Source organism: Echinicola jeungdonensis, assembly GCF_030409905.1.
Classification (GTDB): domain Bacteria; phylum Bacteroidota; class Bacteroidia; order Cytophagales; family Cyclobacteriaceae; genus Echinicola; species Echinicola jeungdonensis.
In genome coordinates, this window is record NZ_JAUFQT010000001.1 from 173,014 (window position 1) to 230,684 (window position 57,671).

Annotated in this window: 45 protein-coding genes (2 of these 45 only partly in view); 10 read left to right on the forward strand and 35 right to left on the reverse strand. The window is 38.3% G+C overall.

Annotated features, from left to right (window positions below):
* From QWY93_RS00760 to QWY93_RS00865, 22 genes are all read right to left on the reverse strand, one after another.
* Positions 1–50, reverse strand: partial view of a glycosyltransferase gene (locus tag QWY93_RS00760; RefSeq protein ID WP_290246286.1) — the beginning only. 1,030 nt of this gene lie to the left of the window's left edge; only the first 50 of its 1,080 coding nucleotides appear in the window; its start codon is at positions 48–50; the stop codon falls past the left edge of the window.
* Between the two features lie 40 nt (positions 51–90).
* A complete protein-coding gene (locus QWY93_RS00765; protein WP_290246287.1) occupies positions 91–999 on the reverse strand; it encodes a glycosyltransferase family 2 protein in 909 nt (302 codons plus the stop codon).
* Entirely contained in the window at positions 996–1,871 is an 876-nt protein-coding gene (locus QWY93_RS00770; protein ID WP_290246288.1) for a glycosyltransferase family 2 protein, read from the reverse strand. Before QWY93_RS00770 ends, QWY93_RS00765 begins: the two co-directional genes overlap by 4 nt.
* A gap of 14 nt (positions 1,872–1,885) precedes the next feature.
* Positions 1,886–2,662 (reverse strand): glycosyltransferase, encoded by a 777-nt coding sequence (locus tag QWY93_RS00775; RefSeq protein ID WP_290246289.1) that lies wholly within the window; start codon positions 2,660–2,662, stop codon positions 1,886–1,888.
* Positions 2,659–3,666, reverse strand: coding sequence for a glycosyltransferase family 2 protein (locus QWY93_RS00780; RefSeq protein WP_290246290.1), 1,008 nt, complete (start codon positions 3,664–3,666; stop codon positions 2,659–2,661). The genes QWY93_RS00775 and QWY93_RS00780 overlap by 4 nt, the downstream gene beginning before the upstream one ends.
* A gap of 3 nt (positions 3,667–3,669) precedes the next feature.
* The gene (locus tag QWY93_RS00785; protein WP_290246292.1) at positions 3,670–4,887 is read right to left on the reverse strand and encodes a glycosyltransferase; all 1,218 of its coding nucleotides are present in this window, start codon (positions 4,885–4,887) and stop codon (positions 3,670–3,672) included.
* A gap of 21 nt (positions 4,888–4,908) precedes the next feature.
* A complete protein-coding gene (locus tag QWY93_RS00790) occupies positions 4,909–5,868 on the reverse strand; it encodes a glycosyltransferase family 2 protein (RefSeq protein ID WP_290246293.1) in 960 nt (319 codons plus the stop codon).
* A complete protein-coding gene (locus QWY93_RS00795; RefSeq protein ID WP_290246294.1) occupies positions 5,868–6,983 on the reverse strand; it encodes a glycosyltransferase in 1,116 nt (371 codons plus the stop codon). Before QWY93_RS00795 ends, QWY93_RS00790 begins: the two co-directional genes overlap by 1 nt.
* Positions 6,984–7,928, reverse strand: a complete 945-nt coding sequence (locus QWY93_RS00800) for a hypothetical protein (RefSeq protein WP_290246295.1) — start codon at positions 7,926–7,928, stop codon at positions 6,984–6,986.
* 55 nt (positions 7,929–7,983) lie between these two features.
* Entirely contained in the window at positions 7,984–8,646 is a 663-nt protein-coding gene (locus tag QWY93_RS00805; protein WP_290246296.1) for a class I SAM-dependent methyltransferase, read from the reverse strand.
* Between the two features lie 23 nt (positions 8,647–8,669).
* A complete protein-coding gene (gene asnB / locus QWY93_RS00810) occupies positions 8,670–10,469 on the reverse strand; it encodes an asparagine synthase (glutamine-hydrolyzing) (RefSeq protein ID WP_290246297.1) in 1,800 nt (599 codons plus the stop codon).
* A gap of 10 nt (positions 10,470–10,479) precedes the next feature.
* Positions 10,480–11,187, reverse strand: a complete 708-nt coding sequence (locus tag QWY93_RS00815; protein WP_290246298.1) for a class I SAM-dependent methyltransferase — start codon at positions 11,185–11,187, stop codon at positions 10,480–10,482.
* On the reverse strand, positions 11,188–12,393 hold the full coding sequence (locus QWY93_RS00820; protein ID WP_290246299.1) for an ABC transporter ATP-binding protein: 1,206 nt from the start codon (positions 12,391–12,393) through the stop codon (positions 11,188–11,190).
* A 1-nt stretch (position 12,394) separates the two neighbouring features.
* A complete protein-coding gene (locus QWY93_RS00825; RefSeq protein ID WP_353959603.1) occupies positions 12,395–13,090 on the reverse strand; it encodes an ABC transporter permease in 696 nt (231 codons plus the stop codon).
* Between the two features lie 214 nt (positions 13,091–13,304).
* On the reverse strand, positions 13,305–14,066 hold the full coding sequence (locus QWY93_RS00830) for a class I SAM-dependent methyltransferase (RefSeq protein WP_290246301.1): 762 nt from the start codon (positions 14,064–14,066) through the stop codon (positions 13,305–13,307).
* A gap of 25 nt (positions 14,067–14,091) precedes the next feature.
* Entirely contained in the window at positions 14,092–15,042 is a 951-nt protein-coding gene (locus QWY93_RS00835) for a hypothetical protein (protein ID WP_290246302.1), read from the reverse strand.
* A 3-nt stretch (positions 15,043–15,045) separates the two neighbouring features.
* The gene (locus tag QWY93_RS00840) at positions 15,046–16,458 is read right to left on the reverse strand and encodes an MBOAT family O-acyltransferase (RefSeq protein ID WP_353959604.1); all 1,413 of its coding nucleotides are present in this window, start codon (positions 16,456–16,458) and stop codon (positions 15,046–15,048) included.
* A 41-nt stretch (positions 16,459–16,499) separates the two neighbouring features.
* A complete protein-coding gene (cysC, locus tag QWY93_RS00845) occupies positions 16,500–17,096 on the reverse strand; it encodes an adenylyl-sulfate kinase (protein ID WP_290246304.1) in 597 nt (198 codons plus the stop codon).
* A gap of 1,330 nt (positions 17,097–18,426) precedes the next feature.
* Positions 18,427–19,182: a 3'(2'),5'-bisphosphate nucleotidase CysQ gene (gene cysQ, locus QWY93_RS00850; RefSeq protein WP_290246305.1), complete on the reverse strand. Its 756-nt coding sequence runs from the start codon at positions 19,180–19,182 to the stop codon at positions 18,427–18,429.
* 889 nt (positions 19,183–20,071) lie between these two features.
* The gene (locus tag QWY93_RS00855) at positions 20,072–20,680 is read right to left on the reverse strand and encodes a short chain dehydrogenase (protein ID WP_290246306.1); all 609 of its coding nucleotides are present in this window, start codon (positions 20,678–20,680) and stop codon (positions 20,072–20,074) included.
* A 391-nt stretch (positions 20,681–21,071) separates the two neighbouring features.
* Positions 21,072–21,671: a DUF6044 family protein gene (locus QWY93_RS00860; protein ID WP_290246307.1), complete on the reverse strand. Its 600-nt coding sequence runs from the start codon at positions 21,669–21,671 to the stop codon at positions 21,072–21,074.
* Positions 21,653–22,810: a DUF6044 family protein gene (locus QWY93_RS00865; RefSeq protein WP_290246308.1), complete on the reverse strand. Its 1,158-nt coding sequence runs from the start codon at positions 22,808–22,810 to the stop codon at positions 21,653–21,655. Before QWY93_RS00865 ends, QWY93_RS00860 begins: the two co-directional genes overlap by 19 nt.
* Positions 22,811–23,331: 521 nt before the next feature.
* On the opposite strand from QWY93_RS00865, the gene QWY93_RS00870 reads away from it, so the two are divergent.
* Positions 23,332–23,631: a hypothetical protein gene (locus QWY93_RS00870; protein WP_290246309.1), complete on the forward strand. Its 300-nt coding sequence runs from the start codon at positions 23,332–23,334 to the stop codon at positions 23,629–23,631.
* Positions 23,632–24,065: 434 nt separating this feature from the next.
* Entirely contained in the window at positions 24,066–25,412 is a 1,347-nt protein-coding gene (hemN, locus tag QWY93_RS00875; protein ID WP_290246310.1) for an oxygen-independent coproporphyrinogen III oxidase, read from the forward strand.
* 288 nt (positions 25,413–25,700) lie between these two features.
* On the opposite strand, the gene QWY93_RS00880 is transcribed toward hemN, so the two are convergent.
* The 5 genes from QWY93_RS00880 to proC form a co-directional block, all read right to left on the reverse strand.
* Positions 25,701–27,044 carry a hypothetical protein gene (locus QWY93_RS00880; RefSeq protein ID WP_290246311.1) on the reverse strand — a complete coding sequence of 448 codons (1,344 nt, stop codon included), beginning with the start codon at positions 27,042–27,044 and terminating at the stop codon, positions 25,701–25,703.
* Between the two features lie 238 nt (positions 27,045–27,282).
* Positions 27,283–29,241 (reverse strand): glycoside hydrolase family 97 protein, encoded by a 1,959-nt coding sequence (locus QWY93_RS00885; protein ID WP_290246312.1) that lies wholly within the window; start codon positions 29,239–29,241, stop codon positions 27,283–27,285.
* 496 nt (positions 29,242–29,737) lie between these two features.
* Positions 29,738–30,937, reverse strand: coding sequence for a glutamate-5-semialdehyde dehydrogenase (locus QWY93_RS00890; protein ID WP_290246313.1), 1,200 nt, complete (start codon positions 30,935–30,937; stop codon positions 29,738–29,740).
* A 52-nt stretch (positions 30,938–30,989) separates the two neighbouring features.
* Complete coding sequence (proB, locus tag QWY93_RS00895) at positions 30,990–31,778, reverse strand: glutamate 5-kinase (RefSeq protein ID WP_290246314.1); 789 nt, start codon at positions 31,776–31,778, stop codon at positions 30,990–30,992.
* A 1-nt stretch (position 31,779) separates the two neighbouring features.
* Entirely contained in the window at positions 31,780–32,601 is an 822-nt protein-coding gene (proC, locus tag QWY93_RS00900) for a pyrroline-5-carboxylate reductase (RefSeq protein WP_290246315.1), read from the reverse strand.
* A gap of 904 nt (positions 32,602–33,505) precedes the next feature.
* Between proC and QWY93_RS00905 the strand changes: the two genes are divergently transcribed.
* On the forward strand, positions 33,506–34,489 hold the full coding sequence (locus QWY93_RS00905; protein ID WP_290246316.1) for an aldo/keto reductase: 984 nt from the start codon (positions 33,506–33,508) through the stop codon (positions 34,487–34,489).
* A gap of 419 nt (positions 34,490–34,908) precedes the next feature.
* On the opposite strand, the gene QWY93_RS00910 is transcribed toward QWY93_RS00905, so the two are convergent.
* The 7 genes from QWY93_RS00910 to QWY93_RS00940 form a co-directional block, all read right to left on the reverse strand.
* Positions 34,909–35,418 carry an ArsR family transcriptional regulator gene (locus tag QWY93_RS00910; RefSeq protein ID WP_290246317.1) on the reverse strand — a complete coding sequence of 170 codons (510 nt, stop codon included), beginning with the start codon at positions 35,416–35,418 and terminating at the stop codon, positions 34,909–34,911.
* Positions 35,419–35,705: 287 nt separating this feature from the next.
* Positions 35,706–37,265, reverse strand: coding sequence for an alpha-amylase family glycosyl hydrolase (locus QWY93_RS00915; RefSeq protein WP_290246318.1), 1,560 nt, complete (start codon positions 37,263–37,265; stop codon positions 35,706–35,708).
* Between the two features lie 141 nt (positions 37,266–37,406).
* Positions 37,407–38,468 (reverse strand): class II fructose-bisphosphate aldolase, encoded by a 1,062-nt coding sequence (gene fbaA / locus QWY93_RS00920; protein WP_290246319.1) that lies wholly within the window; start codon positions 38,466–38,468, stop codon positions 37,407–37,409.
* Between the two features lie 22 nt (positions 38,469–38,490).
* Complete coding sequence (locus QWY93_RS00925) at positions 38,491–41,292, reverse strand: alpha-amylase family glycosyl hydrolase (protein WP_290246320.1); 2,802 nt, start codon at positions 41,290–41,292, stop codon at positions 38,491–38,493.
* A 67-nt stretch (positions 41,293–41,359) separates the two neighbouring features.
* Positions 41,360–42,400, reverse strand: coding sequence for a SusE domain-containing protein (locus tag QWY93_RS00930; protein ID WP_290246321.1), 1,041 nt, complete (start codon positions 42,398–42,400; stop codon positions 41,360–41,362).
* A gap of 93 nt (positions 42,401–42,493) precedes the next feature.
* Positions 42,494–44,083: a RagB/SusD family nutrient uptake outer membrane protein gene (locus QWY93_RS00935; RefSeq protein WP_290246322.1), complete on the reverse strand. Its 1,590-nt coding sequence runs from the start codon at positions 44,081–44,083 to the stop codon at positions 42,494–42,496.
* A gap of 18 nt (positions 44,084–44,101) precedes the next feature.
* The gene (locus QWY93_RS00940) at positions 44,102–47,074 is read right to left on the reverse strand and encodes a SusC/RagA family TonB-linked outer membrane protein (RefSeq protein WP_290246323.1); all 2,973 of its coding nucleotides are present in this window, start codon (positions 47,072–47,074) and stop codon (positions 44,102–44,104) included.
* A gap of 367 nt (positions 47,075–47,441) precedes the next feature.
* On the opposite strand from QWY93_RS00940, the gene QWY93_RS00945 reads away from it, so the two are divergent.
* From QWY93_RS00945 to QWY93_RS00975, 7 genes are all read left to right on the forward strand, one after another.
* Positions 47,442–48,473 (forward strand): LacI family DNA-binding transcriptional regulator, encoded by a 1,032-nt coding sequence (locus QWY93_RS00945; protein WP_290246324.1) that lies wholly within the window; start codon positions 47,442–47,444, stop codon positions 48,471–48,473.
* A gap of 356 nt (positions 48,474–48,829) precedes the next feature.
* The gene (locus QWY93_RS00950) at positions 48,830–51,250 is read left to right on the forward strand and encodes a glycoside hydrolase family 31 protein (protein WP_290246325.1); all 2,421 of its coding nucleotides are present in this window, start codon (positions 48,830–48,832) and stop codon (positions 51,248–51,250) included.
* 138 nt (positions 51,251–51,388) lie between these two features.
* Positions 51,389–52,687 carry an MFS transporter gene (locus tag QWY93_RS00955; protein WP_290248798.1) on the forward strand — a complete coding sequence of 433 codons (1,299 nt, stop codon included), beginning with the start codon at positions 51,389–51,391 and terminating at the stop codon, positions 52,685–52,687.
* Positions 52,688–52,746: 59 nt separating this feature from the next.
* The gene (locus tag QWY93_RS00960) at positions 52,747–54,486 is read left to right on the forward strand and encodes a glycoside hydrolase family 13 protein (RefSeq protein ID WP_290246326.1); all 1,740 of its coding nucleotides are present in this window, start codon (positions 52,747–52,749) and stop codon (positions 54,484–54,486) included.
* Between the two features lie 157 nt (positions 54,487–54,643).
* On the forward strand, positions 54,644–54,835 hold the full coding sequence (locus QWY93_RS00965) for a cold-shock protein (RefSeq protein ID WP_290246327.1): 192 nt from the start codon (positions 54,644–54,646) through the stop codon (positions 54,833–54,835).
* 150 nt (positions 54,836–54,985) lie between these two features.
* Positions 54,986–55,423: a nucleoside deaminase gene (locus tag QWY93_RS00970; RefSeq protein WP_290246328.1), complete on the forward strand. Its 438-nt coding sequence runs from the start codon at positions 54,986–54,988 to the stop codon at positions 55,421–55,423.
* 214 nt (positions 55,424–55,637) lie between these two features.
* Positions 55,638–56,507, forward strand: coding sequence for an ABC transporter substrate-binding protein (locus QWY93_RS00975; RefSeq protein WP_290246329.1), 870 nt, complete (start codon positions 55,638–55,640; stop codon positions 56,505–56,507).
* Between the two features lie 97 nt (positions 56,508–56,604).
* Here QWY93_RS00975 and QWY93_RS00980 read toward each other — a convergent pair whose 3' ends face one another.
* A protein-coding gene (locus QWY93_RS00980) for an efflux RND transporter periplasmic adaptor subunit (RefSeq protein ID WP_290246330.1) crosses the window boundary here: on the reverse strand, positions 56,605–57,671 show its 3' portion. 229 nt of this gene lie beyond the right edge of the window; the window shows 1,067 of its 1,296 coding nt (coding positions 230–1,296); its start codon lies beyond the right edge, outside the window; its stop codon occupies positions 56,605–56,607.

A 57,671-nucleotide genomic window follows, 5' to 3' on the forward strand; every position in this document is an offset into this window, starting at 1 on the left:
GAGATTCCTCCTAATGCCGTTAGGCTATTTACTAAATATAGTAATCTCATCACTACAGAAATTTAATAGCAGGATTATATGCTAATTTTTTCACCTTTTCGATTCTTCTCCCTTTAACAATAAGAAAAACTCTTTCCAAGTACCCCAAATTATAGAAAGGTTTACAACTAATATTTGGGTGGACTCAAATGGGTTTACAGTTACAATTTTTTTCGTTGAAAAACGGAACCTCCTCCATGTAAAATTCAGCAAGAAAATAAAAAATTTAATTCTGGAATTCCTGAATTTCCTTTCATAAGTTCCTCCTAATAACCGGCGATATTTATATACAATTTCCTTAACCAAATGCCTGGAAGGGTGTCTGACAATTACATTTGGAGTAAATTTAATTTCATATTTAGTTGTAATTTTCTTTGACAACTCACTATCTCCATTGGACTTTATCCCTCTATTAAACCCATTAAATTCTTGAATTACAGAACAATAAGAAAACCAATTAGCTGTAATTGCATGTCCTTCTTTTGCATAAGCTTCTGTACTAAAACCAGTGTATTTTTCATACACTTCTGCAAAGGTCAATTTATCTGGTCTTTTATAAAATAAAGGTACAGGACCTGTCAATATGCCGATTTCCTTATTGGTATCTTTTGAAAAAATTTTCAGCGCATTACTCAACCAACTCGAATCAGGAAGGCAATCAGAGTCCGTAAAAGCAAGGATTTTTCCTTTAGATTCAGTAATTCCCTTGTTTCTCGCTGCATACGACCCTGGCGTGAATTCATCAACCAATTTTAAAGAATACTTCGCATTGAAGTTATCTGGCAATTTCAGTTGAATTTCCGGATCATTATTGACAATAATTACTTCATATAAATCAGAATCTAATTCTTGTTCCTGAAGTTTTTCCAATAATAGAATCAGCCTATCGTAATCCTTATAATAAGGAATGATAACACTTATTATCAACCTATTTATTTTTTTAATGAATGAAGTATTCATTGGTATTGATTAAAAAATAGCGTATAGATGCTTTTTTTTATTCTTTTTTCAATTTTGTAAAGATTCAAATAAAATTTATTAACAGTATTATCTATGGGTAAATCATAACTTTGAAAAAAAGTACCAAGAGCTCCTGAATATTGGTATTTCAAATAATTACTAAATATTCCTTTTTCAATTAAATACGCTCTGATTCTTTTTCTTAAGTTAATCCAGTTTCTACTGAACATTTCTTCGTATTGCTTGCCACGTGACAAGGAGCCTTCCGTTATGTGAATCTTTGTCAGATAATTGGGGTCAAATACCGGCATATGGCCACATGTCATTAAACGGAACATTAAATCATATTCTTCACTGGTCCTAAGTTTTTCATCAAAACCGCCCAATTCTTTTATTGCCAATCTATTGAATAAATTAGCACTGCTAATCCCAAGCTTTCCAACGATCAAGCCTCTCCATCCATCATCGTAGAATGATCTTTTAGTAACTCTCCCATCTGCATAGACATCCAATGAATTGGCGACAATAAAAGCTGAATCTTTCCTTACCAAAGACAACTGTGATTCAATTTTCCCTGGCATTAACTCATCATCCGCATCCAATACTTGTATCCAATCACCTGTGGCAAATTCAAGCCCCCTATTCCTGGTGGCTGCAAGTCCTTTATTTTTTCGGTCAACATGGGTAAGGACCTTAATTAGGTCATATTTTCGTTCTAATTCCAAAGCAAACTCATAGGTATTATCCAAAGAACCATCTTCAACAATAAAAATCTCCTTAACATAATTTTGGGAAACAGCGGATTTAACAGCTCTTTCCAAAAAACTAACTGCATTATACGCCGATATTATTATGGAAACACTTTTACTCACAGGATGTTTTTGATTTAAATACCTTTTTTATTGCTATGGCTTTTGTACCTATCATATAACCAGGTAAATTTATGGGCCATGAAATATTTCATAAAGTCAAGTGGAAAGGAATCCTTCCAAATACTTTTAGGATTGGAACTTATCCGGTCCAAAAATAAACGTAAAGCTTTTGAAAAATTTTTATCATGTAGGTGGCTCCATTCACTTTTCCAGCTATGATTCCATAGATGAATTGCATAGGTTTGGGGCTTTACAAATGGCCGGTAATCCCTTCCTTTTTGGGCAAATGGAAGAGGATAGAAAAATTCCTTTGGAAAAACCTTTACCCTACCTCTTTCCAAATTAGAGGTTAAGAAACTAGGAATATCCATTGGGGATTTAAAATCATATTTCATTTGTTTGTATTGGTTTAATAAATCTGCCAAGACAGAATTATTTTTGATTGATCCAATAATACCAGCAGAAATTAGCCCCTCCTTTTCCTCACCAAAAAAAAGATCAAACCCTATGAAATCATTAAGATCTTTTAATAGAAGCATATCCGTATCCAGATAAATTCCACCTTCTTTATATAGCGCATGAAGGCGACACACATCAGCGACAAAAGCATATTTCCCAAGGTTGTATGCCCCTAATGAAAATGAATATTTAGAATAATCGAAATTGTTCTCATTCCAAAGTTTTATTTCATAATCAGGCAAAACTTTTCTCCAAGTTTGAATACAATTCAGCTCTAGTATTGACATAGGCTTATTACCAAACCAACAATAATGGATAATCTTTGGAATCAATTCTTTATGATCTTTAAACTTATTAATACGCTCCTAAACCTTAGGAAATTATTTAAGCCCAACCATGCCCCTAACCAAATCAGATAAGGCTTAGATAAATCGTACCTCACCGTAGGTTTAAGAACTTTGATTCTTTCCAATGCCATCTGGGTCACAATTGGAACTTCCAATCCAGTAAATTTGATCAAGCGTTCGTAGTTCAATATGAGTATTTCTCTAACTTCCTTTGTATTTTTAATTGCAAGAATGTTTTGGTCCCCCAATTCATATGACCTAAACCAATCAATAAATGTTTGTAAAGTCCTTTGTTTGCTTAAATGACTTGAAACAGGCCTTCTGTAAAAAGCGTATACTGATTTATTAAACACTACCTTTTTACTATGCAATAAAACCCTCAACATAAACTCCCCATCCTGATTTTTATTTAAATCCTCTTTCCATAAACCCGACGCTATTATTGTGTTCCTACACATAAAATAAGCATGAGATGGAATAAATAAATTATTCTTGAAAAGCCATAAAATTAATTCAAAACCCTCTTTTGGATATCCCTCCAACCTTAAATCAATATCAGTAAAGCAATCTGAAAACCTATCATGGTTTTTGATATCAATAATAAATTCAAACCAATCCCAATTGGATATAGAAACACTATTCAATTTATTGCTTAATAGATCATTAAGTTGAGTTTGAACTTTATTTGGATGGATAACATCATCTGAATCCAACCATTGAATAAATTCCCCTTCTGATAGTTCAAATGCATAATTTCTAGCTACGCTCCCCCCCTTACTCCTATTTTCAGGTCTTTTAAAAATTTTTACTCTGGAATCCTTTTTGGCATATTCCTCCAAAATTTCCCATGATTGATCTGAACTATGATCATCCACAACGATACATTCCCAATTAGAATAGGTTTGATCAAGTACAGAATCCAAGGTTTCCTTGAGATAAAGGGCTTTATTATAGTTTGGGATTAAAATGGAGACTAGTGGACAATACATAAATCAAGATTCATAGATCTTTTGCAGCTTTTTGAAGGTATCTCTAAAGTTGAAATTATTCTTTATATGAAAATGGGCTTCTTTACTCATCATTTGATATAGTTTTGGGCTCTCTGCAAGTTCTACAATTTTTTTAGCCATTTGCTTATAATCTTTATCCTTAACTAAAAATCCTGTTTTACCATTTATTAAGGTCTCAGGAAACCCTCCCACATCAAATCCTATTACTGGCAATCCAAATAGCTGTGCTTCCAAAGAAGCTACACCAAAGTTTTCCTTTCTTCCGTTTTTATCTTCAGTGGATGGGAATAAAAAAATATCATTTTCATTAAACTGGTCAAATATTTCACTTTGTGCCCTTTTACCATAAAATATAACATAATCTTCCAAACCATTCGATTTAACAAATGCTAAAAGACTTCCCAACTCCTCCCCTTCTCCAATTATTGAATATTTAACCTTATATCCTTTTTCAACAAGTTCTAAAACAGACTTAAGGGAATAAATATGTCCTTTAAACGCAACAAGTCTTCCAACACTTAATAATTTTATTGGATGATTCACTGAATCTCTTTTTTTTAAATCAGGTATTGAAACATCAATTCCATTATTTATCATTTGAATCCTTTTTGAATCTAAACCCAGCTTGATTAATCTCCTTTTTGTAAACTCCGAATTTGCCAAAAAGTACGACACTAAATCATTTAAAACAAGAATGTCAGTTTTATTTTTGCTAGCTAAAAGCTCTACATCGTAACCATGAAAAGTGACTACTACTTTCCCCTTTAATAACCCAAAATAAAATAGGTCACCAAGTGGTTTGTATTGATCGCAAAAATGAACATGAATCACTTTTGCATTAACCATGGAATGATATTCTTTGATTAAGTAAAGGAAATAATAGCTAATATTATTTTTTTTTAAAATATATTTAAGAAAAATAATAATTAAAAAAGGATTTTTAACGGTATCCCAAACCAGATTTCTTACCCTTCTGAATTTAGTATTCGGTATGGATCTAACTGTAAAAACTTTATCCAGAAGTTTATACTTTTCAAGTAAATCTTTCTGAGAGGAATTAGAAATATGATTTTTACGATTGGTGAGAATTTTCACATCATACCCTCTTTCCAATGCATCAACTATATTTTGAACGATAAATGTTTCAGAAAAGGTAGGAAACTCACTAACTTTAAAAATAATCAAATTATTATCAGTCATAAACCATCTCAGAAAATGAAATTAATTAAACTCTAGTTTTATTTTGAAATATCTTTTTAAATACGATTTAATTTTAAAAAAATAAAAACTTAGAAGGAAACTAAATTTACTTTTAAACATATTTGCGTCATAAAATACCTTATGAACATAGGGATCAAATATTTTAAAGAAAGAAAACCATTTTTCATGGGCTTCCTTAACCTTATAAGAAGTTAAATTAAAGTTTCTTTTGATATAATGTAGGACAATAAATTCTTCATAAACTCTTGTCATTCTTTTTACCTCATTATCATGATTTCTTGTCACTGCCGAGTGATATCTAAAAAAATTTAAATGTGATGAAAGAAATCCAATATTTGCATTTTCACTAATCGATAGCCAAAACAACCAGTCTCCACAGATTTTCATACTTGTTAAAATATCCCAATCTTTTTGTTTAATAAGTTTTTTATTAAAAACACAAGCACTAGCATTTGGTATTACATTTTTGAATTGAAGATAATTAACAATAAAATTGTTTCCCTTTTGAACCCAATTATCCCCCCATATATTAGGAGTAAAATCACTGGTCCATTTAATTCTATCTTCTAAATAGACGCAGTTTTCATCAACATCATATGATTGACTATATGCCATATCTAATCCATTAGATTCGATAAATTCAATAATATTTTCTAAGAAATGTAAATCAGAAAAATCATCACTTTCAGCAATCCAAATCCAATCATATTTAGCCAATTCTATTCCTTTTTTCCATTGTTTAAATGGGCTTCCGGAATTATTACTATTTTGCAAACAGTAACTTACCTTAGGATGGTTTTTATATGGAATTAAATATTCCCAACTACCATCAGTAGAATAATCATCTAATAGAATTAATTCAAAATTTTGATGGGTTTGATTTAGAATACTTTCAATACGTTTATCAAGAAATAAAGAATGGTTATAATTTGGGATTACGATAGTAATAAAGGACGACATTAATTTCCCTCAATAAGTTTTAAAATACAGTTTCTAACTTGCAAAACAGTATCAATTCTGTTTAAATAGTCAATTGCTTCTATTCTATTTCTCCTTCCAATATCTCTCCTTAATACTTCATCTTTAGATAAATTATTTATAATTGAAATTATTGAATTATAATCTAGGTAATCTATTCCTAAATCTAGTGAATCATTATTTAAAAAATCCTCTACACCTGTAAGCTGTTTGAAATAAATAATGGGTAATTCGGCCAAGGCAGCTTCAATTGCCACTCGGGGAAAAGGATCTTCTCTACTACTCATAAAAAAAGCATTCATTTCAAAAAACCTCGAATAAACATCATCTACATTTCCTATTAGTTTAAATGTTCCATCAATATTTCTTTTACAAATTTCAAATTCCAATTCAATTAGTTTATCGTTTGATATTTCTCCAAACCAATGAAAACATACATTCTTGTCCTTCATCAAAGATGCCAGATGAATTGAAATATCAATACCTTTTCGAAACGTGGGCGTTCCTGCCATAGCTATATTAAACTTACTCTCCTTTTTAACTATTTGTTTACTAGGATAAGCATACAAATCAAATGGTCCAGGCGCAACAGTTGTCTTATTTTTATCAACTCCAAATCGTTTTACAAGATCCTTTTCAATTCTGGAGTTTACCACAAAAAAATGGTCAATTTCTTTAAAATACTTCTTCTCCCGCCCTTTGAGAAATTGGGAAGAAACCATTTCCATTTCTCTTATGTGACAAATTAATTTTACTTTACAATTGAATTTTATAGGTATTAAAAAAGGGATGGGAACAATAGTATTAATATAAATTAATTCAGGTTTATAATTATTTATAAAAGCTGGCAAGTCACTAACTTCATTGTTTGCTTTGATAAATAATTTCCTAAAACGTAAGTACTTACTTTTAGGAGGAGGAGTATAAATTAAAGTTTTCACATTTTGAGAATATTTTTCTAATATTGGTCCCCCAGACAAAAGTATTACAGTAATTTCCCATTGAGGTTCAATATTTTTAATCCCTTGAATTAAAGTTAGCAAAGAAATTGGAGCTCCAGATCTACTAGCATCATTACCAAAGAATAAAATTTTCATTTAACTCAAATTATGAATCCACTTTCCTAATTTAATTAAACCATTTCCTGTTTTGATTATAAAGAGATGCCATATATTGTATCTTTTCTTATTTAAAATGGTATTTCTGTTAAGTATTTCATTCCACCTTTCATGAGGAAACATGATTTCTTGAATTTCATTTTGATACTGGATATTTTCATCTATTAATTTGTCAATTTCCATAAAATTGAATTGGAATGAATGTGTTTTCTCTGTGATGCCTTTTATTTCCATTACATCTAATATTTCATCTTTTATAAATTCTTTACTTACGTTCACTTTATCTGAAAAAATCTTTCCACTTGTCACACCATATATTGCCACTTTAAAATCAAAATCAATGGAAGCCAAACTTCTCCATTTTGGTAACACATAATCTACAAATGATCTGTGCTTGTGGGCTTGCAAAAAACACTTTCTATATATATCTGCATAGTATTGTTCGTAATCATGAATCCCTATTATTATGTCAGATTGTTGAGTTGGAAAGTCTAAAAGCGCCATCTCTCTTTTTATAAATGACTCAGGTCGCAAAGTTTCTCCGTCCTTAGGAATATAGTTAATAGCTTTTTTTAAATGATGAATATTATAAAAGTGATTACCTGCTGGGCGAAATATTCCAAAGAATTTATCTAAAATAAGCCCTTGAACACAAAATGTTTTTTTTGAGTACTTGTCTAATTTAGACAAAACTTTTTCCAGACCAATTTTACTAATTAAAACATCCGCATCAATACATAATAACCAATCCTTCCTAGATTTTATTGCAATTTCAAAAGATCTTTTAATAGCAGCAGAAAATGGTATTTCATGAACAATATCTATAGATTCTTTTTCAAACAATTGTTCTAGCAATTGTTTACAATTATTTTCGGTTCTTTCATTTGAAGAACGAACAATTACTTTAATATTCTGAAATTTCATTTTGAATATTAAGTCAATCAATAAACTAAATTTACAAAATTCAAACTAACATAAATTATGGTTTTATCGCAATTAAATTATAACCAGTAGTCATTGCATCAGTTTTCAATATTTTATCCAATAAATTTGTTAAAGGTCTCTTTAAAAAAAATACAAGAGGTATAATAATTTTTGAAATTAAATTTGAACGACTTGATTGAATTTGCAATATCCTAACCCACAACACATCAATTGCTTCAAAATAACTATTCCGTTCAGTAATATTTAAATCTTTAAATTTTTTAAATAAAAATTGCAAACCATATTTGGTAAATCTGTAATAATCATGCGGTCTATCATGAAGAGGGAAAATGAAAGGAGTAGTAATTATTATCTTACCTTTCGGAACTAAAGCATTAAACATAGTTTCAACTCCTAAATGAGGTGAGTGTAAATGTTCCAAAACTTCACAGCAAACTATTACATCAAAAGACTGATAAAAATTAAAACTACATAAATCGCCTAAAATATCGGGTTCTCTTTCTGGATCAATATCAAAAGAAGTTACTTTAAACCTATTTTTAATAGACCATTTTAATAACAATTTATTTATTTCTCCTCCAGAGCCAATTGTTAACACATTGCTTCCTCTTTTGATATTTTGAAAATGTTCATTCAAAAATTCATACAAACCTTGTCTAGAACGAATTTTGCTTAACCTTAATAAAATACTATTCATGGAATTAGTTTTTATAAACTCAACTATTGAAACCATTTCTTAAACCAATGCTCTAAACCAATTAATAATAATTGATCATAAGAATTCATTTTATTAAAGTTTCTTATTAAAGCATCTCCATTAATTATATCATTTTTTACCAATGCTCCATTTATTAGAATAGAAAATGCATCATTTCCTATAATCTCTTCTTTCCACTTCTCTATAGGGCTGCTAAACCCCTTTTTTCTATTTATGTGCATGTTTTCAGGAAAGTAATTTTTCATTGCTTTTTTTAGAAGAAACTTTTTCTCTCCATTATTGTAAATAAGATTTTCATCGATTGAGAAAACTAATTCAATTAACTCTATATCCAAAAATGGCACTCTAACTTCAATTCCTTTAGCCATACTAATTTTATCGACTTTCACCAAGCAGTGATCCGGCATAAAACAATGAAAATCAATTATTTGAGAGTTTAATACAGGTGAATAATTTTGGTTCCAATTTGAAGAAATAACGCTTGTAATCAATTCACTATCATTTAAACCGAAAATCTCATCCCTTAATACCGAAGACAAATAGCCATTATATGTAATGTATTTGGAAATCGGATCTTTTCGATTTAGCACTTCTCCCCTCCATATACTTGCTAATCTTTGACGATAGGTCGGTTTCGCAAATTGATTATACCAATTGTTAAAATCATCATACCAATTATATCCTGCAAAAAGTTCATCAGCACCATCTCCACCTAGTACTACTTTATGCCCTTTATTCTTGACAAGATTAGCTAATGACAAATATGGGAATAACCCATTATAATGGAAAGGTTCTTCATTGATGCTGATCAATTCCTCTAAACAAGAATTTGCAATGTCTGCATTAATTTCTTTATGAATATGATCAGTTTGGAAAGAATCAGCAATTAATTTAGCATATTCACTTTCATCACTACTTTTTTCATCAAAACCTATAGAGAAAGTAGATAGCGAATATGGAAGTCTCTTGACTAAAAATGAAGTAATTATTGATGAATCAATTCCTCCACTTAATAATGATCCGACTGGGACATCACTTAAAGTTTGTAACTCAATGCTTTCTTCTATTTTGTCTTTAATTTTAAAAATTGCTTCTTCCTTGTTTGATATTTTGGGTTGATATTTTAATTCCCAATATTTTACAACTTTCGGTGTTAAAGAATTGATTGATAATTTCAAATAGTGACCGGGTAATAATTTTTTCACTCCTTTAAAAATAGAATATTCTCCTGGAACATTCCCAAATGCTAAATAAAGATTTAACGCCTCTTTATTTAGTTCCTTTCTGAAAGAATCACATTTAAAAAATGCCTTTGGCTCAGATGAAAATAGGAATACATTTTCATTTTGATAGTAAAATAGCGGTTTAACACCAGCATGATCTCTAGCCAAAAATATTTCTTTCTTATTTTTATCAAATATTCCAAACGCAAATATTCCCCTAAGTTTATTTAAACAATCCACACCCCATTCTTCATACCCATGAATTATCACTTCGGAGTCACTATCCGATTTGAATTTATGGCCTTTGGTGATTAGTTCCTTTCGAAGACTTTTATAATTATAAATTTCACCATTAAAAGTAAGCCATAAACTTTCATTCTCATTAGAAATTGGTTGCTTTGCTCTATCACTCAAATCAATAATCGATAAACGTCTATGACCTAAATAAACTCTGTCCTCTTCAAACCCCTTTAAACCAAAACCATCGGGCCCTCTATGAATTAACGAACTGAGCATCAACTCAAAATTTTCTCTATTAATGCTATTTTTAAATTTTAACTGACCAAGGATTCCACACATTTTAAACTAATTATATTGTACATATGACCATTTGACAGGAATGCCATTCTTTCCTATAGCCTATAGGGCCAAATGCTTTCATTATTATTTTTGATAATATTGTTAGTTTTTTTGGGGGTAGTAATTTATGATCAATAATTTTTAGGCCAATAAATTCTAATAACTTGTTTAATTCATCCTTATTCCATTCTCTTACATGTGAAGCATGAGGACTTTCAAAACAATTCCTTCCTCTCAAAATATCTCTTTCTGGTGTTGAAATAATTATAATACCATTATTCTTAATTGAGTCTCTACAAAATTCTAATGTCGGTAGGGGGTTCGACAAATGTTCTATAACATCAGCACAAATAATTATATCTGCTTTATTTTCTAAATTCAATGAAAGATTTTCTAGATCTACTCCATAGAAAAATGACTTAGGCAAAGCCTTTAAAGCAAAAGATTTACAATTTGGCTGATCAATTAAAATAAGCTCTTTTAAATAAGGTGCTAAGAACCATTTTCCTTTTGTTCCTGGACCACATCCTAAATCAATTCCTATTTGATAATTTTTCTTTTTAATTAAACTAGCTGCAAATTTATACACGTCATATTGATAAACCGAAGAAGTTTTAATCCTTTCATCATTCCAATACTCACCCACAAACTCTGTTTCATATGTTTTTGCAGTATCATTATCTTTATATCCTTTCTTTATAAAAAACATGTTATCCATTTATTTCTTAATTTCGTGAGTGATTTTATGTGGGATTAAAAAAACTGAGGCGTATCCAGGTAAATAATTTTTAACATCGAAAAAGGTTATATTTCTTTGTACAGATAGAAATTTTCCTTTATCTCCTTCCAAAATTGATGCGGTAATGAAATATCTACCTGCATTGAAATTAGCATTTTGAAATTCAAATTTATATAGATTTAATTTTCCTGAAGTAAATTCAATATTCTCTATTAGCTGCAAGACATTATTTTCTGTTGCATCATTCACTGTAATTAAAATTTTTAAATCATTGTAAATAGCTTTTCCGCACAAATCCAACTCAAATTGAATGAAATAGGACTTTCCAAATGTTAATTCCTTGCCTACAGGGTTATCCGTTTCTTTAATCCAAAATTTTTTAATTAAAATATTCTGAATCTCATTTGTTTTTGTGTGCTTTTCTTGCTTCAAAGCTTTAGTGTAATAAAAAATAATATCACCAACCCCATTACCATATTTCAAAAGATTTCCCTTTTCTAATAATCCAAGTTTATCACATATTCTAGTTAATTGGGGAATGCTATGGGAAACAAAAACAACTGCTGATTTGGAAATCACTTTATATATATGGTTAAAACATTTAACTCTAAAGTCAGAATCTCCAACTGCTAGCACTTCGTCTAATATTAAAACGTCAGGTTCCAGCTGCGCGGCAATTGCAAAACCTAATCTTACTTTCATACCACTACTATAGTTTTGCACAGGCATATCAACAAACTCTTCCATTTCAGCAAAATTCACTATATCATCAAATTTATAATCAATTTCAGCTTTAGAAAAACCTAATATAGCCCCATTATTATATACATTTTCTCTACCTGTTAATACAGGATTAAATCCAGCCCCCAACTCTATCAAAGCCCCAACCTTTCCCCTCATTTCTATTCTTCCTTCATCAGGGCGAATAAGTCCATTCAGCATTTTTAGGAGTGTACTTTTGCCTGCACCGTTATGCCCAATTAATCCTAAACATTCACCTCGCCTTACTTCAAAACTCACATCCTTCACTGCCCAAAATTCATCCTTACGAAGTATTTCAGGATTTTTTATTCCTAATACTGATCGGAAAATATCTCCTAATCCATACCAAAGACTACGCTTAAGGCTTTTGCAGAATTTCTTGGAAACCCCCTCTACCTTAATCAATACCTCGTCATTCCTCATCTTATGATCCGCTTCGTTCTACAATTATAGGCATGGCAATCTTGACGACTAATAAAGAAAATAATAGTAAGCCAATTAATACCACACTCCATATCCATAAGGGTTGCCAAAGGATAAACCCATAGCTTCCAAAACTGCTCCTAGCTATTTCTAAAAATGGAGTAACAGGATTAATTCCTTGCAGCAATGCCAGATTACCTCCCGCTCTCAAAGGATAAATAACAGGGCTTAAATACATTACAAAAGGTAAAATCATGGGTAATGCTTTGCCTATATCCCCATACAGCAAGCCTAAAGGGGCCAACATTATCCCTATACTAATACCTGTTACCAATAACCCAATGATCCCAATAAAACCAGTTATCCAATTCCAGTTTGGTGGATAACCTAAGCTCCACAGAATTGGAATCAAAACCATTAACTTTAATAATAAACTAAACAACTGATCATATACTGCTGCTAAAATCAAAGATTCTCTAGGGAAATTTAATTTACTCATCATTCCCATTGCACCTTGATAGCGTTGGATAGGTTTGTTAAGGGCCTCTGCAAAAAAGCTCCAAAGAATAGTTCCACATAAAGTAAACGCGGCATAATCCATAGGAGCACCATCAATCGACACCACCTTTTGATCATTTAGGAAAATCCAGATTCCTGCCGTAAAAAAAGGAGGAATAAATAGCCAAAAAACACCCAAAAAAGATCTTTTGTAACCCGCTCTTAAATCTCTAATAAATAACCTGAAGGCCAACTCCCGTCCTTCCTTAAATCCTAAAAAGATCTCGCGAACAAGTTTGGATACCCCATACTTGTTTTGGGAATTGTAAACAGTGGTTTTCATCTATTTATACTACTAGAAGTATTCAATTGTGATCATTATTTTCCATCAAAGCATTGCCTAGATAGGGGGCCTATTTATTCTTTCTCCCAATAAATAGTTTTTCCTTGAGGTTAAGTCCTAATTTGGTATATTTTGAGCTTAGATTAAATTCATTGACTAAGAAACCAGCCTTCATTAATCTTTTAGTATAATCCAAGCCATAAATCCGAACATGGTCATACTGGCCAAATTCCCTTTCCCTATCTTTTGGATTTACCACCCCCTCATTTTCATAAGTCTCTTTAAGCTTGAAGGAAATTGGAACTTGCAAAATGGCCTTCCCTTTAGGCTTTAAAACTCGGAACAGCTCTTTCATGGCCTTCATGTCATCGCGAATGTGTTCCAATACATGGTTACAAATAATCAGGTCAAAGTAATTATCAGGATAAGGTATTTCAGTAATGTCCATATTCTCTACATCGGCAGGATAGGAATATCTACCCACAAATAAATCTCCTTTTATATATTGTGTAAACTTTTGATCCTGAATATATTTTGAAAGGTGTTTTTCGGGTGAAACATGTAAAATAACAGGTAGTGAATTCTCTTTAAAAAATTGACTTTCATGCTCCAAATATGCATATATTAGTCTTTCCCTATCGATAGCGTTGCATCGATAGCATCTACATCTCCTCAAACCAGAACCTATAATTTCCTTTTCCTCTATCACAGGAAGGTTAAAACCAAATGCACCTAATCTGGATGATTTGTATCCACAAAAAGGACATTCATATTTATCACCCTGGAACAAATACACTTTTGCTTTCCTGACTATTGACTTCAGTTTCTCCATGTGTCTAGAAAAATTCAATTCTTGTTTAATCTTTACTTAAAGCTTGGTTATTGGTAGAATTTACTTCCATCATCCAAATGGCCAAATCCTCTGAAAATAGAGAGGCCGATTTATAATTTAAATGTACCCCGTCAACAAAATCATAATTGGTATCACTTTTGTTAAAATCCTTAAAGGGAATACCTTTTGAATTACAAAGTTGTTTTATATTGCTCATAGCATCTGGGCAAATGCTTTTTTCAATAGCATAAATATTTTTGTCAACGGGCAAAACAACCACATAAACATCCCCTTTTTCATTTAAAAAATCTAATAAAGAAGTAAAGCTTTTAATCCTATAGTCCGAGCTTTTGACCCTATTTGCCCTTACTTCATACTCTTTGATTTTTGATTTATAAAATCTATCATACCTTTCCTCTGCAATAGAAGGTGTAGCCTTTAACCAACCATCTTCTTTTAAGTGCATGGAGTTTTCCACAAAATACCTTAAAGGAATTTCATAATAGGGGTTGATGTAAAATCGCAACAAATATTCGAGATTAACAACCGGACTAAAAGATGATAATTTTCCTAAAAACAGTTTATTGTCTGGCATCATGGACCTGTCATTAGGATCTTTTTTTGAAGAAGAAAGAGACCAGGGGTCTACTGTAACGATGAAAACACCATCTTTGCTGTCTTTATCAATTTTTTTATGAATGGCAGCATTATAACTTTCCCCAAAAGGTGAATGAATAGTAGTGAAAGAAAAATTATATAATTTCTTTTCACCATCTAATTCCAATTTTTCGTTAATCACCGTTGGGACAATGCCTTGAGCAGCTTTTGATGTTCCAATTACCATGGACTTCTTTTCCCCTCCAACTACCCTTTGATAAAAGGGATCAGCAGTTCCATTTTCCAATAAAAACAACCCAAATAAACTCCCAAAAGGAAATATTGAAAAAACAAATATTTTACTAATAAACCTCTTCACTGTTTAAAACTGAAAGTATATAAATTCCTGTTCTTTGGTTGCAAACAAAAACACCATCATTACCAAACTGTAATAAAGTCCATACCTCACAATGGCAGGTTTGCTAAATCCCAATTTTTGAATGGCAAATTCCTCAGTTCTTCCCCTCCATTCCACTCCGATAAATAGAAAAGACAAAGCCATAAACATATAAACCCTTATATTCATACTTGGCTTGGAAAAAGCGGACCAGTCAAACATACTGTTCAAGTATATCCATGCTGCCTGCATATTTTCTGCCCTGAAAAAAATCCAAGCCAAAGTCACCAGTAAAAAAGTAATAAGTATAGATAAAAAATCTTTGAAAGAAGGAAGTAGCGACTTCATTTTTATGGGGTTTAGGTTTCTTCTATTTTTATTAAATACAAATAGTGGAATAAAAAGCATCGCATGAATCCCCCCCCAAACAATAAAAGTCCAGTTGGCCCCATGCCAAAAGCCAGAGACCAAGAAAATGATAAAGATATTCCGGATACTTAGAATCTTGCTTCCCCTCGATCCGCCCAAGGGTATATACACATAATCCCTAAACCAGGTGGAAAGTGAAATATGCCATCTGCGCCAAAACTCGGCAATATCCCTGGAGAAATAAGGGAATGCAAAATTTTGCATTAATCGAAATCCTAATAACTTCCCTACTCCAATGGCAATATTGGAATACCCAGCAAAGTCCCCATAAATCTGAAAACTGAAGAAAACCGCCCCAATCCATAAGTTGGATGCCGGTTGACTTTCCGGATGATTAAAAGCCTGATTGACAAAGGCTGCACAATTATCCGCAATCACCACTTTCATAAACAGGCCCCATAATATCTGCCTAAGGCCATCCATGGCCAATGGATACTCAAACTCCCTTTTTTTAAAGAACTGGGAAAGAAGATTAGTGGCTCTTTCGATCGGTCCCGCTACCAGTTGAGGGAAAAAACTTACATAGGCGAAGAAAGCTATGAGATCATGGGTAGGTTTAAGTTTTCCTTTATAAACATCAATGGTATAACTCATGGTCTGGAAGGTGTAAAAGCTAATTCCTACGGGAAGGATCAACTGCAGGGAATAGGAATTTGCCTGAAATCCCACCGAATTGATCAGGTCAGAAGCCGATTCAATAAAGAAGTTAAAGTATTTGAAAAAGCCCAACAAGCCTAAATTTACTGCTAGGCTAATCCCCAAATATATTTTCTTAAGCTTTTTGGTTTGACTTTCTTTTCCAATTTCTAATCCGCAAAGGTAATCCACCAAAGAACTAAATGCTATCAACCCCAAAAACCGCCAATCCCACCATCCATAAAACACATAACTCGCTACTAACAAAAAGGCATTCTGAGCTTTTAGGTTCCTTTGAAAAACCGACCAATAAAGTCCAAAAACGACCGGCAAAAAGATTAAAAATTCAAAAGAGTTAAAAAGCATATGCTTACTTATTCATTGGAGCTGGTCAACTGGAATAATTGATTCACAATATGATTTACGGTTTCTTCCACCGTTCTCAAGTTGGTACTGACCTTAATTTCAGGATCCTTTGGCTCCTCATAAGGGGAATCAATACCCGTAAAATTTTTAATTAATCCATTTCGGGCTTTTTGATACAGACCCTTGACATCCCGCTGTTCACAAACTTCCAGGGGACAGTCTACATGGATCTCCACATAGTTTTCCGCACCCACCAGGTCCCTAACCAATTCCCTTTCTTTTTGAAATGGGGAAATAAAAGCCGCCAAAACCACAAGCCCTGCATCCAGCATGAGATTACAAACTTCACCAATCCGCCTTATATTTTCCACCCTGTCCTCATGGGAAAACCCCAGGTCCTTATTCAGGCCCGACCGAAGGTTATCCCCATCCAAAAGATAGGTTTTATGCCCCATCCGGTGGAGTGCTTTTTCTGTAGCATTGGCCAGAGTGGATTTTCCCGACCCTGATAATCCCGTAAACCAAATCAAAAATGGTTTTTGGTTTAAAAGTTTTATCCGGTCTTCCTGGGTGATTTTAAAAATGGTGGGATGAAGGTTGTTCATTTTTTTGTCGAATCGTTGGATTGTCGAATCGTAGAATTGCTTGGAGGCGAAGGCCGATTTGTGATTCGTGATTTGTTGAGCAGGAACCCTAATTCACTAATCACCATTATTCGAATCTATTGATGCCGAAAGCCGAAAGCTGAAGGGCGAAAGTTGAATGTCAAATGCCAAAGGCCAGCTTTGTTGTCGAATCGTTGGATTGCCGAATCGTTGAACTGTATGGAGCATTATGGCTAGAGCTCGTTCCATCTTATTCTTTGTTCTTTGCTTTGTCGTGCGGCTGGGCTCCCCTAAAGGGGCCGGGGGTGTGCAGGGGCCGAAAGTTCGAGTCTCAATTATCAATTATCGAATCCCGATTACTCGATTTGTCTTTGTCGAACTGTCGAATCGTGGAAATGTTGGATTGTTGGGGAGCCGAAAGCGAATGCCTAAGGCCCAAATCCCGAATATCAATTATCGAATCACTTTTTTGTTGAATTGTCGAATTGTGGGATTGTCGAACTGGAGGGAGACGAAGGGCGAAGGCCAAAGGCCCGGTTCCCGGTTATCAAATATCCAATCACTATTACTCGATTCGCTATCGTTCAGTTAAACAATTAAACAAGCCGCAAAGCGGCGTAAACGATTAAACACAAATGGAGAATGTTGAATTAGGAATTTTTCGTCCCTCGTTTCGATTCTCAAATCTCATGTCTCAAGTCTCAAATCTCAATTATTGAATCGTCGGATCGTCAAATCGAAAGAAGACTGCCGCGGCTCCCTCCCGCTTGGCCAATTCTACGCCTCGCAGTGACGGCTTCGTTGGATTGTCATAAGCAGAAAGGCGAAAGTCGAAAGCCAAAGGCCCGGTTCCCGATTATCAAATATCCAATCACTATTACTCGATTCGCTATCGTTAAGTTAAACAATTAAACAAGCCACAAAGTGGCGTAAACGATTAAACACAAATGGAGAATGATGAATTTGGAATTAGGAATTTTTCGTCCCTCGTTTCGCTTTTCACTTCTCAAATCCCGATTATTGAATCGTCGGATCGTCAAATTGAAAGAAGACTGCCGCGGCTCCCTCCCGCTTGGCCAATTCTACGCCTCGCAGTGACGGCTTCGTTGGATTGTCATAAGCAGAAAGGCGAAAGGCGAAAGCCCGGTTCCCGATTATCAAATATCCAATCACTATTACTCGATTCGCTATCGTTAAGTTAAACAATTAAACAAGCCACAAAGTGGCATAAATGATTAAACACAAATGGAGAATGTTGAATTAGGAATTAAGAATTTTTCGTTCCTCGTTTCGCTTTTCAATTATCAAATCCCGATTATTCGAATCACAATTATACAAAAGCCAAAAACCAGGGATTTTTCAGGTTTTCCTTATTGTATTGCATGGCCTCTTTGGAGGGCCATTGGACTACTTTTCCACCTGCAGCTTCCAGGATGGCCTGGGCTGCGGCGGTATCCCACTCCATGGTCGGTGCAAACCTTGGATATTGCTGGGCTTTTCCCTCTGCCAATAGCATAAACTTCAAAGAACTGCCCATGCTAATGGTTTCCACTTCCGGAAATTGTTCCAAATAATCCTGGGTTTCCTGATTCAGATGGTTGACACTGGCCACTATGGTTTTCAAAGCTTGATGCTTTTCCACCTTTAATGGTTGAGGTTCCTCCCCTCCTAATTGTTTCCAGGCTCCTTCCTTTTCACTTCCCCAATAAAGGGTGTCTGTCACCGGAACTCCAATCACCCCAAGGATGGGATGGCCCTGGTGAATCAAGGCGATATTGACGGTAAACTCCCCGTTTTTTTTGATAAATTCTTTGGTCCCATCCAATGGGTCCACCATCCAGAAATATTCCCAGTCCTTCCTTTCCTGAAATTCATGATGCCCTCCTTCCTCAGAAAGAATGGGAAGGCCCGTTTCCTTTAAATTCCGGACTATGACATCATGAGCCTCCTGATCTGCCAGGGTCACAGGAGAACTGTCTTTTTTGAGTTCTATTCCAAAATCCTCCTGATAATAAACTTTTAGGATAGCCCTTCCCGCTTCAAGAGTGGCTTTAATGGCAGTATTTAATAGTGATTGATAATCCAATTGGAATGTTTAATGGGTTATTTGAATAATTGTGATTCGAGATTTGATTTTTGGGATTTATGATTCAGAATTCGTTGATTCGGAACTCTTAATGGCTAATCACTATTATTCGAATCTCAATTACCCTTATCGCTTTCGTTCAGTTAAACAGTTAAGCAAGCCACAAAGCGGTATAAACAGTTAAACAAATCTGTGTGTCGAAAACCCAATGATGAATCGTCATTGCGAAGGCGAGGTACGAGCCTGAAGCAATCTCCACTTTGGAAGACGAAATCACCGCCCCTCCTTCTTCGAGTTCTCGATAACGTATTGCGATGACGATTTCCCCTCGCTCACAGCTTCGCCGGGTCGGCCCCATTTGAGAAGCCTAGCAAAAGAGAGTAAAAAAATTACTCATGAGTAACAAATTTACTCGCTTTGGTGAAAAATCAAAGAGAAATGGTCAGGAAAATTGTAAAATTTCAAGAAAGAAAGGGTTGGATATTGAGTCAAAGAGGAATTGGGAATTTGTTAACCGTGTTTCGGGATTTGAGCATCGATATTTGGTAAATTGTGAGACCTAAAGACTCGCTGGGGTGAGGCAAACAACAATACCCCCGGGTAAGCCTGGGAGGCGCAACCCGGGGAATAAATGATATATGGGAAGTGCATTAGCCGCCAACAATCTCTAAAGGACCAACAATTTTCCGCTAATGCCCCTGGGAGCTAAATAATGCCTTTCAAATTCATTTAGCATTGAGGAAGAAGCCCGGGGTGATTTTTTTGTTAAACGTTTATCGTGATTCTGAACATTGAACCATTAGCGTAATTTTGAATTAGATCCGCATTTTAACCATTAACATTTAACCTTTAACACAAGCAGACCAAATATGAAATTAATTGTAAGAAGTTAATTCACCCCAACCTTAATCACCTGACCTGTGATCAACGTTTTCAAACTTTTGATATAGCAATCCACCACATGGGACATGGGTGCTGGGGTATGTCCTGGAAAATACCTGGCAAGAGCTGGAGCGGAATCGGCCACCAATGGAGGGCTCACCACATTGAGCCTGTACCCCAATTTTAAAAAATCCCCATAAGCCCCTATGACAAATCCATTGACGGCACTATTGACCGTACTGAGTACGGTGCCATGGGGAATAGGATCCTCAGCCAAAATACCCGAAGTCAAAGTAACACTACCTCCTTTATTAAGGTATTTGGTAGCCGTCATCGCCACATGGATCTGGCCCATCATCTTATATTGTACCCCTTTCATGAAGTCATCATAGGAAATATCCTTTAGCGGTTTTGCCGGGGCAGAACCGGCAGTTACAATTACTGCATCCAACTTGCCTACTTTTTCAAACATTTTCTCCACGGCCTTGGGATCGGTCATATCCGCCTTAATATCCCCGGAATTCCTTCCTGCAGTGATCACTTCATTTTCTGCTGCCAATCTATTTTTGATTTTCTTTCCGATGGTCCCCTGCCCACCGACCAATAAAATTTTCATAATTACAAAATTTAAAATGAAACAGAATTTAAACCCAATTAAAAACGATCAGGCTTTTCCTACTTAACAAAACCTAAGAGAATAGGGTTACCTAAAGCAGGTAATCAATTTACTTGAATTTTTAAAAAACCCATAAAAAAACAATAAATATGGTGGGATGGTGGATTTTGTTATTGATTATTTCTGTTTATCCACTTTCTATCCGGTAAGCTATTTGAAAATGGAAATCATTTGAAAATAATAAAACAATTGGTGCTATTCCGGCCGTTTAGGGGCCTGGTAGATTACTTCTGGAATTTGATTTAAGGGCCAATAATAGTAGAGAAAAAAATTATTAATGGTGAATGATTAATTACCTATCCTACGCTTCTCCAATAATTAGGAGAAAAGGTTATAGAACCCTATACAAATAAAGGTCCCAGGCAGATTCTTTATGTTTAAATAGCTTTAATAATTTCACTCTTTTCTCCCCTATAAATGGATCCGTAGAGATCAAATATTTACAGCCCATTTTTAACAATTGATCATAATTATAATCCACATTTTTCAACTCCACCCTATCAAACCATTTGCACCTGATAAAATGATCCCCTTGAAGCTGGTTAAACAAATAACATTTATTGCCCCAGCCCATAAAGTGGGAATAAAGGCCCTTTTCACCTCCTGGTTGCAACTCACTTTTTATTATTTTAAAAAACTGATGTTTATAGGTCAAGGGGTAATTGCCCGTATATCCGTCAATACTTTTCAAGCCATTAAAGGTGGCAACTCCCGGATGAATCCCCAAACTACCCACCTTGAAAGGTCTTGTATTATTCTTATTTAAAAAATTTTTAATTTCTTCAAATTGTTTCTGGGCATAGAACTCCCGGTAGGAAGGATAATGCTCTCCCATTCCCACCAGTGGTTTAAGGAATATATTTCTGTGATTATCATCCAGCACCAAAAAATTCCAGGAAATAATAATTGCTCCTACACCCAAAAAATCCATCTTTTATAACAATAAATTTTTTGCAGGACTAATGCCAAGCTCATCATCAAAAGAGGAGCGATAAACAATGAAAAGCGGTCATAACTGAATTGATTTAATTTTTTGAGTAACTCAAAGCTATCCAAAAACGGAGTATATTTCAGAAAAGAGGCTGCCCCAGCGATCAACAAACACCCTATTAGGAGTTTAACCAATAATTTATCTTCCTCAGGGAGTTGATTTTTGTGATAAAGCTTTTTGGATAAAACGCCAAATAGACCTCCCCCAGCTACAACTATTAGGAATGGACTAAAATAAGTTCCATGCAATATCCCTTTGCTTAAATGATTTAAGAAAACACCCCAAAAATCCTGATGGAAATAGGCAAAACTGTGAATTTCATATTCTGCCCGGTGGGGAATAAACCAATCCCTGGCAAAAAAATAAATTTCAAATAAACGGTAATTTGTCGCTGTAAAAAGCAGCGTGAGCAAAAAAAGACCATACCAGTAATGGGGATTTGTTTTTTTCTTTCTTATCCAAAATCCAATCCCTACCAGAAAAACAGCAATTCCTACAAATAGGCCATGCAAATGTAATTGGGAATAAATCACATAAAAACCAATCAGAGCCATATACTTTATTGTCAATAGCTTACCCTTGCTAAGTTGGTAAAAAACAAAAAAAACGGTGGGATAAAAAGCTGTTCCTATTCCCCCTTCCGGCCAAAAGGGCAAGGTGGCCCACAACAGGGAAAATACCATAACCGGCCATCCTCTCCAGGACTTTTTCCAAAACCACGAGAAATGGAAAGCGCTACAAAAAGCTATAATCTGAATTAGGATTTTATTGAATAGAATGGCCTGAAAGGGCTCCAGAAAATAAAAAAACCAGGTTTTCAAAAACCATTCACTGGCAAAAACTCCCCTGGGCAATTCATTCAACATCCCTTTTACCACAAAATCATTGGGCTTCAATATGGCATTTTGATCTATCAGGGTTTTGTACCAGGGCACCACCAATTCCAAATAATCATTGGCATACCAAACCGAATCTTTGCCTAAAATAAAATAGGGGGAGTAAAAAATAATTAATGCTAACAGGCCAATTAGAAAATAAGGCAGCCAGAAGTTAGTTTGAAAACGATTATTTATTTCCATGATCAAATATCAAAAATCATTTGCAATTATGCTGAGGGAATTAAATTATTCTGAATACCCGCTCCCCTGCTTGTAGAAAAATCTCCTGAGGAAAATCATTTGCTCCTAATTTCCTCCCATTGGCATTGTTACTTGTGTAAAATGAATTATTATGATTTTAGGTAATAAATCAAATTGGAGGACATTCCAGTCATAGATTAAGTTCAAAAACAAATTTAAAATCCTGAATGGGTATAATTTTTCTAAAAGTTAATTCCCGGTAAAAAATCCAACCATTTTTACCCGCCATCTACTTTATTAAAACCACAAAAAATCCTTCATCTATGAAGGAGGTAAAAAGGTCATTTACCCCATACAAATAAAAGTCCAAGGCAGAATCCTTATGTTTAAAAAGCCTCAAAAATTCATCCTGTCCTAATTAAGCAACCTTATTCTAATCCCTTGGTTTTTTCCCTGTTTTTAGGGAATAGGAATTCTTTTTTTAATGTTTTATTTTCAGTATCAACCAAAAGCAGATCATTATGAGCCTTGATAAATTCCAAAAAAGCATAAAAAGTGATAAGAAGCCATCTGATGACCTTTCAGTCCCACTGCAATCCCTCTGGTGGGATGGAAAAGGAGATTGGGACAAAGCCCATGATTTGGTAAATGAAAAATCAGATACTGCATCTGCCCATGTCCATGCTTACCTGCACCGCAAAGAAGGGGACCTCTCCAATGCATCCTTTTGGTACCGGAGGGCAGGAAAGCCAATTTCTGAATTGGACCTGGAAAAAGAATGGGAACAACTGGTTGTCGAATTATTGGAAAATGGATCTTAGATATTAGTTATTGGTTAACTGTTATTAGGTGATTTCTTAATTGTTAAGCGTAATTCGAGAACTGGGATTTGATAATCGTAAATTTTCGATTTAGCGTTAAAACCATAAAACGCATCCCCATCAATAAAGCGTATGGAATGATCTGCCCGGTTCCCTCTCCCTAAAGGAAGAGGACTGGGGTAAGGGTGGTTTTGTTTAAGCGTTATTCGTTAAGCTGGATGGAAAATCAGGAATTAATAATCGTAAATTTAGGATTCAGGAATTGTTAATTCGTGATATGGGGTTCGCAAATCGGAAATTGTATAGTGGGATCCGAAGCGTTTTTTTTCTTCCTTCTAAATTTTCCTGATTTTTATCAGCATTGCTCCCTACTGATATCATAATTTTTGAAATGCTTTCTAAAGAGTTTTGTGGAAGCAAAACCGAAAAGCTTTATGATATCAAAACAACTGTTAAAAAAATATGATGTGGCTGTTCCTCGGTACACCAGCTACCCTACTGTTCCACTTTGGGAGGACAATCTGAATGAAGCTTTATGGATACAAAAAGTCCAAAAGGCATATCAGGATTTTGGCTGTAATGAGGGCATTACTTTATATATCCATCTTCCCTTCTGTGAGAGCCTTTGTACCTATTGTGGATGTAATAAAAGAATTACCAAAAACCACCAAAATGAGGGTCCCTATATTCAGGGCATAATAAAAGAATGGGAACAGTACCTGAAGGTCCTGCCAGAAAAGCCCAAATTAGCAGGAATTCATTTGGGAGGAGGTACACCCACTTTCTTTTCTCCTGAAAATCTTCGGAAGATGATTTCATTTATCAGGGAAAGCTCCACGGTATTACCCCATGCGGAATTTAGTTTTGAGGGCCATCCCAACAACACCACCATGGGGCACCTCAAATCCCTCAATCAACTTGGTTTTGATAGGGTGAGCTATGGGATCCAGGATTTAAACCCATTGGTCCAAAAGACCATCAACCGGATCCAACCCCTGGAAAAAGTAATAGAGGCCACAGGCAATGCCAGAAAGGCCGGGTTCAAAGCCATTAATTTTGACCTGATATATGGCCTTCCCCATCAAACGGTCAAAACTATTAAGGAAACCGTTGATGCCATTGCACCGCTAAAGCCTGAAAGGATTGCTTTCTATAGCTATGCCCATGTTCCCACGGTTTTCCCTGCCCAAAGGAGCTTTGAAGCCCATTTGCCCATGAAAGACCAAAAAAGAGAATTGTACGAAACGGGAAAAAGATTATTAGAGGACCTGGGATATATAGAAATAGGCATGGATCATTTTTCCCTAAAGGAGGATACTCTTTACCAGGCACAGCAAAAACAGGGATTGCATCGTAACTTTATGGGCTATACCACCCAGCCTTCCAAAATGCTTTTGGGATTGGGCAATAGTGCCATCAGTGATGTGTATTATGCCTATGCCCAAAACACCAAGGATATAGACTTGTATTTGGAACAAACCAATTTAAACCACCTTTCCATCAGCAGAGGCCATTTGATGAACCATTTGGACATTGAAATCCGGCAGACCATTTTGGATTTAATGTGCCATTACCAAACTCCTCTGGAATACCTAACCTGCAGCAGGGCTACCATTTCCGATTTGGAAGACCTGGCTGATGATGGGTTGGTAATCCTTTCCAGGGGAAAAGTGCAAGTCACAGAATTAGGGAAACCATTTATTAGAAATATCTGTGCGGCATTTGACCAAAGGATGCATGATCAGCGAATGCGGAAATTTATGTTTAGCAAAGCCATTTAATTGAATAATGGGTTAATTTTTATCGAAGGAAAATAGGTGAACCTATCATGCCTAAGGCTGGGCGGGAATTGAAATTCCGCCCAGCATTTTTCAGCATGGCCCCATACCACCGAATAGGGCGAAAAAGAAATCCAGAGGTGTTAACCCCTGGCTAGGAAACATTAGTACCCATGGCTTTAGCAGCTACCCCATTCCTACTGCAAATTCTTTACAGCTAAAGCCCCAATATCTTAATCCCTGGAATAAGTCAATTCTGTTTTTCTATTTTGTTTGAAGGGATGCAAAATTCTACAATGACACCTGAAACTGCATGACCACCATGCCTTTTCTGTCCCCGCTGATCCAATTATTTCCATCTCCTGAACTTTCTTGGATAAACAGGGGTCGATTTTGATAATTAAGAGACAATTTGGTCCTGTGGCCATTGATTAACCAATTTACACCTCCCTCATACATCAACATGGGGTCATCCAGGAGGTCAAAATGGGAATATTGGCTGGAAACGTAGGGCTGCAGGGTACCGCTACTTCCCAAAAGGTCCCTCCTAAAAAGGTAGGCGCCCTGGGCAAAAAATGTATCCCCGGTACCAATTGTAGGAAAGGCACTTCCGGGACCATTAAAACTCCCATTTCCATTGATGCCATTGGCAGGGTTCATTGCCCCAATATTGCGAACATAGTTTTTGCCGTAATCACTGTTTTGATAGGCGGCATAGAAAGTAATGGCATTTCCTTTTTGGACATCAACGGGCCGGTCATAAAATAAATCCACAGCAAAAAGACCAAGATTTGACCTCAACGTATCTACCCTGTTTTCGGCCAGATTCCACATGGCATCTTTCTGGGTCATAAAACCTGCCCCAATATTAAGTACCCTTTTCCTTCCCAGGTAAGATCCACTTTGGTATGGGGTAAGATTGGATTCTGTATCCCAAAACTGATATTTAAAATACCCTTGAAACTGGGCATTTCCCTGCTCAGCAGCAAAAAGCGAATTTTCTTCTATCCTTGCCTCCTGGCCGGTGGATTGCTGCACAGACATGGGATCGGAAACCACCACCCTGTAATCGAGTTTTCCGATCAAGCCTTTGGCATAAATGCTGAATTTCCGCACAAACTGATCATTGATATCATTGGTCCCTTGCTGGTACAAAGGGGCATCCAAAGATAGAATGGAACCGACTGAAGGTGAGGAATAACGGGAAATTCCATTCCAACCTGTCAATCCACCACCAATAGAGAGCTGGTCACCGATCACCCTGTATTCTCCAATGGCATCCAGGAAGAAAATCCCCTGTTTTCTGGGAGACCGATAAGAAAGATTGTTTTGGCCAAATTGGGTATAGAAAAAAACCTTATCGGACAATTGCCCATAAACCTGAATCCTGGTCCTTCGCAAACCTATATCAAAAGTTTCACCTCTGGCCTCACCAAAAACTGTGGAGCCAGGGTTGCTCTGGTTATAACGGAACCAAATCTGGTTGAGGAAGGTCCCTTTTACGTAGTGGCTCCCATCTTCATTTAAAGGAAATATCAGGGATTTGTTTTCCTTTTTGTTGCTTTTTACTGATTGTGCCTCAGTCTGGTGGAAAAAAATGACCATTCCAAGGAGAAAAAGACTAAAATACTTCATGTTTTTTTTGATAGTTACTGTAGGTTGGTTTTAAGCAAATAATTTTTGTTACAAAGGTAATTTTTAAGCCTTAAGCATACCACCTATTTTATTTAAACATCTAGAATACACTGAAATCATCGTTCAAGGATGATTTCGAAAGCCTTTTTCCTTGATGGTTGGTCAATAGAATTTAAAAAAAATCGGGCCTGCTAGATAGCAAGCCCGAAAAATGTGATAAGTCAGTTGAAATAATTAATTATTTCTTTTTTAAAATCCCTACACACCCTCCACCAGGAGCCAGGTGGACCTCCAATTGGGAATCAGGACCAACTTCCATTTTTTCCACCACATAATCCTCAGCATAGCGGTGGGCATTTTTTCCGTCCCTCAACAGGGTCAATTCATAAGTTCCTTCTGGAAGAAATGAAAAATCGAAATTAAGATCTCGGGCATCCCAATTAGTCATCGCACCCAAATACCAATTTTCCCCATTCCTTCGAACCATTTGAGCCATCTCACCTACCTTTCCATCCAAAGCAATCGTTTCATCCCAAACGGTTGGAATTTGGGCAATCACTTCCACGGTCTGAGAATCCTTCAAATAGGCAGAGGGAGAGTCACAGAGCATTTGAAGTGGGCTTTCATACAAAACATACATGGCTGCCTGGTGAGCCCTGGTCCCCTGACTCATAGGCCGTTCAAATCTCGGAGTAAAATTCTCCTTTTGGGCATTGCTCATGGCCCCAGGTGTATAATCCATTGGCCCTACAGCCATTCTGATAAAGGGCAGGGTCAAATTATGTTCTGGGGTAACCAGTTTCCCCCATTTATGGTTTTCACTTCCCTTTACCCCTTCATAACTCACCACATTGGGATAAGCTCTTCTTAATCCTGAAGGTTTAAATGCCCCATGATAATCCACCAATAGGTTTCTTTTCCCAGCTTCCCTGGCAATTTTAGTATAAGAATTGACCATATATTGATCTGCCCGTTGCATAAAGTCCACTTTGATGCCTTTGGCTCCCCAATCACTGTAAGTTTGTAGGATATTTTCCAAATCTGCATCCAAAGGAACCCAAAGACACCATAAAATTATCCCTACTCCTTTTTCTTTTCCGTAAGCAATAATTTCATGAACATCCATTTCGGGATTGAATTCCGTAATTTCGGTTGTGGATTTGGTCCATCCTTCATCCAGAATAACATATTCCAAACCATACTGGGCAGCAAAATCTATATAATATTTATAGGTAACGGTATTCAGTCCGGATTCAAAATCCACGCCGAAAATGTTATTGGCATTGTACCAGTCCCAGGCTACTTTGCCTGGTTTGATCCAATCGGTTTTTTCCAATTTCAAGGGTCGGGAAAGTTTAAAAACCATATCATTTTCCAGGAATGCTTTATCCTCCTTGTCGATCATAAAAAATCTCCAGGGGAAGCTTCTTTCCCCTTGAGTGGCTGCAATATAATTGGCCTCCTTGGTGATGTTCACACTCCGGTCCTCCTCAGAAGGTTTTGGTTGGGTTTCTAAAACTACTTTGGGAAAAATCGCTTGAAAGGCCTGTCCCTCCCCTTTTTTCAAAAACAAATTGGGATAGTCATAAAGATCTGCTTCTGAAAACAGTACTTTAAACTCCTCTTCTTTTCCAAACATAACAGGAAGGGAACAAAATGCTCCATTTTCTATTTCATCAATATCCATTTTAAAATATTCCCTTTCATAATGGGAATACATCCCTTCCTCCTGGGGAAAAAATGAATGGGAACCTTCCGGAAAAGTAAGGTCCATTCTTTCAGCATGGACGTTTATTTCATTTGGAATTTGGGTCAAAAAACGATAAGCTACACCTTCATTATACACCCTGAACTGGATAGAAAACCGATCCTCAAATTTTAACTCAAGGCTTTTGTAACTATTATTTACCTTACTTTGCTTTAGAGGAACAACTGGGGCGAGCGTTTCTTCCATTTCATTTTCATGGTAATCCTTCAATTTCGAGTTCCAACCCAATTTTTGATTTTCGATTTCCAGGCCTATTACCGCTTTTTTGATAACGTTTTGGCCATATTTTTTTACAGACCATGAAATCTCTTCTCCAACTTCGACCGTTAATACGGTTTGCTGGTCTTTTGAAGTTAAATTGAACACCTGTTCTGCATGGACTGAAAAGACCATAAAATACAGGACAATAGGTAAAATTCCTTTTTTCATAATAAGTTTAATAGGTTTAGGTTTAATGATTATTAATTTCCCCCCCCCACTCACCAATCCTATCTTTTTAATTATCATAAAATTCAATAAATGGGGATAATTAATCGGACAATAATAAAAATTAAAATATCTAAAAATGAAATTTTAACAGATTTTTATTCGTGTTTTATCAATACTTACAATCTATTTATATCCTTTTTCCTTTACCAAAAATATTTGATAAAACCATTAAGGAACTCAGGAATATTGGGTTAAATTCTGGTTAACTACTTGCCTAGAGGGATTGCAAATCCCCAAAATATTTAAGGCCTGATTGCAAATCAGGACCAGGTCATGTTCGGGATTGCAAATCCCGAACAGCAGTAGTTGAATAACCTGACCTGCTTCGATTATCCCCGATCTTCAAGGCGTCTTTGCTCTTTTTCTCTTTCAGCTCAAAAAAAAAGGCTGTCCGGAAAAATCGGACAGCCCATTTTAATGCTAATTAAAGCAAAATTTATTCGCGGATTTGGCCGGAGCCAAATACATAGTATTTATTGGTCACCAATTGTTCCAGTCCTAATGGACCTCGGTGGTGCAACTTGTCAGTACTAATGGCCAATTCAGCACCTACGCCCATTTGTCCACCATCGGTAAAACGGGTGGAAGCATTATGGTAAACAGCAGCACTGTCCACTTGCTCCATAAACTTGGCTGCTTTCTCCTTGTCCTTGGTCAAGATGGTACTGGAGTGTCCACCGCTGTATTTATTGATTTTGCTGATGGCTTCATCCAAGCCCTTCACTTGTCCGACAAGCGCTTTTAGTGCCAAAAATTCCTCATACCAGGTATCTTCAGAAGGGATTTCAGAAGCACCATTCAGTAAAGGAAGGACCTCTTTTTCAGCCACAATTTCAACTTTGTGGGATTTCAAAGTTTCGGCCAAATCCTTCAATTTCCCCTCAAAATCAGGGATAGATTGATCTACCAAAATTTTATCCAAAGCATTGCAACCACTGATTTTTTGGGTCTTGGCATTGACCATTACTTTTTTGGCCAATTCCCAATCGGCATCATCAGCTACATAGGCAAAGTTGTTACCTCTACCGCTGACCAATACCGCACATTGAGCATGTTCCTTAACGAAGGCAATTAATCTTTCACCTCCACGGGGAACGATCAAATCCAGTTTTTCAGATGGATTTTTCAAGAATGCCTGAGTTTCTTCCCTGTTAAGGGTAAACAGTTCGATCCAATCCTTGCTCAAACCATTTTCCTCAAGGGCTTCATGCCAGCATTCCACCAAGACCTTATTACTGTTGATGGCTTCTTTACCGCCTTTAAGCAAAATTTTACTATTGGCTTTGAAAGCAAGCACGGCAGCTTCGATGGTCACATCCGGACGGGATTCATAAATAATCATGATGGTCCCAAAGGGAGCCGTCTGGTTGACAATTTCCAAACCATTGGGCAGTGACCTTTTGGAAATCACCTTCCCAACAGGATCTTCTTGTTCCATTACCTCACGAACGGCCTGGATCATCCCATCAATTTTAGATTGATCCACAACAAGCCGGTCATAAAGAGCCTGGTCATCCTTCTGGAAAGCATCCAAGTCAGCCTTATTGGCTTCCAAAATCTTATCCCGCTTTTTGTCGATGATTTTCATCATCGATTCCAAAACGCGATTTTTTACTGCTGTATCTAATAATTCCATGTTTGAATAATCTTATTGTTTGATGTTTGAATTATGGGTTTCACCTCAGGGATTAATTTTCATCCTCTGCTGTGATCCTTGTCCCTACTTCTATGCCATCTACAATATCAACGATCACATTTTCCCTTTTTCCATTGGCAATGAAAGTGGAAATATTTTTTCTGGCCGCATCTTTGGCAACTCCCAATTTGGATTTCATGCCTCCACGACCCTCTGCTTCACCTTTTCCGGATTCTGTAATAAAATGTTCCACTTTTTGATCTGCGGTAACATGCTTGATCATTTCACTGTCTTCATCATCCGGGTGTCCAGTGTATAAGCCTTCCGTATCTGTCAGCAAGATCAACATATCGGCATTGATCAGCTCGGCAACCAAGCTGGCCAATTCATCATTATCGGTAAAGGTGGACATGGAAAGGGATACTGCATCATCCTCATTGGCAATTGGAATGATTCCCTCCGAAAGCAGGCCTTCATAACAATTGATCATATTTTCCCGGTGTTTACCTGGGTCGAAGTCCCTCTTGGTAGCCAATACCTGGGCACAACGCATCCCATAATCCTGGAAAATATTATAATAATGGCGCATCATTCTTGGCTGACCAACAGCAGAGAACACCTGCCTTCTGATAATTTTATCTTCAATATCCACCCCATTGCTCAGCACTTCCTTTCCGGCAATTACTGAACCCGAAGATACAAGCACAGACATAATGTCCCGCTCATAAAGGGTGGCTATCTGGTCAACCAATTTTCTTAGTACGGTATTGACAATGCGATTGTCCTTATTGGTCATCACATTGGTCCCTACCTTAATTACTATCCTTTTAGGTTCTTCCATATTAGGCATCACTATCACTATATTCCTTACCTAATTCAACGGCCCTGTTAAATGCTGCATAGGCCGCCTCCTGAATCAAGGCTTTCACATTATTATCTTCCATGGAGTCCAATGCAGCTCTGGTGGTACCACCTTTAGAAGCTACTCTGTTCATCCACGCTTCTGGATCCAAGTCTGAAGAGGCAAATAATTCCACTGCTCCAGCAAAGGTCTGCTCTACCAATACTTTAGAATCATGTTCTGAGAATCCCATTTTACGGGCAGCCTCCAACATGGATTGCATAAAATAGAAAATGTAAGCCGGGCCACTACCTGAAATACCAGTAGAGGCATCCACATCATTTTCAGTATCCAACCTTACAGAACGGCCGGTAGTATCAAGCAGATTTTCAACTGTGGAAAGTTCCAAACGGGAAACTTCATCCGAAGCAGTAAAGGAAGTCAAACCTTTACCAACTTGTGCTGGCAAGTTAGGCATGGCTCTTACTACTTTATTTCTTCCCAATCCGTTTTTGAGGGCTTGGATGGTCACACCCGCCATCAAAGAAATAAAAATCTGCCCTTCACTTACCAATGGCTTCAAGTCTTCCATGAGTGCCTGAGCATGATAAGGCTTAACCGCAATAAAAATCACATCTGCTATAGGAACACAATCATTAAGCGATTCATAAACCGCAAAATGACTTTTTTTCCTTAATTCTTCCGTTTTTTCCTTGGAAGCATCTAGGATCAATAAATCACGGTCTTTAAGAAATCTAGATTTAGCAATGGCTTCAGCATAGGTCAAGCCCATGTTTCCTCCACCGATTACGAGAACTTTCATAGTAATATTTAGATAGGTTAATATAAATTTTAAATGGAGCTTTTCTCCAATCTAATCTTATTTTTATCCCTCATGCCACAATCTTCGTGCAGGGATGCCAATTATTAAAAATAACCCCTTTTATGGGTCATTATGTCACCGACAAGTACATGTCCGTTTTATCAATATCTTAATTATATTCGATATCCTCAATTATTTTAACTTTTTCCCCAAAAATCGGTTATTTATTGCCAAATCCTTAATTAAACTGAAAAAAAGTCAGCTTTTGGTTTTTTACTGATTTCTACCCCTCATTTCAACAGACATTCTGTCACAACACCTTTTTTTCAAGGATCGGCATTTTGGGGCGGCTAAATAATAACATGGGGTCCCAAGAATAAGTTTATCCAATACCCTTCCGGCAACTGGATACACCAATATACTAAATAAAATTGGCTTGACTTGCCCGTACCCACCTGAATCCCGGAAATAGAGGTCGGACTTTTCAACTTTTTGGAAAAATCAGCGATAAAAAACAATCCCTTTACCGAAATCTGATTTATAAATGTTAATTGTTAACTGTATTAACCGTCAAGAGATTAGCCAACAATGAAAGACATTAAACATTAACATTTGAATCACTATTATCGAATCACAAATCCTAATTTAATGAAAAGGACCCTCTCCCCAGCTCTTTCCCTTTAAGGAGAGGGAGCCGGTTTGTAACTTTTTATTCAGCAAATTGTTGATTTGGTAACTTGATAGCCCTACCCTGATTCTCCAATAAACAAATCACAATTATTATTTATCTAATCACAAATAAGGATTAATCAAATTACCCAATAACCAATTCCATCAAGGAATTTAGATTTTCAAAAGCATTGATTTACCTTTGGGGCATTATCCAAATACCAAACGAACCGCTATGAAATACAGGAAACTTGGAAATACTGAGGGAAAATTATCGGCCATCGGGCTGGGTTGTATGGGGATGAGCATGGCTTATGGCCCCAGGGATGACCAGCAATCTGCCAAAACTCTTTCCCATTCCCTGGATTTGGGAATCAATTTTTGGGATACAGCGGATATGTATGGCAATGGTCATAATGAAGAATTGATTGGAAAAGCCTTAAAAGGCAATAGGGATAAAATATTCCTGGCTACCAAATTTGGATTCAGGCAAAGGGAATCCGAGCCTGGAACTTATTTTGATGGAAGCCCAGAATATGTAAAACAAGCTTGCGAGGCAAGTCTTAAAAGGTTGGGAGTGGACACCATCGACCTTTATTATAGCCACCGGGTGGATCCCAAAGTTCCCATTGAAGAAACCGTAGGAGCAATGGCTGAATTGGTCAAAGAGGGCAAAGTACGTTACCTTGGTTTGTCAGAGGCATCTCCTGAATCCATAAAAAAAGCCCATGCAGTCCATCCCATTACCGCATTACAAACAGAATATTCACTGTTTACCAGGGATGTGGAAAAAGAAATCCTTCCACTTTGCCGGGAACTGGGCATTGGTTTTATCCCTTATAGTCCATTGGGAAGGGGACTATTAACTGGCGCAATGAAAGAGGCACCAAGTGGAGATGATGATTACCGGAAAAAGCTTCCCCGTTTTCAGGAGGAAAGTTTTAAGCATAACAAAAGGTTGGTGGAAAAGCTGGAAGAAATTGCCAGGGAGAAAAAATGCACTCCTGCCCAACTGGCCCTGGTATGGTTACTTGACCAGGGAGATGATATCATCCCGATTCCAGGGACTAAAAAAGTAAAATACCTGGAGGAAAATATTGCTGCCATTGACCTTTCCCTGACCAAAGAAGAAGCCAAGTCTATCCGGGAATTTACTGAGGCCATAAAGGTAGAAGGTGACCGTTATACTCCAGGTGCTTTTAAATTGGTGAACAATTAAAAATAAAAGCTCAAATCACGGTTTGCGCAATAACACCAATTTAGTTCGCCAAATTAAGTTGAAGATTTATCAATGGACACCAGCCAATTGTCCAAATTACCCTTGGCTTGGGGATTCAATTAATTTGCACGGCCTTCAGGTAAGAATAGGTTAATTGAATTCCATTATCAAAGCCCTTTTGGAGGAAATCCATTAGGGCTTTTTTTTAACCTTATTATTTTTTCTCTGGAAAATGGGGCTGACACTTTTTAATCCCTTAAACTATTAAAATTAAAAAAAAGCCTGTTAAGGCTTCTACAGGAATAACTCCGGTTGTAAGCCGGAGTGGAATATATTGCGCAGTCCTACCAAGCCCATTAGGGGTTGAACAATAAAAAGAGTTTATTCAAAAACGACCAAATTTCATATAACCTAATTCATCAAAGATCAAAAACAACTACCCCATTGAGGCCTGCGGGCTCAGTTTCTAACACTTCCACCTTTACCTTTCTTTGAATTTTGTTTTCTGCTTTTTCGATCAAAAAATCCAGGTATTCCTTATTGATTTCCTTGCCTACCAATACCAACTCTATTGTTCCGGAATCAATTCCTTTGGCATAATCTCCGATCACATATGCCTTTTGCACATTTCCCAGGTTTTTGATCACCACTTCCACCAAACGGTCGAAACCGAGGTACTTGGCCACCAGGCTTTTCATCTCCCTAAAAAGTGGATGCTTTTGGTTGGCAAAATAGGATTTGGTATTTCCCTCCTGCTCAGAGTCAAGTATCCCTGCTTCAGAAAGGCGGTTTAGCTCCACCCTCACGGAATTGGTAGATTCTTTAAACTCCTCAGCTAATCCCCGGAGATACCCTTTATTGGTATCCTGGGTAAAAAACTTGATCAGGAGTTTCACCCTTGTTTTAGATGTTATCAGTATATCCAGCATGGATGCTTAAAATTGTGGCTAAAATGAAGGTTACATTTGCCCCTTTCCTTATCTCCAATCTGGAGGGATAGGCATGAGTAAAATTATTACTCATGAGTAACAAATTTACTCTAATTCAATTAAAAAACAATTTTATTGTCAAAAAGTGCAGGGATGTGAATACAAAACCTAATAAATTCATTTTTTCATAAAAAGTCTGAAAATAAAAATAGGCCCCAATTGAAATGGAAACACAATAGCCCTCGTTTGAAACGAGGGCTATTTTTATTTTGGCATTAATAATACCCCTATTCCAAAACTAAGGATCCATTTCCCGGTAAAATCACCTTTCCTTCCTTCATTGCAGCTCCATTCAAAGCATATACCGCTTTGTGCAAATTTTCCGCCAATTCAACCTCTACTTCATTTTCACCTACATTATGAAGTACAAATAACTCTTGTTCTCCCACTTTCCGCTTAAAAGCCATAACAGCTTTAGGAAAGCCATTTTCCACCAATTCCAGTTCCCCAATGGCCAATGCTGGATTGGTATTTCTTAATTCAATCAAGGTTTTATAATGGTTATAATAACTATTGGGATTTTCCTTTTGCTGAGAAAGAGGTGTTACGGTTTTATCTGTAGAAAATTCCGGTTGGATCCATTTTGTCCTGCCTTCATCTTTTTCCCTGGCTTTCCATAGAAATGGCTCCCTGATATGGGGATCAGGTTTTTTGCCCAACATACCAATTTCCTCTCCATAGTAAAGGTAAGGAGCACCAGGCATGGTCATCAAAATGGCGATGGCCTGTTTCATTTTGTTTTCATCTTTACCCAACTCATTCAAAAGCCGTGGCTGGTCATGATTGGAAGAAATGGTGGCATCAATAAAATCATCAGTAATCCCCTGATAATAATCCAATATTTCTTTCTGCTTCCTGGCTAGCAACATTCCATCCTGCTTTTCAAATGCTTCCAATAATGTATAATGGAAATCAAAATTGAATAAGGCCGGCAAACCAGGAAGATATGGGGCCACCACCTCTTTCATATCATACACCTCTCCTACCAAATAAACATCGGGGTTGACCTTTTCCATTTCTGCCCTAAACTCCTTCCAAAATGCATGGTTGTCTTCAGCCCGGTCATCAGGATAAATATGCTTGGCGGCATCCAACCTGAAACCATCCACACCAACTTCCTCCAGCCAGTACTCTCCTATATCATAGATTTCTTCTCTGACTTTTGGATTATCAAAATTCAAATCCGGCATATCTCCGGTGAAAAACCCATAGTAATAATCATTTCCTTTTCCTGGATCATGCCACTGACGGATATTGTCACTGTCCAGGGTGATTGTCTTTTTATCCAGGTAATCTTGAATAGTATCGGCCTGTGCCCAAACATAATAATCCCGGTATGGGTTATCCCTGCCTTTTTTGGCTTCCAGGAACCAGGGATGTTCATCACTGGTATGATTGATGATCATATCAATCACCACTTTAATATCTCGTTTATGGGCTTCTTCAATTAATCTTTTAAAATCCTCCATATTACCATAATCCGGATGAATGGCTTTGTAATCGGTAACATCATATTTATGGTAACTTGGAGAAGGCATGATGGGCATGAACCAAATGGCATTTGCTCCCAAATCCCGGACATGATCCAACTTTTGAATTACTCCATTTACATCACCGATACTATCCCCATCGGTATCATAATAAGATTGAATAAAAATTTCATAGGTAATACCCGCTTCAGGCCAGTAGTTTTTGATTTCTTTAGAGGCCTTTTCTGTTTTGGTACTACAGCCGGCCAACAAAATCAACAATAGGTAAATCGGGTTTGTTTTTAGGTTTTTCAACATAATTATTTAGGGTTTAAACAAAAAAAGACCGTCTCTGAAGTTTTAACCACTCCGAACAAATAATCTGGAGAATTCTCCCCGGAAAATTGAACCCTGTAATTAAACCTCTTGAGACGGCCTTCTCTTAGAAATTAAGTTTTCTTAATTTTTGTCGATTGCGTTTAGCATATCGAAGGCAACTTCTAATCTTTTCACGAAGTTTTCTTCGCCTTTTCTCAACCATACTCGAGGGTCATAGAATTTCTTATTTGGGTTTTCAGCCCCATCAGGGTTACCCAATTGGGTTTGAAGGTATCCTTCTTTGTCTTTGTAATATTTCAAGATACCTTCCCAGAATGCCCATTGCATATCAGTGTCAATGTTCATCTTGATAGAACCATAACCGGTTGCTTCACGGATTTCTTCTACAGAAGAACCAGATCCACCATGGAATACAAACCTTACAGGCTTATCTCCCAAACCGTATTTTTCACTGATAAATTCTTGGGAATTTTTAAGGATCTTAGGTTGCAAACTCACATTACCTGGCTTATACACGCCATGTACATTACCAAAAGCCGCAGCCACAGTGAACATGTCACTTACTTTGTTCAACTCTTCGTAAGCATAGGCTACTTCTTCAGGTTGGGTATAAAGCTTGGAGCTATCGATATCTGTGTTGTCCACGCCATCTTCTTCACCACCGGTCACACCTAGTTCAATTTCAATAGCCATTTCCAGCTTCTTGAATTCATTAAGGTATTTGGCAGAAGTTTCAATATTTTCTTCAATAGACTCTTCAGAAAGGTCCAACATATGGGAGCTGAACAATGGCTTTTTGAAAGCTTCATAGTGTTTTTTGCCAGCTTCCAACATGCCATCTACCCATGGAAGTAATTTCTTGGCAGCATGGTCGGTATGCAAAATAACAGGTACACCATAGGCTTCAGCCATAAGGTGAACGTGATGGGCCCCAGAAACGGCCCCTGCAATAGAAGCTTGTTGCTTATCATTAGGCAATCCTTTTCCGGCAAAGAACTGGGCTCCACCGTTAGAGAATTGTATGATTACAGGAGAATTTACCTTTTTGGCGGTTTCCAATACTGCATTTACTGTACTGGTGTTGATCACATTAACCGCAGGCATAGCAAACTCACTTTCCTTGGCATAATCCAACAGGTCTTTCAATTCTTCACCGTACTTAACTCCTGGTTTGAATTTCATAATTGAATGGTTTTAGGTTTGATTACTGTTTGATAAACTGCTTTCGCAGCAAATGACGATTGTCATAAAGCTCAAAGATATAAAGTCCTGCTCTAATATCCTTTAATTGAAAGCCTAAAATGTTATCATTTCCGTAATTCACCCCTTCCCTGTGGACTTTTCCATGCATATCCAGTATTCTATAGCGAAAATCCACCATATTACCCGGCACTTTCACATGCAATTTATCTGTAGCAGGCACCGGGTATAGCTTTAATTCCTGCCCTCGCCCTCCTTTTTCGGGTATGGCTGTAATCAAATTTTCTTCTAAAATCTGCCCCTCAGGCATTGGCAAAGATTGATCTGTTAGGATATAAAATTCATTGACACCTAATTCAATTTCCTTGGAATTGCCTTCAACCTGCCATTCATCGCCGTTCAAATAATTGTACCAGGTGCCTTCAAATGGAAAAGCCAAACTCACCTGATTGGCATTGGTCAAACCAAAATTGCCGACAATGACCACATTTAACGCTTCATCCCCTAACCAAATGGTTTTCACCTTCCCTTCAAGATCTAAACTTACATTATCTGGCTGGTTCATTACTTGATATCCATTTTTCAGCTGGATCATGGCCTTGTACAAATGAAATAGCCTTTGTCTTTCCTCATTCTCTAAATATTCCCAGTGGGTTGGCTTTATGCCCAGGCGATCATTGTTCAATTCCTCATCATAGCCCAATTCCCCAAACTGCCAGATCATTTTTGGAGCGGGAATACCAAAGTAAAAAGCTGTTAATAGCTGGTTCCGATTGATTGCATTAGGTAGGGCTTGCAGGTCCACAATGGAGCGGTCTCCAAAATTCAGGGTTTCCCACATCAACCTTTCTTCATCATGGCTTTCCATATACCCCACCAAATTATTTTCCTGCCAGGCTCTTTCCTGAAAATAGCCATAGGAAAAATCCCTGGACTGCCCTTTGGCCATCTCACGGAAGGTATGGTTCATATTGCCCCAAAGCATCAACCCATGGTCAGCAAGAATTTTTTCCTCACTATTGACAGCCAGGTGCTCCAAAATCACATAGGCCTCAGGATGGTGGGATTGGATTTCCTCATACATCCGTTTCAATAGGGCAATCCTGGAATCATCCTTTTGGGACCATTGCTCTACATCATTCCCATAATCTTTTTGGGTAAATCCCTTGCTTAAGTCAAAACGGTACCCATCAAAATGGTACTCCGACAACCAGTAATGGTTTACTGAATCCACCAAATCCTGGGTGTATGTACTTTCATGGTTAAAATCATAGCCCACATTAAACGGGTGTTTTGCCACGGTATTTAACCAAGGGTTTTCCGCAGTTGGAGCTCCATAATCGCCTTCATTATACAACCTGACTAATGGGCTTTGTCCAAAAGCATGATTCAATACCATATCCAAAATGACCACCATCCCCCTTTTGTGGGCTTCATCAATCAGAGTTTTCAGGTCATCTTTGCTTCCATAATATTTATCAGGAGCAAAGAAAAAGGATGGATTATAGCCCCAGGAAATATTTCCCTCAAACTCCATTATTGGCATCAACTCCAAAGCATTGATGCCCAGGTCCTGCAAATAGTCCAGCTTTTCAATTACGGCCTTGTAAGTCCTTCTTTCATCAAAATCCCGAACCAAAAGCTCATAAATCACCAATTCCTCAGGAGCAGGTTTTTCATAATCTGTGTATTGCCAATTAAATTCTTCCTGAGCGGTTTGTAAAAAAGAAGCTTGGAAATTAGTCTTGTCACCTGGATAAGGCAAAAGTCCAGGATGCCTGTTTTGATCGATGATTTCCTGATCATGATAAGGGTCGGAGATTTTGTCTGCATAAGGGTCTGCAATGCGGATATTTCCATCCACCAGGTATTGGAAAATATATTCTTTTTGAGGTTCCAGACCAGTCAGATGGTACCAAAACAATTCCCCGTCAGGGGTTTGGTTCATTTGGTATTCGGGAAGGATTTTCCAACCATTAAAATCTCCAATTACAAAAGCATTTTCCTTCCCGGGAGCTTCCAATACCAAAGTGGTTTCGGTGTCGGAAACGTAATTAATTCCTTTTTTAGCCCCAGCCGGTAAAGGCAACACCGGACTTTCTCCTGCTACGGTTAAATAAATAGTTTGAGTCACCGTTTCTTCACCAGCCATAGCCCGGGCTTCCACTTCAAACAATCCCGAAGAGGAAGCAGAAAAGGTATGAGTTAAGGAAGTAGAAGAAGTGACAGTTGCCAGCTCATTGCCATTGATCGATAAGGAAATCTGTGCTTCCTGAGAAGAAATAATTTCAATTTGAAGTTCTTCCCCAATTTCCAGCAATTGGCTTTCGCTTTGGGGCTGAAGAAAGTTCAGCTCAAAACCTTGGGCCAAATCCACAAATATATCTCCATTGGAGTCAGATTTACCCTCTTTGCTCCCATCCGCATTTCTAAATACCATTCCCAGACGGTAAATGGTTTCGCTGTTGGGATTTTCAAAAAAGGAATTTGGGGTCAGTTCAAATTCCCAGATATCCGTTTCCCCTTCCACCCGGGTCATTTGGGCAGCGGGATCATCCGTCCCCCATTCAAAAGGCACAATACTCCAAACTGTCGAGGAAGGGCTTTCTGTTACTGCTCCAATATGAATATACACTTGATCCTCCCCTTCCAATCCGGAAGTCCCCATACTGGCATCATAGATGATTTTCACACTTTGATTGGCCTCAGGAAAAGCAGGCTGGGTTTGAACCTGTGCTTTAACCTGGAAACAAAGCAACCAAAGGATAAAAACCAATATTAGATTAAGATTATTTTGAATCCTCATTTCTGGAAAAAGACCCTCCGGGAAAACAGGCCCCAGAAGGTCAATTGGGGTTTATTTAACAGTTTTATTAATTTTTCTCCAAAGTATACGTTACCTCTCCTGGGGTTTTAAAATCCATGGTGATGGTATAACTTCCAGCTTCATCTACGGAGATATCGGCTCCTCCTGCTTCTAAAACCCCATCGCCATCATCATCCCCATAATTATTATCCCAGGCATCATTGGCCCGAAACTTCATTAATCCTGCGGTCAGGTCCGTTGTGAGTGTCAGGACATTTTCCTCTGGATCAAACTCCAGGGGAGTAGAGGAATCCCAGCCACCAGCCGTAGCATCGCCAATGATACCCCAATAAAGTGGATCAGCGATACTGAAAGTCTTATTGGCCAAGTCAACAGTCAGTTCAAAAGTACCTACACCCTCAGCCACAATATCATCTCCGTTGGCATCAAGGGTTCCATCTGCCCCATCATCACCATAATTAATATCCCAATTGGGTTCTTCATTGACCTTAAAAGCACCAGACCCTCCCAGTATATGGACAAAGCCTTCATATACCTGGTCACCATTATCATCATAGATCACCGTATTTTCATTGGCCGGATTCCAGCCTTGGTAGTCTCCGGGGATATATAATTTTGGAAACTCCAATGCCACTTTATAGGGTGTCAGGTTCATGGTTATCGTTTCTGAAAACTCATCATCGACATCTGGGCTTACCCTTGACCTGACCCTAAATTCAACTTCAGAAGCTTCCCCGGGAGAAAGACCCTTAGTCAACAATTTTTGATTGAAATCACCATAGTTAATTTTCGCGGGTGATTTGGAGGTCATAACTACATTGAGTGGCTCAGCAAAACCATTTCCTACCAGGTCCATTTGAACGGTATAAGTTACTGCTGCGGAAAACCCGTAATCCACTTCCTCAAACTCAAAGGAAACTTCTTCCATTTCCTGTTCTGAGGTAAGGGTTAAGGAAGTGCCTGAGGAAGGCGTCATCAATACCGGAGCAGAAGGGTCCGACTTGATTACAGGATCCAGGGCATCTGTGCAGGACCAGGCCATCAACAGGGCTAGTCCAAGAAATATATTTTGATAGATACTTTTCATTATATCAATTTTTTAGGTTAAAGGGAATTTATCATTGACGTTATAATTTGGGAATGCAGCATCTACCTTCTGCATTCCCAATTATTGAAGGGATTAATACCCTTCATTTTGCTCCAACCGGGGATTGGCGGTCAGGTCTGCTGCTGGAAGTGGATAGAGATCCCTATAATCCTCCACGGCATTTCCTTCAAAGGTTCCGCCTTTCCATTGCCAGATATAATCAGCTGAAGTAAACCGGCCAAACCGGACCAAATCGGTCCTGCGATGGCCTTCCCATTTCAGTTCCCTGGCTCTTTCATCCAGGATAAAATCCAAATTAAGTTGGCCAGCTGTTATATTCCCGGAAGCATCTCCATAGGCACGTTCACGGAGTTCATTGATATAGGCCAAAGCCTGAGCTTCACCTCCACCAGAACCTCCTCTCAATACAGCTTCAGCATACATCAAATAGGCATCAGCCAATCGGAACAGGGGAAAGTCAGTATCCACCTGATCATTGCCGGGACTGGAACCCCTTTGACCTTCACGGGTAACATTTTTGTATTTTATTACAGCATATCCATCCTGAAAAATGGCAACATCCTCAATATCCAAATTTTGTTCCTCCGTATGAAAAAGCCCTCTTGCATCTGGAGAACCATCAGTACCTGGATAAAGCTGAACCACTTCCGGGCGGGTACGCAAACCTTGCCACCCACCTGGGATACCAAACTCTTCCCGGTCCATAGTACCTCCGACGGCTGCATTGACCAAGAAGGTGGTCCCACCAAAGCTGGTCGTATTTACCCCATCAAAGGCTACAGGGAAAATCAGTTCTTCAGATAAATGATTATCGGCCAGAAACAAGTGGTTATAATTGGGTTCCAGAGAATAGCCACTTCCGATCACCTGGTTCAGGTAAGTAATGGCATCGGTGTACCTGTCCTCTCCTATGTACACTTCAGCATTTAGGTATAGTTTGGCCAGGAGCATCCAGGCAGCGGCCTTATCCGCCCTGGCATATTCATTTTGGCGGGCATCCACCAAGTTTGGAAGGATGTCCAGCAATTCACTTTCCACATAAGCAAATAAATCTGCCCTGTTGGTTTGCTCAGGGAAATATGCCCCTACCCCATCTTCTTCAGTTACGAAAGGCACATTGCCAAACATATCCAAAGCATGATAGTAACTCAATGCTCTCAGGAACCTGGCTTCAGCTCTATACAACCTTGTAGTTTCCAGATCGGCATCAACAATTCCCCGTGCAGCAAGTTTATCATCACTGGTTTCCCGGATAAATTCATTGGCTAGGGAAATTTGATAAAAAATCCTATAGTACATGGCCGCAACAAAGCCATTATCCGAAGACCACTGCATCGTATTCAGTGTAGGCAGCCCTTCATCATTCCAGGCAATAATGGCCTCATCGGTGGGCAATTCCTGTAGCTTCCAATAAGCCCTGATATAGGTGGAAGCTCCTTCGTCGAGCCCACTGATATCCGGATCTCCTGCTGGGCCTTGCTGGCCACTTACTGCCAGGCCTCCATACAGTTTTGCTAAAACATTTTTGTAATTACCAAAGTCTTCATACACTTGGATAGAAGTCACCTCATTATAAGGCTCCAGATCCAAATCATTACAGGCGGCAAAAGGTAGAAGTAGTACACATACCATCGCCCATTTATATATCCAATTCAATTTCATGTTATTCGGGTTTTTAGGTTAAAAGGAGAAGTTTAGGCCAAAGGAATAAATTCGGGGTACCGGATAGAAATTATTATCTATACCTCCCCCAGTGTTATTATCCACTCCTGGGGAAATCTCTGGACTCACCCCGTTATAATCCGTGATGACAAAGACGTTTTGAACGGTTGCATTGGCTTTTAAGCCCACAGACGAGCCAAAGATTTTTCCAAAATCATAACCCAATGAGAGGTTTTGCATCCTGATAAAGGAAGCATCCTCCAGATAATAGTCAGACCTTAGGTTATAATTCTGGAAATTGGTCCTCAATACATCTACCGGCATATTGTTCAGGTAATCAGGAAACCTCAAGCTTTGGTAAGCCGCATTGGCAGAATGGACATTATTATAAGCCTTGTTTCCTATGTTTCCCCGAAGGGAGAATGCCAACGACCAACCTTTGTACCTTGTAGATGAGTTAAACCCAAAGAAATGTTTTGCATTGGGATAACCATTTCTGATAAGATCCTCGGCATTGATCAGCCCATCTCCATTTTGGTCTACATACAAATCCTCTATGGGATTGCCCTCATTATCATATACTTGCTCATAGACATAAAAGGCATTTGGCTGGAATCCAACAGTATGAACCTGAATGGTATTTCCGGTCCCACCACTAATTCCACCTACCAATATTCCTTCTGCATCTTCCTCCACATTACTTAAGCTGGTAATAGTGCTTTCATTGTAAGTATAATTGGCACCAATGTCCCAATTCAAATTGGCATTTTTGACCACATTATAATTGATCCCAAATTCAACACCTTTGTTTTCTATGCTTCCCACATTGGTAAATAAGCGGTTAGTCAAGTTTGTACCGGCGGGAACGGGAATTTCTGCTAACAGATCATCGGTCTTTTTAAAATAATAATCGAGGGTACCATACAACTTGCCGTTCCAGAACTCATAATCGATTCCTATATTATAGGTGGTGGTTTCCTCCCACTTGATGTCGGAATCATAACCTTCCGGCCGCAGGGTGGTGTAGTAACTGTCTCCTAATATATACCTGGAGGCATCATCACTCTGAACATAGCGTGGCAAATAAGGGAAATAAGACCCGATATCCTGCTGCCCTGTTACTCCATACCCCAACCGCAATTTCAGGTCGGAAAGTGTTTCATTGGCCTTCAGGAAATTCTCCTCACTTACACGCCAAGCTGCTGCCAGTGATGGGAAAATTCCCCATCTATTATCCGGGTTAAACCGGGAAGAACCATCTGCCCTTACCGTAGCCGTAAAGAGGTATTTGTCATTTAAGTTATAATTGACCCTTCCAAAATAGGAGATCAATCGGTATTGGGGCCTGGTTTCTATGCCTGCAGGTTCCAGCACTTCTCCTTCCTCGTTGACCCTTTCAAAAGTAGGATTGATGGTAAGAAAATCCTGGAAGGAATATCCAGCTGTTGCATTGATACTTCCGGCAGATTTGAAATCCCTGGCATAATTGAAGTAAAAATCAACCAGGAAATTTTCTTTGGACTGCTCATAATGGTCAATGGATCCTCCCTCATTGAATCCTGCTGCAGAAGAGGAAGGAATGACAATATCTCCTTCACTGGAAGTAATATCATAACCCAGGTTCAGATTGGCTTTCAGGCCGTCCACAAATGGGAGATCATAATTCAGCTGAAGGTTACCAATACTTCTTTTCACCTCACCCTGATCATTTTTTTGCATCAATAATCCCAAGGGGTTTCTTGGTGCCAGTGTTTGTGGAGTTCCATTATCATTGGTCCACTCACAAAAGCCTCCCAGTCCATCAGTATCATAAACCGGCTTGGTTGGATCAAATGCAGCTGCAGCTCCAATAGCATCCTGGTTGGCAAACCTGCTTTTGGTCAATACTCCTTTTACATTGAAATTCACATGCAAGCGGTCATCAAAAAAGGAAGGGTTCAAATTTAAGCTGGCAGAAGTCCTTTCCAAATTATCAGTTCTTAGGATTCCATCCTGGTTCAGATAACCAACCGATACCCGGAAGGGCAACACTTCTTTCAGTGCCCCGGTGACACTGACATTATTATCATAACTGATAGCATCCTGATAAATGACATCCTGCCAATCAGTATTGGCATCACCCACCAATGCTTGTTGGGAAGGAGAAGCCTGTTCTTCCACCACAGTCCTAAACTGATCTGCCGAAAGTAAGTCCACAGTATTGTTCACCCTGGAAAGTGAAACAAGGGAACTTGCATTCACCCTGGTTTGCTGACCTGCTTTTCCTTTTCGGGTTGTAATCAAAACTACCCCATTAGATGCCCTTGAACCATAAATAGCGGTGGCTGAGGCATCTTTTAAAATATCAAAAGTGGCAATATCATTGGGGTTCAGAAAACTTAGAGGATTGGCCGCACCTGAAACCGTGGAATTATCAATTGGAACACCATCTATTACAATCAAAGGATCATTGGAAGCATTCAAGGAAGACCCTCCGCGGATCCTGATTTTCCCCCCGGAACCAGGCGAGCCGCCATTGGGTGTAATCTGTACCCCGGCCACCTTTCCGGTGATCAATTCTTCAGGATTGGTTACCTGTCCGGCATTAAAGTCATCCCGGACCACAGAACCAACAGAACCTGTAAGATCCGATTTCTTTTGAGTACCATATCCAACCACGACGACTTCGTCCAGTTGTTTGGTATTTCCCTGCAGTTCCACATCAATAGTGGATTTATTTCCTACTTGAATTTCCTTGGCATCATAACCAATAAAGGAAAACACTAAAATATCCTCTGAACTTTGGATATCAATACTATAATTTCCATCCATACCGGTAGTGGTACCTTTGGCGGTCCCTTTGATCAGAACATTCACAAAGGGAAGAGTTTCTCCAGTTTCTGCATCTCTGACGGTTCCACCTACTGTTTGGGCCTGGGCATTTCCCCCATACCCCAGCAACATTGTTAAGGATACCAATACTACCTTTATTAAGGTATAACTGTTTTTCATAATTTTTTGGGTTTAGGATTAATCGTTAATTAGAGTTTTCAATAATTTCTTTAAATATTAATATTAAAATCTTTTTTCCCGGGATTAGGTTTATGCAATTCCAATGTCTCAATCCCGGCTTCCTGCTGCTTTCTATTAATAATTTACTCACAAAATCAGCCCTTAACAAGCTTACAAGGAGAAAATTCAGGAGTATTTTTTATGCAAACGTCACCGCAAACGTTTTCCATGGGTTAAAAAATTTATAACAAAAAAGTACAATTACCACTAAAAATCTATTTTTGCTTCTTGAAGGATTTTTAATGGGATTGATTTATTAACCCGACAAAAAACTTATATTAGAATCTTAGAAAAATCTAAAAAAATCATGAAACTAGGACAAGTCACCATAAAGGACATCGCCAAAGCTTTGAACATTTCCTCCTCCACCGTTTCCAGGGCATTGAAGGATTACCCCGGTATTAGCGAGGAAACCAAATCAAGGGTAAAAGCCTTGGCTAAGGAAATGAACTACCGGCCAAATGCGGTGGCTTTGAGTCTTAGAAAAAGTAAATCCCACACGATTGGGGTAATTATTCCGGAAGTAGTCCACTTTTTCTTTAGTACGGTAATCAGCGGCATTGAAGAAGTGGCTTATGCAAATGGTTATAATGTAATTCTATGTCAAACCAATGAGAAGGTAGAAAGGGAGATTTCCAGCGTGGACACTATCATTTCAAATCAAATTGATGGCCTTTTGGTCAGTTATTCCAAGGAGACCACTGACTTTTCCCATTTTCAAAAACTCATTGATTATGATTACCCGGTCGTATTTTTTGATAGAGCGCCTGAGTTGGGAGATGTGGTAAATGTAACCGTAAATGATTTTTCGGGAGCTTATCAGGCTGTGCAACACCTTATATCGCAAGGATACCGGGAAATCCTTCATCTTGCCGGGCCAAAAAACCTATTGATTAGCAAAAACAGAAAAGAAGGCTACCAGGCAGCCCTAAAAGATGCAGGTCTGGAAATTAGGGAAGATCGGATCATTGAATGCCCATTGGGTACTCCGGAAGAAAGTGAAGAAATTTGCCTTAAATTATTTTCTGATCCTAATGAGAGGCCGGATGCTGTCTTCTCTTCAAATGATATCGCTGCTTTAGGAGCCCTAAAGGCCATCAAATCCCTGGGGCTAGAAGTTCCAAAAGATGTGGGAGTCGTGGGATTCAGCAATTGGCAGTTTGCCTCTATGATTGACCCACCCCTATCCACTGTTTCTCAACCGGGTTTTCAAATGGGGGAAAAAGCCGCCCAATTGCTTTTGGAAATGATAGATCAAAAAGAGGCAAAGCCAACCCAAGGAAAAGAAGTGGTTTTGGAAACGGAATTAATCGTAAGGGGCTCATCTCAGAGGAAATAAGTCCCTTCCCTCATTTTTTTTGAAGAATTTTCATTTTTTTATGCACACGATTGAATAACCCCATTCGTCCAGATTTCTGCTCAAAAATGGCCAATTTCTGTCCTTAACCCCCAAACAACCAATTTTTTACTATCATAATACTTTATAAATTAGCTTTTAACAAAAGGTAAAAAAACAATTTGAAATGGCCTCCATTTAAATAAAATGGAGCAATTTCAATTGATTCTTACTGCATCATTATCCTAGGCCAATTACCATAAAAATACCTGCTGCTTTTCCAAATAAAATATGGCCTATTGAGATGTTGAGTAAAATCATCAATATTAGTTCTTTATCAATTTATAATCCAATCCCAAATGACCGTTGTATCCAAATCGATCCATGGTTCCCAAAACATCACGGCAGGTTGCATTATCTCCTGGGAACAGACTCCATATGGCATTAAAGGAAAAACTTCCGAGTCCAATTTTGAGATTTCAGTTTACTCACCCGAAATCATCAGGGTTCAGCTTAGCCGGGAAGAAATCTTCAAACCTAACCCCTATAGCGTGGTTTCATTGCCACAAGAGGGTTTGGTAGAAATTATTGACCAGGAACAAAAAATATTAATATTAACTGGCAAAATCCAAGTTAAAATTGACAGGGATAATTTCGCCATAACTTATTTGGATAAAAAAGGCCATGTGCTCAATCAAGATGACCCTGCTTTTGGGGTTTCCTGGTTAGGCACCGAGGTCACCAATTATAAAAAGCTGCAATCCGATGAAAAATTCATTGGCCTGGGTGAAAAGACTGGGCCGATCAATAAGGCCGGCAAAGCTTATACCAACTGGAATACTGATAATTTTGCCTATGGCAATGATTCAGACCCATTATACATGTCCATTCCTTTTTATATGGGGATGCACCACAATGGAGCCTATGGTATATTTCTGAACAATACTCATAAATCGGTTTTCAATTTTGGAGCTTCCAATAACCGTTTTGCCTATTTTTCAGCAGAAGACGGAGATATGGATTATTTTTTCATCCATGACAAGGAAATTTCCGGGATCATTTCAGCATACACCCAGCTAACAGGCCTTCCCCCCATGCCTCCCAAATGGGCTTTGGGCTATCAGCAATGTCGCTATTCTTATTATCCGGAATCGGAAGTACAAACCCTGGCCCAAACCTTCCGGGACAAGGACTTTCCTGGAGATGTCATTTATTTGGACATCCACCATATGGAAAAGTACAAGGTTTTTACTTTTGACCAGGAAAAATTCCCTAACCCCAAAGCCATGATCAAGGCTTTAAAGGCAAAAGGCTTCCGGGTAGTTGTGATCATGGACCCAGGCATCAAAGTTGAGGAACCCTATGGACCCTACAGAGAAGGAAAATCTAAAGACCTTTTCCTCAAATATCCAGATGGGGAAATTTATGAAGGGCAGGTATGGCCGGGTTGGTGTGCCTTTCCCGATTTTACTTCAGAAGAAGTCCGGAAATGGTGGGCAGAAAAAATGTCCTATTACCTTGAATTAGGTGTGGAAGGTTTTTGGACGGACATGAATGAACCTGCTTCCTGGGGGCAATTTACTCCCAACCTGATCAATTTCAATTACGAAGGAGAACAGGTCAGCCACCGAAAAGCCAGGAATATTTATGGAATGCAAATGGCCAGGGCTGCTCATCAAGGGGCCGTTCAAAACCACCAAAGACCCTTTGTCCTTACCAGGGCGGGATTTTCAGGCGTCCAGCGTTATGCGGCTGCCTGGACTGGGGACAATGTTTCCAGCGAAGATCACATGTTATTAGGAGTTCGACTGGTAAATAGCCTAGGGTTAAGCGGGGTATCATTTGCAGGTTACGATGTGGGAGGCTTTTGTGGAGAAGCTTCACCCCAGCTTTATGCCCGCTGGATGAGCATTGCGGCATTTTCCCCCCTATTCAGGGCCCATTCTATGATCAATAGTAAGGATGCGGAGCCATGGGCATTTGGAGAGGAAGTGGAAGAAATTTCCAGAAACTACGTCAAACTACGATATCAAATGCTGCCCATGATATATGCAGCATTTTACAGAAGCAGCAAAAATGGTCTCCCTGTTGCCAAAAGCTTAACGATAGATTATTCTAGGGACACCAAAATATATGAGGGCCCTTATCAAAATCAATACCTCTTCTGCGATCAATTATTAATCGCTCCAGTGGAAAGCAATAAGGAGATCACCAAAGTTTATCTGCCGGAAGGGACCTGGTATTACCTTTTCAATGACAAGCAATATCCAGGAAAACAGGAGATTTATTTAGATACTCCTATCAATTACCTTCCCGTTTTCGTAAAAGAAGGTTCTATTATTCCCATGCAATCACCGATTGCACATACCGGTGAACAACATGACGGTAATCTCCGGTTGCACCTTTATAAAGGCGAAGGTAAAAGCCAATATATCCATTACGAAGATGATGGTCAGAGCCATGATTACCAATCCGGCCATTGGTATCAAAGGGCCATCATTTTAGACAGTGACCGGCAAGAATTAACACTGGATAAGGTAAAAGGTACTTTCCCCTCTACATTTGAGAAAATAGAATTGATTTTCCATGGATTTGATATCCGAAAAGTAAAGTTGGAAGAGGAGGAATTGGCCCTATCCAATAAAGTTGAAGCTTTCCTTCCCAAAATCACCGATTTTGACCCATTACCTGATAATCGACTACCTTATTTAGAAACCCCGGTTCTTCCCCGGGTAATAATTAATAATTCCCCTAAAAGGATGGTCATTAAATTTAAATAACAGATTGAAATGGAACCCAAAATAATCAATAAGGCAGAGGAAACTGAAAATAATCCGGAAGAGAAAAACAAGATCAATCAATCCAATACTTCCCAAAAGGGAGAAAAGAAAAGGCTGAGCTTTTGGCAAATATGGAATATGAGTTTTGGCTTTTTGGGCATCCAAATGGGATTTGCCCTACAAAATGCCAATGCCAGCCGCATCTTGCAGACCTTTGGAGCAGATGTGGAACACCTCTCTCTTTTTTGGTTGGTAGCTCCCATTACAGGGATGATCGTCCAACCTATTATTGGTCATTACAGTGACCGGACATGGACCCGCTTGGGAAGGCGGAGACCTTATTTTCTGGCGGGGGCTATTTTGGCAGCAATTGGCCTATTCCTTTTACCCAATGCTTCTCTTTTTATTGCCTTCCTTCCTGCCCTTTGGGTAGGAGCAGGTTTCCTTATGATCATGGATGCCTCCTTTAACATTGCCATGGAGCCATTCCGAGCTTTGGTGGCTGACAAATTGCCTACTGACCAAAGGACATTGGGGTTTGCCGTACAAACTTTGCTCATTGGAATAGGCGCAGTTCTTGGTTCATGGCTTCCCTATATCCTTGCTGAATGGGTAGGAATAGAGGCGGTAGCCTCTGAGGGAATTGTCCCTGGGAATGTCATTCTTGCCTTTATCCTGGGAGCTTCCATATTAGTTGGAACCATACTTTGGACCGTTTTAAGGACTACAGAATATCCACCCGAACAGCAAAAGGGAACTACTGAAAAGGTAAAAAGCAAGGGCTTATCAGCCATTTTCACGGACTTTTGGCAAATGCCCAAAACCATGCGCCAATTGGGGCTGGTGCAATTTTTTTCCTGGTTCGCCTTGTTTTCCATGTGGGTATTTACCACCCCAGCCCTTGCACAGCACGTATGGGGATTACCAGCAACAGACCGCTCTTCTGCCCTGTTCAATGAAGCAGGCAACTATGTAGGGTTGATCTTTGGGGTTTACAATTTGGTGTCTGCGTTATTTGCCCTTTTACTTCCTGTTATTGCCGGAAAAATTGGCCGGAAAATGACCCATGCGGTATGTTTGGTGGCTGGAGGTTTAGGGTTGATGTCCATGATTTCTGTAACAGACCCTTCCATGAAATGGATGCTTAATCTTTCTATGGTAGGTGTGGGCATTGCCTGGGCAAGTATTTTGGCCATGCCCTATGCCATTCTTGCTGGTTCAATTCCTCCCAAAAAAATGGGGGTCTATATGGGCATTTTCAATTTCTTTATTACTGCTCCTCAAATATTCAATGGGTTTGTTGGAGGTTTTATTGTTAAACATTTATATGGCGGCCTGGCTATTTATTCCCTCTTTACTGCCGGTATCATTTTAATTATTGCCGCTGCTTGTGTCTTTTTTGTAGAAGACCGGGATGATGTAGTTCTTTCTCCATAAGGACCTTTAATTTTCCCATTGCTTACTTTATTGAAATTAATCCTAAACTCAATTACCTTATGAGAACCTATTACTTACCCCTATTAATCACCCTAATGCTATTACTTTCCTGGACGGGAAAAACCCAAGCCCAGGAATCACTCGATAAAATTGACGGTCAATGGTGGAAAGAGGGAGTCGTCTACCAAATTTACCCCAGAAGTTTTAAGGATTCTGACGGTGATGGTATAGGAGACCTTGGCGGTATAATTGAAAAATTGGATTACCTCCAAAGCCTGGGCATTGACATCGTATGGCTGAACCCTATTTACAGTTCCCCTAATGATGATAATGGCTATGATATCAGCGATTACCGGGCCATTATGGATGAATTTGGTACCATGGAAGAATTTGACACCCTACTAAAGGGAATGCATGAGCGGGGAATTAAACTGGTTATGGATTTGGTAGTCAACCACAGTAGTGATGAACATACTTGGTTTCAGGAGTCAAAAAGTTCTCGGGACAATCCCTACAGGGATTATTATCATTGGTGGGAAGCAGAAAAAGGAAAACCCACGCCCCGGTACAGCTTTTTCGATGTCAATAATGATGCTTGGAAATATGATTCTACCACCAATGCCTATTATTTACATTATTTTTCACGTAAACAACCCGACCTCAATTGGGAAAATCCAAAAGTACGGCAAGAAGTTTACGATATAATGAAATATTGGCTGGATAAAGGCATTGACGGGTTTAGAATGGATGCATTTCAATACGTCTCCAAAGACACGACTTTTCCAGCTTTTCCAGAGGGATATGAAAAAAACATCATTGAATATTATGGCATGGGGCCCCACCTTCACGATTATCTCAGGGAAATGAACAGGGAGGTAATCAGCAAATATGACATCATGACCGTGGCAGAAGGTGCAGGCAGTACCTTTGAAGATGCCATTTCATTGGTAGCTCCTGAAAGGAAAGAGCTAGATATGGTCTATCATTTTGAAGGAATGGATATTGGCAATGACTTGGATGGATATGATTTGCTGGATTTTAAGGATGTATACACCAGATGGGACAGCGCCATGGAAGACAAAGGTTGGGTATCCATCTTTTTGGCCAACCATGACGTACCGAGAATGGTCAGCAAATTTGGCAATGACAGCCCAGAATTTCGAGCAGCTTCTTCTAAAATGCTGACTACATTTATCTTAAGCATGAGGGGAACCCCCTATTATTACTATGGGGATGAACTGGGAATGACCAACATTGATTTTGATCAAATTTCTGATTACAAAGACATCGCTGCACTTAATGGTTATCAAAATGCCCTAAAAGAGGGCAAAGACCTAAGCCGATATATGAAAAAACTCAATTTTCTTTCCAGGGATAATGCCAGAACCCCCATGCAATGGAATGCCTCAAAAAATGCCGGGTTTTCCAATGGAGAACCCTGGATTGCCGTAAACCCTAACTATAAATCCATCAATGTTGAAAATCAAGAAAATGACCCTCAAAGCTGCCTGAATTATTTTAGAAAAATGGTCCAATTGAGGAAGGACCACCCGGTTCTGGTTTATGGCGATTACCAATTGCTTTGGCCGAAAAATAAGAAGGTTTATGCTTACACCCGAACCTTGGATCAGGAAAAACTATTGGTACTTCTAAATTTTTCCACAACTCCCTCCCAACTTCAATTGCCCAAATCAATTGTTCTTAAAAAGGAGTTGATCAATAACCTCGAAAACAAGAATCTCCACCAATCAAAACTTACTTTGGCCCCATATCAAGCTTTAATATTCTCTATTCAATAGTTTTCACAAAAAATAATCAAATTAAAAAGAAGGCTCTCAATGCTCTAAAGTGGGATTTTAAAAAAAAAATTGGTTTTCGTAAAATAAAAAAACCAAAACAACATAATTGTAAAAAAAATAACCTTACCTTTATGACATAAAATTTTATATTATAATAATGACAAAAGGAATAGTAAAGTTCTTCAACGAATCTAAAGGATTTGGATTTATCACAGAAGAAGGAACCAACAAAGAACACTTCGTACATATCTCAGGCCTAATCGATGAGATTCAAGAAGATGATGAAGTAGAGTTTGATTTGCAAGAAGGCAGAAAAGGATTGAATGCTGTAAACGTGAAAGTAATTTAATATTATATATTAATATTTTTGCAAAGGTAATGAAGCCCCTCAATATTGAGGGGCTTTTTTTTTGGAAAAAAACTGAGCATATTTGTTTAACTCAGAATTTTATTTTTAATGACCATATATTCAACAACTAACCCTTAACCCGAAATTGTTATGGATCAATATTTGGCCGAGGCCATTAAAGAAGCACAAAAAGGCCTTCAAGAAGGGGGAATCCCTATTGGTTCTGTTTTGGTTTATAATGGAAAAATAATTGGCCGTGGTCATAACCGGAGGGTCCAAAAGGGAAGTGTCATCCTTCATGGAGAAATGGATGCCCTTGAAAATGCCGGAAGACAATCGGCTAAAATCTACCAAAAAAGCACCCTTTATACCACCCTTTCCCCCTGCCCTATGTGCAGTGGTACCATCCTTCTTTACGGAATTCCCAAAGTGGTCATTGGTGAAAATGAAACCTTTATGGGAGAAGAAAAACTCTTAAAATCCCGTGGTGTAGAAGTTATTGTGGAAGATAATGACACCTGCAAGGCCCTTATGAAATCTTTTCTTAAGGAAAAGTCTGATCTATGGAATGAAGATATAGGTGTTTAATTCACCAAATACAATCATCAACTAATCATATAGTAATAAAAATTCCCCTCAAGTTCTTGAGTGGGGAATCAGTAAATCAATATTTAAAATTTTCTCTTCCCTAATGAGGCCTAGGTTTCCTACTGTGTTTAATACATTTTAAGAGCCTACCCCATTTTTTTTGAAATCCCCTGGGAATATTGTCTCAGTTTCCACTCTATTTTTATCTTTGAGCATGAAAAAGATCAGAATTATTGGTGTTCCGGAACATTTTAATTTTCCATGGATACAAACTGTTGAAAAGCAAGCCCTAAAGGACAAGGGCTTTGAATTAGTTTGGAGGGATGAATCCAAAGGTTCAGGAGCAATGAATAAGGCTTTAAGAGATGGAGAAGCTGATATAGCCATTCTTCTAACGGAAAGTTTTATCAAGGATAAATTAGAGGGGAATCCAGGTAAAATCATAGGCTACCATGTGTTGTCCCCATTAACCTGGGGGATTCATGTGCCGGCAAAAGCCCCAGTAAATTCCATAGAAGAACTGCAAAATGCACCTTTTTTGATCAGTCGATTTGGTTCCGGTTCCCACTTAATGGCTTTTCTTTTGGCCCAAAAAAACAACTGGAGCCTTAAAGATCTCAAATTTGAGATAGTAGGCAATATGGAGGGTGCTCAAGCAGCCTTCCAAGACCAACAAGCCAAAGCGTTTTTATGGGAAAAATTCACAACCAAACCTTTGGTGGACCAAGGCCTTTTTAAGCGAGTTGGGGAAATCCCTACCCCTTGGCCCTGTTTTGTGATGGTTGCCCATGAAAATATTTTAAAGGACTATCCCGAGGCCATCAAAGCTTTGCAAGACCACCTTTATAGCTGCTCTAAGGAATTAAGTCAAGAGCCAAATTTGGCTTCAATGATCAGTCAAGCTTATGGTATCCAGGAAGAGGATATTCAAGCCTGGCTAAAACAAACCCAATGGGCCACCAACTCTCAAATAGAAAAATCCACCCTTGAAAAAACCATGGATATTCTATTTGATCTGGACTTGATTACTTCAAAGGTAAAAGCTGAAAATTTGGTGGATTCTGATTTCGCCAGATTGGTTTAATGAATTAACCAAATAAGGACAATAGGACACAAAGGGTTTTGGTTATCATTTCATTCTATAGAAATACCCAAAAACTATTGTGGCCTATTATGGTGAATCAATTTTCTTTATTCATCTCTGAGATGGGATCTCCATCTTTCAGGTCTTTACTGACTATGGCATAAGGGCCAGCAATCAATGTTTCCCCCTCCTGAACACCCTTCTTGATTTCAATATTTTCAAAATCTGAAATTCCGGTTTCCACCTTGGCTCTTTTTGCTTTTCCATTTTCTGCTTTGAAAATCAACTCCTGCAAATCGCTGGAAGAGTCTGTGGTATCTTTCCTGACATTTTCCCTTGTGGTGACTGCTGCCAGGGGGACAGCCAAAACATCATATTTCTTTTCTGTGATGATCTCCACACTTGCGGTCATTCCTGGCCGGAAAGGAAACCGGTTTTCCTCCGTCACCAAGTCCTGATAGGATTCATTGAGTACCCGGATCCGAACTTCGAATTCAGTTACGGCATCAGGACTGGATTTTTCATTGGCAGAATTGGCGATGGCAGTGACCACTCCGCGGAACTGGGTTCCCAAATGGGAATATGCATCTACATCAATCAAACTTGTATCACCCAGGGAAAGACGGACAATATCATTTTCATTGACATCTACCCTCACTTCCATTTTAGATAGGTCAGCAATTCGGAGCATTTCTGTACCTGCCATTTGCTGGGTACCGACCACACGTTCTCCTTTTTCTACCAGAAGCTTTGAAACCACCCCGGAGACAGGAGCAAAAACATTGGTTAAGCTTAAATTTTCCTGAGCTTCATTCACACTTGCCTGGGCACTTTTGACAACAAATTGAGCCGCTTCTACGGATTTTTCAGCAGCCATTAGATCATTTTCAGCCGTCAAAAAATTGGCCCTTGCTTGTTCAAAATCCGCATCAGAAATTACTTTTTCTTCATACAGTTTTTTTTCCCTTTCAAATTGAAGCTGGGCCTGTTCAAATTGGGCTTCTGCTCTTTTAAGTGCTGCTTTGGATTGGGCTAAATTGGCCCTTTGTTGGTTCAAATTGGCCCTTGTCCGGTCAAGCGCTGAGACAAAATTATCTGGTCGGATTTTCACCAAAAGTTCATCCTGTTGAACCGAATCACCCTCCTGGATGTTCAATTCTATGA

What these genes read in the sequence shown, in the direction of transcription:
- QWY93_RS00765 (WP_290246287.1), bottom strand. Translation starts at nt 999, where the DNA reads ATGAATACTTCATTCATTAAAAAAATAAATAGGTTGATAATAAGTGTT.
- QWY93_RS00780 (WP_290246290.1), bottom strand. Translation starts at nt 3,666, where the DNA reads ATGTATTGTCCACTAGTCTCCATTTTAATCCCAAACTATAATAAAGCC.
- QWY93_RS00785 (WP_290246292.1), bottom strand. Translation starts at nt 4,887, where the DNA reads ATGACTGATAATAATTTGATTATTTTTAAAGTTAGTGAGTTTCCTACC.
- QWY93_RS00790 (WP_290246293.1), bottom strand. Translation starts at nt 5,868, where the DNA reads ATGTCGTCCTTTATTACTATCGTAATCCCAAATTATAACCATTCTTTA.
- QWY93_RS00795 (WP_290246294.1), bottom strand. Translation starts at nt 6,983, where the DNA reads ATGAAAATTTTATTCTTTGGTAATGATGCTAGTAGATCTGGAGCTCCA.
- QWY93_RS00800 (WP_290246295.1), bottom strand. Translation starts at nt 7,928, where the DNA reads ATGAAATTTCAGAATATTAAAGTAATTGTTCGTTCTTCAAATGAAAGA.
- QWY93_RS00805 (WP_290246296.1), bottom strand. Translation starts at nt 8,646, where the DNA reads ATGAATAGTATTTTATTAAGGTTAAGCAAAATTCGTTCTAGACAAGGT.
- asnB (WP_290246297.1), bottom strand. Translation starts at nt 10,469, where the DNA reads ATGTGTGGAATCCTTGGTCAGTTAAAATTTAAAAATAGCATTAATAGA.
- QWY93_RS00815 (WP_290246298.1), bottom strand. Translation starts at nt 11,187, where the DNA reads ATGGATAACATGTTTTTTATAAAGAAAGGATATAAAGATAATGATACT.
- QWY93_RS00820 (WP_290246299.1), bottom strand. Translation starts at nt 12,393, where the DNA reads ATGAGGAATGACGAGGTATTGATTAAGGTAGAGGGGGTTTCCAAGAAA.
- QWY93_RS00830 (WP_290246301.1), bottom strand. Translation starts at nt 14,066, where the DNA reads ATGGAGAAACTGAAGTCAATAGTCAGGAAAGCAAAAGTGTATTTGTTC.
- cysC (WP_290246304.1), bottom strand. Translation starts at nt 17,096, where the DNA reads ATGAACAACCTTCATCCCACCATTTTTAAAATCACCCAGGAAGACCGG.
- QWY93_RS00855 (WP_290246306.1), bottom strand. Translation starts at nt 20,680, where the DNA reads ATGAAAATTTTATTGGTCGGTGGGCAGGGGACCATCGGAAAGAAAATC.
- QWY93_RS00860 (WP_290246307.1), bottom strand. Translation starts at nt 21,671, where the DNA reads ATGGATTTTTTGGGTGTAGGAGCAATTATTATTTCCTGGAATTTTTTG.
- QWY93_RS00865 (WP_290246308.1), bottom strand. Translation starts at nt 22,810, where the DNA reads ATGGAAATAAATAATCGTTTTCAAACTAACTTCTGGCTGCCTTATTTT.
- QWY93_RS00870 (WP_290246309.1), top strand. Translation starts at nt 23,332, where the DNA reads ATGAGCCTTGATAAATTCCAAAAAAGCATAAAAAGTGATAAGAAGCCA.
- hemN (WP_290246310.1), top strand. Translation starts at nt 24,066, where the DNA reads ATGATATCAAAACAACTGTTAAAAAAATATGATGTGGCTGTTCCTCGG.
- QWY93_RS00880 (WP_290246311.1), bottom strand. Translation starts at nt 27,044, where the DNA reads ATGAAGTATTTTAGTCTTTTTCTCCTTGGAATGGTCATTTTTTTCCAC.
- QWY93_RS00885 (WP_290246312.1), bottom strand. Translation starts at nt 29,241, where the DNA reads ATGAAAAAAGGAATTTTACCTATTGTCCTGTATTTTATGGTCTTTTCA.
- QWY93_RS00890 (WP_290246313.1), bottom strand. Translation starts at nt 30,937, where the DNA reads ATGGAATTATTAGATACAGCAGTAAAAAATCGCGTTTTGGAATCGATG.
- proB (WP_290246314.1), bottom strand. Translation starts at nt 31,778, where the DNA reads ATGGAAGAACCTAAAAGGATAGTAATTAAGGTAGGGACCAATGTGATG.
- proC (WP_290246315.1), bottom strand. Translation starts at nt 32,601, where the DNA reads ATGAAAGTTCTCGTAATCGGTGGAGGAAACATGGGCTTGACCTATGCT.
- QWY93_RS00905 (WP_290246316.1), top strand. Translation starts at nt 33,506, where the DNA reads ATGAAATACAGGAAACTTGGAAATACTGAGGGAAAATTATCGGCCATC.
- QWY93_RS00910 (WP_290246317.1), bottom strand. Translation starts at nt 35,418, where the DNA reads ATGCTGGATATACTGATAACATCTAAAACAAGGGTGAAACTCCTGATC.
- QWY93_RS00915 (WP_290246318.1), bottom strand. Translation starts at nt 37,265, where the DNA reads ATGTTGAAAAACCTAAAAACAAACCCGATTTACCTATTGTTGATTTTG.
- fbaA (WP_290246319.1), bottom strand. Translation starts at nt 38,468, where the DNA reads ATGAAATTCAAACCAGGAGTTAAGTACGGTGAAGAATTGAAAGACCTG.
- QWY93_RS00925 (WP_290246320.1), bottom strand. Translation starts at nt 41,292, where the DNA reads ATGAGGATTCAAAATAATCTTAATCTAATATTGGTTTTTATCCTTTGG.
- QWY93_RS00930 (WP_290246321.1), bottom strand. Translation starts at nt 42,400, where the DNA reads ATGAAAAGTATCTATCAAAATATATTTCTTGGACTAGCCCTGTTGATG.
- QWY93_RS00935 (WP_290246322.1), bottom strand. Translation starts at nt 44,083, where the DNA reads ATGAAATTGAATTGGATATATAAATGGGCGATGGTATGTGTACTACTT.
- QWY93_RS00940 (WP_290246323.1), bottom strand. Translation starts at nt 47,074, where the DNA reads ATGAAAAACAGTTATACCTTAATAAAGGTAGTATTGGTATCCTTAACA.
- QWY93_RS00945 (WP_290246324.1), top strand. Translation starts at nt 47,442, where the DNA reads ATGAAACTAGGACAAGTCACCATAAAGGACATCGCCAAAGCTTTGAAC.
- QWY93_RS00950 (WP_290246325.1), top strand. Translation starts at nt 48,830, where the DNA reads ATGACCGTTGTATCCAAATCGATCCATGGTTCCCAAAACATCACGGCA.
- QWY93_RS00955 (WP_290248798.1), top strand. Translation starts at nt 51,389, where the DNA reads ATGAGTTTTGGCTTTTTGGGCATCCAAATGGGATTTGCCCTACAAAAT.
- QWY93_RS00960 (WP_290246326.1), top strand. Translation starts at nt 52,747, where the DNA reads ATGAGAACCTATTACTTACCCCTATTAATCACCCTAATGCTATTACTT.
- QWY93_RS00965 (WP_290246327.1), top strand. Translation starts at nt 54,644, where the DNA reads ATGACAAAAGGAATAGTAAAGTTCTTCAACGAATCTAAAGGATTTGGA.
- QWY93_RS00970 (WP_290246328.1), top strand. Translation starts at nt 54,986, where the DNA reads ATGGATCAATATTTGGCCGAGGCCATTAAAGAAGCACAAAAAGGCCTT.
- QWY93_RS00975 (WP_290246329.1), top strand. Translation starts at nt 55,638, where the DNA reads ATGAAAAAGATCAGAATTATTGGTGTTCCGGAACATTTTAATTTTCCA.